This window comes from Acinetobacter sp. CS-2 (genome assembly GCF_016599715.1).
In the GTDB taxonomy this organism is placed as follows: domain Bacteria; phylum Pseudomonadota; class Gammaproteobacteria; order Pseudomonadales; family Moraxellaceae; genus Acinetobacter.
Window position 1 is genome coordinate 230685 of record NZ_CP067019.1, and the last position, 57671, is coordinate 288355.

Consider the following 57671-nt stretch of genomic DNA (forward strand, 5'->3'; position numbering starts at 1 on the left):
GCGTGATTCCTGAAGGTGTCGATTTGCTGGAAATTGCTCCAATTCTGTGTGCTGGCGTGACAGTCTATAAAGGCTTAAAAATGACTGAGGCCAAAACTGGAGATTGGGTGGCCATTTCTGGGATTGGTGGCCTAGGTCATGTGGCAATTCAGTATGCCAAGACCATGGGCTTTAATGTGGTGGCAATTGATGTGGATGATTCTAAACTGGAATTGGCTAAAAACTTGGGTGCCGATGTGACCATTAATGCCCTGAAAGTGGATGTCAAGGAAGAAGTCATGAAAGCCACAGGTGAGGGTTGTCACGGTGTTTTGGTGACCGCGGTATCGCCAAAGGCATTTGAACAGGCTGTGGCAATTGTTCGTCGTGGTGGTACTATGGTTTTAAACGGTTTGCCAGCGGGAACCTTTGACTTGTCGATTTTTAATATGGTGCTGGAAGGGATTACCGTGCGCGGCTCGATTGTCGGAACGCGTCTGGACTTGAAAGAAGCACTGGATATTGCAGCGCGCGGCAAGGTCAAGGCGCATATCCATGTGGAACCGCTTGAGAATATTAACGATATTTTTGAGCGTATGGAGCAGGGTAAAATTGATGGCCGTATCGTGATTGATATGAGACTTTAATCTTCAATTTAAACAGACCAATTCTGCAGGACTGCTGAATTGGTCTTTATTTTTAGAGGGTTTATCTACAGGGGGATTAACTTTCCTGATCGGATTTACTTTGACCTGAATCATTCTGACTTTCAGGAATCATCATGCCGGCCAGTTTAATCATTTCCGTCTGGATCGTACCCATTTGTTGTTCAATTTTCTTGAAATCGACCTGAGTCAAGTTGATCTCGCCATTTAAAAACGGGGTAGCTAGTACTTGCTGATTGGCCTGCATTACATTTTGACGAATCGAATCAATTTCCTGGCTTTTCAGGTTCAAGCTGCTGAGAGCCTGATCAAAACCTTTTAACTGGGCTTTTAAGGATTCTGCAGTGCTTTGTAATTGCTGCTGATCATGACTGGAAACGGCCGTTTCTAAATCCGATTGGCTTTGTTTGAGCTGTTCAATATAGTCACCGGTTTTCAATTGCATATCGGCAACATCACGGACAATATAAAACATGTTACCGCTTTTCAGTTCGGTTTTAGCTGAGGCTTCTGTAGCTGACGGGGTAGAGACCTGTTCGGAGACTTCGCTGGATGTTTCTTTTTCTGTTGAATCCGGTGTACTGGCTTGTTCACAACCAATCAGCAAAAGGCCCGCACTAAACATCACAAAAGGAGAAACCGCATTTTGGATGAATTTTTTCATATCTCTTTCATTTCAGCTTCAATCAATACATCACAATATAGGGACAGAATGTGGAGAAAAAACTAATTGTTGCAAAGTGATAACAAATATTTTGAATATAAGCGCTTGAGTTATTAAAAAAGAGCGCTGCAGCGCTCTTAACTTTACATAAATGACTAAGCTCAATTTGTCATAATTTTCACAATACTGTGATTGAGCGTGTTAATCAGTACATAGTCGCCATTGACGCGAATCCAGCGCTGGTTTTTGCCCGGTTTACTCAGATTTTTATAACGCTTATGATCAATTGCATAGCCTTTACCATAATAATGTGAAGGCAGGGCTTGGCCGGCTTTCCAGTCGCGGGATGGTTTTAAAACCCGGTTTTGTACGACTTCATGATGACGCTGTTCAGCGTGCTGTTGGCCATGTGCGTCACCCGGATGCATATTTTGGGCATGGTCGTTATTTTCATGGGCATGAGCAGGTGGCGCGGCGATTGCTGCAGGTGCTGCAAGCACGGCAGTGGTTAAAGCAAAGAGTCCAGCATGTACTAGTTTTTTCATGGGTTTACCTACGCTTAAAATAGCTGTCAGCCAATATTTTTATTTCACCTCTAAGTTAAAGAGAAAACGTGAATAATCCATTGTATAAATGTAATTTGCCGCCTGCTCTGAAGCATTGATGGCATGGAACTCTCTGAATTCCTGCCTTGATTTGAATCTGCTAATTTCTGGGGACAACCAGCTCCGATGTCCCTTTTCTGGCTGATCGGGAATTTTCAAAGTGCTAGGGCAATCGGCTTTCATTATCCGTCAGTAGCGTGTTTTGTCTGGTGATGATTTTGATCGGCATCTTATTCATGGAACAGGTTGTTTCACTTGTGTGATTATAAAAACTGCTGATAGAAATAGCCTAATGTTCGTTCAGTTTTGGGTCATGTTTAACAGACATCATATTTGGACAGTTTTTTGAAAGTTAAAATGATTAGAGAAAAATAAAGCCGACTTCAGCCTGAATTAAACAAGCTGAGCCGGCCAGTTTAGAGCATGCTTTTATTTGGCAAGTTCTGCATTAATCGCATCGACAATACGCGGATCATCGGCTGTGATGTCCGGGGCAAAGCGGGCAACCACTTCCCCTTTTTTATTGATCAGGAATTTTTCAAAGTTCCATAATACTTCAGGTGGCTCATTTGGAGTCAGGCCATAATCGACCAGATCTTTCCACCAAGGTCCTTCGCCAATACGTTCAGGAATGGCCTGAGTCAGGGTTTGATAAAGTGGATGCTTATCTTCACCTGCTACGGAAATTTTAGAAAATAGCGGAAAATCCACCTGATAATTCAAAGAACAAAATTCCTGGATTTCTGCATCAGAACCCGGTTCTTGAGCCAGGAAATTATTGGCAGGAAAACCTAAAATTTCCAGTCCTTGGTCTTTCTTTTCTTTATACAGTTTTTCTAAGCCTTCATATTGCGGGGTTAAACCGCATTTAGAGGCGACATTCACCAACAGCAATACTTTGCCTGCATATTGATTTAAGGTGATGTCCTGTCCGGCAATGGTCTTGACCGGAATATCATAAACAGATTGGCTCATGAGAAAGTCCTTGAATATTTGAATTTGAATGACTGCTTTGTTTTAAAGCTTATTGTGTCGATCGACAAGTCTTTATTGAGATCTGGATGGTAATCTTTCATGCAGGGTAAATAAAAACAGGCCAATCGACCTGTTTTTATCATGCAATACCTTATTGTGCAGTTTTGACTTTGTTTTCCAGAGCCTGCATGTCGGCGACCAGTTCTTTTTGCAATTGCGTTGCCCGGTCTCGCAGTTCAGCAATTTTTTTCATATCCGGTTTTTCGGCAATACTTTCTTCAGAAAGTTCGATACCCAGATTATTGGATTCTTTAATTTTGCTACGTACTTTGTCTAGCTCGGTACTTTTCAGGGCTAAAGCATCCAGATCCCGGTTAAAGTTCGCAATATAGGTCTTCATTTCTGCAACGATCGTATTTAGTGCGACTTTATCATTTTTTTGCGCAGCCTGATTAGCTTTATTTTGCAAGTCTAAAGCCTCTTTGGAGCGATTTTGGGAGAGGGTCTGGATTTCAATTAAATCATTTTTAATATCTTTGATATTGTTTGTACTTAGCACTGCGGTTGCAGGTTGTGTACTTGCAGGGGAAGCGCTTGTAGCTGCTGACGATGTGGGTGCTTCATTGGGTTTTTTATCACAGGCTGTTAATGCCAGAGCTGCAACACAGAGTGAAGCCAGTAATAGTGTTTTCATATCGCATCCTTATAGATCCAATGACAACATCAGACCTAAAACATTAAAGACGTTAAGAAATATATGCTAGAGACTCCCTTTAATAGAGTGCTGCCATCAAAATGGCATAGGACTTTAGCCCGTAACTAGGACATTTTTGTTGTTAAGCTGCTGCAAATTGCAAAGCAGTTATTTAAGTTCATGTAAGTATTAGATATCACGCAGTTGTGCAGGTGTTTGTTCGGTATAGCGTTTAAAAAACTCAATAAAGCTGGAACTGTGTTGATAACCCAGCTCATAGGCCAATTTTTTCACTGTCTTGCCTTGGCGAATTTGAGCAATCGCATATAAAATTTTGGCCCGATTGCGCCATTCGGATAAGCTCAATTGTAATTCTTGCTGGCTCAAGCGCAGTAAATGTCGTTCGCTCATAGGCGAGCCGCTGAGAAGTTGCTGCAAGCTCTTGTGAAATAGCTGTGGATTGGCCAATTGCTGTAATAGCGGCTTAAGCAAAACATGGTTGGTTTGCGGTAAATAGTGATCATATGCCGCTGCAGTTTTTAGTTGATCCATCAGTACCAGTAATAAATGCTGATAATGTAGTGTGGTTCTACCCTGTTGTTTTTGCTCTAAGATTTCATGTACCAAATGCCGAAGAAAGGGGCGAATACTTAAGGTTTTGGTACAAGCTGCAAAATGCTGACATAAGCAAGGATGTACTCGAATACAGATATAGTGGGTGATTTGTTCATCTAGTGCGATAGAGGTATGTGCTGTGTGTGGAGGGAGCCAGAGACCATAATTCGGTGGCGACAGATAAATTTGTCCTTCAATTTCATATTCCAAAATACCATTCAGACTAAAATTGAAATCACCCCATAATGAACTGTGTGGCGCAATAATTTCATCTTTCTGATAAAAGAATTCATCCACTTCTATATAGTTTTGAATCTGCTGGAGCATGTGAATATCCTTGATTTTTATGTATGCGTATATTCATGCCTGAAAGATCTTGGGTGTCATTTCAATCGTCACAACCCAATGCTTCAGTGTCCTGAGCGCAGTATTAATGTCTGAAATTCGATATTCTAATTATTTCAGACTTCAGTAAAAATAAAAACTGAACATTCAAGCAGGGTACAGGGCATGACACAGCAACACAAAACAGTCTGGTGGGCATTTGTTTTGCCATTACTTGCAGTTTTAATCTGGTCGATGAACATTACTGTAACCCGTTATGTGGCGGACTATATTTCTCCGGTTAGCATCAGTTTCTATCGCTGGCTGGTAGCTTTTATCGTCTTAACCCCGTTTATGCTGGGCAAGGTCTGGCGTGAACATCAGCTGGTTTTGACACACTGGAAGCAGCTCGCCGTTCTTGGTGCTTTTGGTATGGTGCTGTATCAAGGGTTGGGCTATAGCGCAGCGCATTATACCACTGCGACTAACATGGGCATTATCAATGCCTTTATTCCGGTATTTACCATTTTTGTGTCCATGCTCATGCTGAAGGATATGCCTAACCGTTTTGCCGTTGTAGGCAGCATGCTGTCTTTTGCCGGTTTGCTTTATGTCATGGCTCAGGGAAATTTTACCCATCTGCTGCAATCTGGTGGACATCCGGGCGATATCATGATGGTACTGGCGGTATTTTTTTATGCGTTTTATGGCGTTTTCCTGAAAAAATGGCAACTGCAGATTCCCTTGCTGATCAGTCTTTATGTTCAGATTATTTTTGCCTTGCTTTACCATTTTCCCTTCGTTTTATATTTGGGGCTGGATGCAATTGATCAAAACAATGTAAGCAGTGTGCTGTATGCCGGTATTTTTCCCTCTTTGATTGCACCCTTGGTCTGGATGCTGGCGGTACAGATGATCGGACCGAATCGAACCAGTATTTTTATGAATTTAATGCCAGTCTGTACGGCCATTATTGCCAATCTGTGGTTAGGTGAAGCATGGACCATGTATCACAGCATCGGTGGTCTGATCATTTTATTGGGTATTTTATTGGCTCAAAAGAAAGATCGGGTGGTAACAACAGCAAAATTAAATGCATAAATGTAAAAACAACAGATTAAAAAGCAGACAAATAAACTGGTTTTATCATTAATTTTTATGGAAATAAAGTCTGAGTCGTGGTTTTAAAAAAGTATTTAAAATGGATATTTAGCTAAAAGATAATTAAAAAATAGTGAGATAATTTAAATTATTAATAAAAAGTGATAAATATTTGATAGTTTTTAGCTGTCTTTTAAGATAAATAATATATTTGTATAAAGAAATTAATTATTACATAATATTTATATCGTGAATGTTTAAGTTACTCTTAACAATCTTTAAACTTTCGCAACCAGATTTACATACCCTCTGGATGTGATTTATGCACATCCTTTTTATGCTCAACCATCCCTATATGGTTGAGCTTTTTTTTGCCTGAAAATAATATTCAGCCCGTATTATATCAAAATGATCCGCATTAAGCGCGGATCACTTCACCTGTTTCAGCATCCACAATACGGCTAGGTTCTTTGCTTAAACCTAAATCGCCATTTAAATAATCTACCTGGCTGGAAAAATATTGGCTGGCTTCCTGAAGGGAGCGGGCAGGGTTTTCTCCTGCAGGATTGGCACTGGTCGAGACAATAAAACCGTTAAAGGCATTGCACAGTGCAACACATAAGGGGTGGGTAGTGACCCGCACCGCTACTTTGGCATGGTTGCCTTTAATCCATGCCGGAATATGGTTGCCTGCGGGTAACAGCCAGGTGGTTGCGCGTTCGGTCGGAGAGCGATGACTCCATGAATCAATGACCTGTTGGCGCATTTCTGCAGTCAGCGGTTTTAACAGATGTTCTACCTGTGCAATTTGTGCTGCCAGGAGAATTACCCCTTTTTCAATGGGACGTTGCTTTAAACGTAGAATTTCCAGGAACGCTTGTTCGTTAAAAGGATCACAGCCTAAGCCCCAAACTGCCTCTGTGGGATATGCTAAAACATGTCCCTGTTTTAAACATTGAGCAGCTTCGGCAACAGAGGTGCTAATCATCAGACCTTTCTCTTCAAATTGATTAAAGCGCTATTGTGAACCTTATTTGCCTGGACGACAACGTAGATACATGCCAGCTTGTTGGGTGCACAAGCCAAGTAATTCCAGTTCCATCAATTGACTGGTCAGGGTGGCAATGTCTAACTGCAGTTGAATGACCAGTTCATCCAGATGTTGTCCGATCCAGTCTAGCTGATTGTACAAAACGCTTAAATGCGCTGGCAGTTCGGGTTGGGTATCCAAAGGGGCAAGTTTGCTGGCCTGTTCGCTGTGCTGTTGCGTATGCCATTGTGTCGGCAGGGCCAGATCTTCAATCACCTGTTCAGGATGATCCACTAAAATGGCACCTTCACGAATCAGTTGATGGCAGCCTTGATGATGCTCGCTATAAATATGTCCTGGAATGGCAAAGATCAATTTGCCTTGTTCCGCTGCCCATTTCGCCGTGATTAAAGAACCACTTTTCAGTGCAGCTTCTGCCACAATCACGCCGAGGCTTAAGGCACTGACAATGCGGTTGCGCCGCGGAAAATGCTGCTGTAAAGGAGGGGTTCCGGGTAAGAACTCGGTGATTACCGTACCGGCCTGAGCAAGAATCTGCTGTCGCAACGGCTGATTTTGACTGGGATAGGTCAGGTCTAGGCCTGTACCCATCACGGCAATGGTGCGATTGTGCTGCAAAGCACCCTGATGGGCGGCTTCATCAATGCCTTGTGCCAAGCCACTGCTGATATAAAAGCCTTTTTCACTGAGATAATAAGCAAAGTCATAGGCCACCTGGCGTCCGTGATTGCTGGGTTTACGGCTACCGACAATGGCAATTTGTGCTTGTAACAGGGTTTGGACATTGCCCTGGCCAAACAGGATCGGCGGCTTATCGGCATAGGGCAGTAGTTGCTGTGGGTAGTGTGCATCATCCTGCAACAGTACAAAATCACTCTGTTTTTGAATCAGATCAATACAATGCTGAAATTGCCGCTGTGATTCAGGAAGATGAAAATCTCGCAGCCGCTGAATATGATTTTTGTGAATGCCAAGTTTTTGCCATGTTTCAATTTGGTCAGGCTGTGTTGCTTCGGCCAGATGGGTATAGTATTCCTGGATTTTATAAAAGCTGGGCAGAGAGTGCTGTACCAGAAACCATAAACGAATGTAATCCAGCTGCAAGGCGCTTAAGGAATTGAGCATAACGAGACCTTTAAAGATATCTTCTTTTTATTGTTTAAATTATTGTTTAAAAAATAAGGCTGAATCTCAGCCTTATTTTATTTTGATTGAAGGATTATTCATCCATTAGTGGTGGCTGGATGCCAGCACCGACTTTAATTGGCAATTCGCTATCCAGTACATAGGCATAACTCAGGTTATCAAAGCTCTTGAATACCATGATGTTACCAATGTGCTGTCCAGGGAGTTGAATACGCTCTTTGGTTTTCGGGTCAGTCACGACTTCGCCTTTCTGGCTCACCGTCAATACCTGTCCAGCTTGAACGCCTTGCAAACTACCACGGTCAATCGTCACTACACTGTGTTTCGCAGCAGTGCCAATTGATCCCATCACGCGAACCACTTGGCCACCGGCAACCACATCTTCAGCATTGGTTGGGTAGAATAAGGTTGGAAGCATTGGATCGTATTCAGGCAATACACGGTCGCCACGACGAACTTCAGCATTATAGGTATCTGTCAGTTCAAGCGTAGTAATGTCATTTTCACCACGGATGGCAATGCCAGATGCCACCTGAATCAATTCAAGACCAGCATTGTATTTTTTGCCTTTTGCATCGGTAAACATATACGGTTCACCTTCACGGTAAACGGCATAGCGTTGGCCCACTTCCAGACCATTACCGCGCGCATATACTGTTTGACCTTGAGCCGCCAGAACACGTTGGTCCGCCGTGCCTAAAATGTATGGCGTACCTGTGATGGATTCAGGTGCAACAATGGTGCTGCGTTCTAACCACTGCTTGATGTGTTCCAGCGGAATGACTGGAATGGCATTGTTTAATGATTCTACCCGAACCTGAGGTTGTAACTTGGTGCCACCGGTATAACGACGGATAATCCCTTCACAGCCATCACCTTCATCTTTACCAATAATTGGTTTGCCGTTATAGGTACACATGAGCAGGCGGTCGCCCGGGAAAATCCAGTGTGGGTTTTTCACATGTTTATTGCTGGCCCAGATTTCAGGCCAACGTACTGGATTCTTCAAAAATCTTTTGGAAATATCCCATAAAGTATCGCCTTTTTTCACCACATAAACTTGTGGTGCTCCGGCTTTTAATGCAGGTGGATTGATATTACGAGCAGGTGCTGCTTCAGCAATGCTGACCATGCCGGCCCCAACACTTACACATACGGCAAGTGCCAACAATTGTTTTTTAAACCCCAAGGCACTAAAAGTTGGCATGCCCTTCAAAACCTTTTTCATTATCATAATTCCTAAAATTATGTATGTAGTTGCGTTATAATAACGATATTACACACATTTTTTTGATGAAGCATTCCTTCATTTTGTTTTTTGATCAATGGCATAAGTGAGGACACCGTATGGCCTTATTACCTATTTTAAGTTTCCCGGATCCCCGTCTGCGTACCATTGCTAAACCAGTCGAAGAAGTTACTGATGAAATTCGTCAGCTCGTAGCCGATATGCTTGAAACCATGTATGAAGCCCCAGGTATCGGTTTGGCTGCTACACAGGTGGATCGTCATATTCAGCTGATAGTCATGGATTTATCTGAAAATAAAGATCAACCCATGGTCTTTATTAATCCCAAAGTTACGCCATTAACTGAAGAAACTCAGCCTTATGAAGAAGGCTGTCTGTCAGTGCCCCAAATATACGATAAAGTTGAGCGTCCGTCACGTGTAAAAATCGAGGCAATTAACCTTGAGGGTCAATCATTTGAGCTGGAAGCAGACGAACTTCTCGCTGTTTGTATTCAACATGAAATGGATCACTTAAATGGTAAATTATTTGTTGATTATTTATCGCCTTTAAAACGTCAACGTGCACGTGAAAAAGTGGAAAAAGTAGTGCGTCAGCGCCAAAAAGAAAAAGTCGCGGTGAAACGCTAATCCATACAACTTCCGGATTAAATAGTTTAAAAAAAAGCCCAATTTAAATTGGGCTTTGTTATACTGGCCGCCGACAAATTTTAGGATTTGCCTGTGCTTTTTCGTAGTGGTCTACTGCTATCTTGTATAGCCGTATTTTTACAGATTGCTGTGTTTTTACAGCCTTTGCTGCCGAAGCAATATCAGATTGCTCCGGTCTGTGAAACCATTACGCGTGCATTATTGCAAAAACCTGCTTTACCGTACATTTCCGCATCCACACATGCACATCATCAGTTGCATCAAGATCATCAACAGCAGTCTGTAGAACATAGCCATCAAGATGCCGATCATCAATGTCAGTATTGTACTGTCTACGGTAATTTGGTTTTGCCTCCTGAACTGGAGGTCAAAGAAGTTTTAGACCGTATTCAAGTACGCTTATTGGCATTCCAGAAGACTTTTAGTCATGTCTGGTTTGTTTTACAGCGACTCTTTCTTCTGCCCCAAGGGCGAGCCCCACCACTATTTGCATAAATCAAAAGGTATTTTCGGGTCTTGACTGACTCTAGCCCTTGCGCTGCTTCAACCGCAGCTCATATTTATGTATTAGTGAGATTGAAAATGGCTCAGCCAAAATTCTTTTTACAGCCACTTGCGGCTGCGATTTGTGTTGCCGGTTATTCAGCGGCTGTATTTGCCGAGCAACAAACGACTACTGTTCAAACCTTAGCGCCTATTGTGGTAACTGCTCATCAGGGCAATGATGCCAATGGTTTGATTGTGCATGCCGATCCCAAACAGCCGATCCAGCCGATTCCGGCGACAGATGGTGCAGATTATCTGCAAAGTATTGTCGGTTTTAGTTCAGTCAATAGCGGTGCCGGAACCAATGGGGATGTGACCTTCCGTGGTATGTTTGGTTCACGGATTAAAATTTTGACCGATGGTACGGAAAACCTCGGGGCATGTCCAAGTCGTATGGATTCACCGACATCTTATATTTCCCCAGAAAGTTATGACCGGATTTCGGTGATCAAAGGGCCACAAACGGTGCAATATGCCAATACCGGTTCGGCTGCGACGGTTATTTTTGAGCGTGGTCCGGAAACTGAATTAACGGCTGAAAAAAATTATCGTGGTCAGGCCAGTGTGCTGCTCGGTTCTTATGGTCGTCTGGATCAGAATGTGGAAACGGCAATCGGCGATGAAAAAAAATATATCCGCCTGAATACCAATCGTTCTGTGTCGGATAGTTATAAAGATGGTGATGGTACCACTGTTCCATCGGACTGGGAACGCTGGAATGCCGATGTCGCATTGGGTTGGACACCGGACGAAAATACATGGATCGAACTGAGTGGGGGAAAAGCCGACGGTGAAGTGGTGTATGCAGGACGTGATATGGATGGCTCTAAATTTGCCAGGGAAAGTCTAGGCTTGCGATTTGAGAAAAAGAATATCAATGATGTGATTAAAAAAGTTGAAGGGCAAATCAATTACAACTTTAACGATCATGTCATGGATAACTATAGCTTACGAGACGTTCCTGCTGCTGATAAATCCATGAATGTTACGCGCCGTACGCTGAATACCCGTCTTGCAATGACCAGTGAATGGGACAAGTTTCAACTCGTATCAGGTGTGGATTCACAGCAAAACCATCATGCTGGTGGGATGAGCTCTGCCATGATGACTATGCCAGTGAAGACAGATATGAAGTTTAATTCCTATGGGGCATTTGGTGAACTAAGCTATCAGATGACTGAACAACATAAGTTGGTCGGTGGTGCACGCGTTGATGATGTTAGTGTGGAAAAACTTGCAAAAGGGGTGAAGCGGACTGAGACCATACCAAGTGCCTTTTTACGCTTAGAAAGCCAGCATCCAGATCATAATGCCAAAAGCTATCTTGGTCTTGGCTATGTTGAACGCATGCCGGATTATTGGGAACTTTTTAGAACTGATTATGAAGGTACGATGCATACCTTCAAACGCTTAGATACTGAAAAAACCTTACAATTGGACTTAGGTTATCAGCATCAGCATGGTGCATTAAATACTTGGGCTTCAGCTTATGCCGGGCTAATCAATGATTTTATCTTGATGACTTATGATCCAACCAAGATGACCAGTATGATGGCCAATGCAGCCGATTCACGTAATGTGGATGCAACCATTGCCGGTGCAGAAGCGGGTATTGGTTATCAGTTTACCGATGCAATTCAGGCGGATGTGAGTGCGATGTATGCGTGGGGTGAAAATACCACAGACAATACACCGTTACCACAGATAGCACCTTTAGAGGCACGTATCAACTTACGTTATATTCAAGACAACTATACTCTGGGTGCATTATGGAGAATAGTGGATGATCAAAGCCGTGTCAGCCAGAATCAAGGCAATATTGTTGGTAAGGACTTTAAGGAAAGCGCAGGTTTTGCCACTTTATCCCTAAATGGAACTTATCATTTACGAGATGGTGTTGATTTGTCAGTCGGTATTGATAACGTGCTTGATAAAACCTATACCGAGCATCTAAATAAAGCTGGCAGTGCTGGCTTTGGTTTTGATAGTGATGAACAGTTTAACAATATTGGACGTAACTATTGGGCACGGGTGAGTATGAAGTTCTAATTTGTCTTTAAATTAGGCAAAAAGCAGGAGTATTTTCCTGCTTTTTTGGTTTTTTATTTTATAAAATTTATATTTTTCATGGTTTTAGGTTGAAGTTACATTTCTAAATAAAATAATGAATATTTTTATTTAAATAATTTAATTATATAAAACATATACTTATTTATTTTCTGGTTTATAAAATAGACACCCGATTCAACTGCTTTTAAAAAGGAGTTGCAAGCACATTAAAATGCTGTAGAATGCACATCCATCGGCGGTGATGAAGATTAAAACTTCTGATAAAACAGCAACTTAGCACGAAGTGTTAAGATTAGGTTTTAGAAAGAAAGTTTAAAATAATTTGAATTACTGATTGACACTAAGGATATTTAGTGTAATATAGCCGACCTAGCTTGCTGGTGACGAACCAGTAAGAAGATCATTAAGAGATTATGAAGAACAACTTGTGTGGATTTTTACTGGTTGATTGATCGAAATTATTTTCATTGATTGAATGGTAGAAATTACTCGAAGTTTATTTGAGAAATATTTGTCAGAAAATTGATGAGCCAAGATTGGTAGCCTTTAAGCTACTACTGATTTTAAACTGAAGAGTTTGATCATGGCTCAGATTGAACGCTGGCGGCAGGCTTAACACATGCAAGTCGAGCGGAGTATTGGTGCTTGCACTAATACTTAGCGGCGGACGGGTGAGTAATGCTTAGGAATCTGCCTATTAGTGGGGGACAACATCTCGAAAGGGATGCTAATACCGCATACGCCCTACGGGGGAAAGCAGGGGATCTTCGGACCTTGCGCTAATAGATGAGCCTAAGTCGGATTAGCTAGTTGGTGGGGTAAAGGCCTACCAAGGCGACGATCTGTAGCGGGTCTGAGAGGATGATCCGCCACACTGGGACTGAGACACGGCCCAGACTCCTACGGGAGGCAGCAGTGGGGAATATTGGACAATGGGGGGAACCCTGATCCAGCCATGCCGCGTGTGTGAAGAAGGCCTTTTGGTTGTAAAGCACTTTAAGCGAGGAGGAGGCTACTCTAGTTAATACCTAGGGATAGTGGACGTTACTCGCAGAATAAGCACCGGCTAACTCTGTGCCAGCAGCCGCGGTAATACAGAGGGTGCGAGCGTTAATCGGATTTACTGGGCGTAAAGCGTGCGTAGGCGGCTTTTTAAGTCGGATGTGAAATCCCTGAGCTTAACTTAGGAATTGCATTCGATACTGGGAAGCTAGAGTATGGGAGAGGATGGTAGAATTCCAGGTGTAGCGGTGAAATGCGTAGAGATCTGGAGGAATACCGATGGCGAAGGCAGCCATCTGGCCTAATACTGACGCTGAGGTACGAAAGCATGGGGAGCAAACAGGATTAGATACCCTGGTAGTCCATGCCGTAAACGATGTCTACTAGCCGTTGGGGCCTTTGAGGCTTTAGTGGCGCAGCTAACGCGATAAGTAGACCGCCTGGGGAGTACGGTCGCAAGACTAAAACTCAAATGAATTGACGGGGGCCCGCACAAGCGGTGGAGCATGTGGTTTAATTCGATGCAACGCGAAGAACCTTACCTGGTCTTGACATAGTAAGAACTTTCCAGAGATGGATTGGTGCCTTCGGGAACTTACATACAGGTGCTGCATGGCTGTCGTCAGCTCGTGTCGTGAGATGTTGGGTTAAGTCCCGCAACGAGCGCAACCCTTTTCCTTATTTGCCAGCGGGTTAAGCCGGGAACTTTAAGGATACTGCCAGTGACAAACTGGAGGAAGGCGGGGACGACGTCAAGTCATCATGGCCCTTACGACCAGGGCTACACACGTGCTACAATGGTCGGTACAAAGGGTTGCTACCTAGCGATAGGATGCTAATCTCAAAAAGCCGATCGTAGTCCGGATTGGAGTCTGCAACTCGACTCCATGAAGTCGGAATCGCTAGTAATCGCGGATCAGAATGCCGCGGTGAATACGTTCCCGGGCCTTGTACACACCGCCCGTCACACCATGGGAGTTTGTTGCACCAGAAGTAGGTAGTCTAACCGTAAGGAGGACGCTTACCACGGTGTGGCCGATGACTGGGGTGAAGTCGTAACAAGGTAGCCGTAGGGGAACCTGCGGCTGGATCACCTCCTTAACGAAAGATTGACGATCGGTAAGAATCCACAACAAGTTGTTCTTCATGACGATGTATCTGAGGGTCTGTAGCTCAGTTGGTTAGAGCACACGCTTGATAAGCGTGGGGTCACAAGTTCAAGTCTTGTCAGACCCACCATGACATACTTCATAGATACATTGACTTATTGATAAGCTGGGGACTTAGCTTAGTTGGTAGAGCGCCTGCTTTGCACGCAGGAGGTCAGGAGTTCGACTCTCCTAGTCTCCACCATGTATCTTCGGATGCATAATAAGCAAACGGTTAGATAGCTTATAGAGCTTAGTAAGAAAGCGGCGTATAATGCGCGGCATTGTTATTAACCTCTGTGATTTATCACAGTTTCTCGATCTGACGAAGACGAGAAAAATCATTAACAGAATATATTTGAGTTGAAATAAATTGTTCATACTCGTTTTGAAATCGACATTAGCAGTCATTTATGACTGATTGATGAAGATTAAGAAATGAGTTACTAGCGATTAAACTGAATCAAGCGTTTTGGTATATGAATCTAATTGAAGCTGTACAGTGCTTAAGTGCACAAACGCCAACTGTATGAGAGTGATGAGAAATCATCATAATCTGTTGCTCATCCTACTTGTAGGGATGAACGACTGTTTGGGGTTGTATAGTCAAGTAATTAAGTGCATGTGGTGGATGCCTTGGCAGTCAGAGGCGATGAAAGACGTAATAGCCTGCGATAAGCTCCGGGGAGGCGGCAAATATCCTGTGATCCGGAGATTTCTGAATGGGGAAACCCACTTACCATAAGGTAGGTATCGCAACATGAATACATAGTGTTGCGAGGCGAACGAGGGGAAGTGAAACATCTCAGTACCCTTAGGAAAAGAAATCAATTGAGATTCCCTCAGTAGCGGCGAGCGAACGGGGAAAAGCCCATTAAGTTATATCAGTTTTAGTGGAATGCTCTGGGAAGTGCAACCATAGTAGGTGATAGTCCTGTACACGAAAGGGCTGATATGATGATGTCGAGTAGGGCGAGGCACGTGAAACCTTGTCTGAATATGGGGGGACCATCCTCCAAGGCTAAATACTCCTGACTGACCGATAGTGAACCAGTACCGTGAGGGAAAGGCGAAAAGAACCCCTGTGAGGGGAGTGAAATAGATCCTGAAACCGCATGCATACAAGCAGTGGGAGCCGACTTGTTCGGTGACTGCGTACCTTTTGTATAATGGGTCAGCGACTTATATTCAGTAGCGAGGTTAACCGAATAGGGGAGCCGTAGAGAAATCGAGTCTTAATAGGGCGTTTAGTTGCTGGGTATAGACCCGAAACCGGGTGATCTATCCATGAGCAGGTTGAAGGTTAGGTAACACTGACTGGAGGACCGAACCCACTGTCGTTGAAAAGCCAGGGGATGACTTGTGGATAGGGGTGAAAGGCTAATCAAACTCGGTGATAGCTGGTTCTCCCCGAAAGCTATTTAGGTAGCGCCTCGGACGAATACCATTGGGGGTAGAGCACTGTTTCGGCTAGGGGGTCATCCCGACTTACCAAACCGATGCAAACTCCGAATACCAATGAGTACTATCCGGGAGACAGACTGCGGGTGCTAACGTCCGTAGTCAAGAGGAAAACAATCCAGACCGCCAGCTAAGGCCCCAAAATCATAGTTAAGTGGGAAACGATGTGGGAAGGCATAGACAGCTAGGAGGTTGGCTTAGAAGCAGCCACCCTTTAAAGAAAGCGTAATAGCTCACTAGTCGAGTCGGCCTGCGCGGAAGATGTAACGGGGCTAAAACTATGTGCCGAAGCTGCGGATGTATACTTTGTATACGTGGTAGGGGAGCGTTCTGTAAGCCGATGAAGGTGGATTGAGAAGTCTGCTGGAGGTATCAGAAGTGCGAATGCTGACGTGAGTAACGACAAAGCGGGTGAAAAACCCGCTCGCTGAAAGACCAAGGGTTCCAGTCCAACGTTAATCGGGGCTGGGTGAGTCGACCCCTAAGGCGAGGCCGAAAGGCGTAGTCGATGGGAAATTGGTTAATATTCCAATACTTCAGTGTAATGCGATGAGAGGACGGAGAAGGTTAAGTCAGCCTGGCGTTGGTTGTCCAGGTGGAAGGAAGTAGGCATGCATCTTAGGCAAATCCGGGGTGCTCTATGCTGAGATCTGATAGCAAGCTGTACTTGTACAGTGAAGTGGCTGATACCATACTTCCAGGAAAAGTCTCTAAGCTTCAGTTACACTGGAATCGTACCCGAAACCGACACAGGTGGTCAGGTCGAGTAGACCAAAGCGCTTGAGAGAACTCTGCTGAAGGAACTAGGCAAAATGGTACCGTAACTTCGGGAGAAGGTACGCTGCTTTTGGTGATGGAACTTGCTTCCTGAGCTGAGAGCAGCCACAGAAACCAGGCCCCTGCAACTGTTTATTAAAAACATAGCACTCTGCAAACACGAAAGTGGACGTATAGGGTGTGATGCCTGCCCGGTGCTGGAAGGTTAATTGATGGGGTTAGCGTAAGCGAAGCTCTTGATCGAAGCCCCAGTAAACGGCGGCCGTAACTATAACGGTCCTAAGGTAGCGAAATTCCTTGTCGGGTAAGTTCCGACCTGCACGAATGGCATAATGATGGGGGCGCTGTCTCCAGCAGAGGCTCAGTGAAATCGAAATCGCCGTGAAGATGCGGTGTACCCGCGGCTAGACGGAAAGACCCCGTGAACCTTTACTGCAGCTTGACATTGAACTTTGATCTTACTTGTGTAGGATAGGTGGGAGGCTTTGAAGCTGGGACGCTAGTCCTAGTGGAGCCAATCTTGAAATACCACCCTGGTAATATTGAGGTTCTAACTCTGTCCCGTTATCCGGGACGAGGACCATGTCTGGTGGGTAGTTTGACTGGGGCGGTCTCCTCCTAAAGAGTAACGGAGGAGTACGAAGGTGCGCTCAGCGTGGTCGGAAATCACGCGTAGAGTATAAAGGCAAAAGCGCGCTTAACTGCGAGACCCACAAGTCGAGCAGGTACGAAAGTAGGTCTTAGTGATCCGGTGGTTCTGTATGGAAGGGCCATCGCTCAACGGATAAAAGGTACTCTGGGGATAACAGGCTGATACCGCCCAAGAGTTCATATCGACGGCGGTGTTTGGCACCTCGATGTCGGCTCATCTCATCCTGGGGCTGAAGCAGGTCCCAAGGGTATGGCTGTTCGCCATTTAAAGAGGTACGCGAGCTGGGTTTAGAACGTCGTGAGACAGTTCGGTCCCTATCTACCGTGGGCGTTGGAAATTTGAGAGGATCTGCTCCTAGTACGAGAGGACCAGAGTGGACGAACCTCTGGTGTACCGGTTGTGACGCCAGTCGCATCGCCGGGTAGCTATGTTCGGAAGGGATAACCGCTGAAAGCATCTAAGCGGGAAGCCTACCTCAAGATAAGATTTCCCCGAGACTTTATGTCTCCTAAAGAGCCGTTGAAGACTACGACGTTGATAGGTTGGATGTGGAAGCATAGTGATATGTGAAGCTGACCAATACTAATTGCTCGTGAGGCTTGACTATACAACACCCAAACAGTTGTTGTATAAAGCATCAATTAATTCGATATTCAGCAAAACAGCTTGATTTAGTGAACGCTAAAGAACAAAATACGACAGCTCAGATATACCTGTTAATGAATTCTATTTGACCAAGCATTGGCATCTAAATAAGACCAAACGCAAAGTCATAAACAGTTGTGCTGGCGACCATAGCAAGAGTGAACCACCTGATCCCTTCCCGAACTCAGAAGTGAAACCTCTTAGCGCTGATGGTAGTGTGGGATTACCCATGTGAGAGTAAGTCATCGCCAGCTCATTATTCCTAAAAAGCCCCTGCCAAGTGCAGGGGCTTTTTTTATGCAGGGAATTCTTATTAAAAAGAAGAATGATTAAGAATGTATCGGATCTTAAATTGCGCTTTTTATTTGTTCAAAAGTTTGCTTGATTCGCTGCTTTGTCCGTGTGTTTAACTATAATTATATAAGTGATCACTTACAGGAGAAGCTTTTTTAACTGAGGTGATTATTTGGGGAAAATAAATTAAATTACTGGTTTTGTATAAATTATAATCAAGCAAGCTGAGTCTAATTCATGCTAAAATACTCGGCTTTCATCTTTGATCTAATTTTCAGATCTTCCATCATCTGCCAGCCGAGAATTGCTAGCCATGTCTACTGCTTATACCATGCAGACTGCGCCAAAAGCGTTGTTTGATTACGACAAATATTGGGCGTCCTGTTTTGAACCTGCGCCATTTTTGCCGATGTCACGCGAGGAGATGGATCAACTCGGTTGGGATAGTTGCGACTTTATTTTAGTCTGCGGTGATGCGTATATAGATCATCCCTCTTTCTGTTCGGGCATTATTGGCCGTACTTTAGAAGCTCAAGGTTTCCGTGTCGGGATTATTGCCCAGCCGGACTGGACCAGCGTGGATGCATTCCGAGTATTGGGTAAGCCGAATATTGCTTGGGGTGTGACTGCGGGTAATATGGATTCCATGATCAACCGCTACACCGCTGACCGTAAAATCCGTTCAGATGATGCCTATTCTCCAGACAATGTGCCGAATAAACGTCCTGACCGCGCGGCAACCGTATATTGCCAGCGTGTACGTGAAGCCTATCCTGATGTGCCAGTATTGTTAGGGGGTATTGAAGCTTCTCTACGTCGTATTGCTCATTATGACTATTGGTCAGATAAAGTCCGTCGTTCGGTATTGATGGATTCTAAAGCTGATCTTCTGATGTACGGTAATGGCGAACGCTCGATTGTCGAAGTGATGCACCGTTTGGCTAAAGGTGAAAAAATTACTGACATCACGGATGTCCGTGGTACGGCATTTATTGTCAATAAACATAACCGTGCTTCTAAAGCTAAATTCGTTGAAATTGCATCGAATGATGTGGACACCATCGGTCGTGTAGATCCCATCATCAATCCTTATGTGATGACGGAAGATCTGGATGGTTGTGAAATTGAAAAAGATAAAGGCAATAGTTTAAGCCAGTATCAAGGTTTCCAAAAAGAAGCGGTCGCCAATCCGATTGTCCGTGAAGGTGACAATCTGGATGCCGATACGCAAATTGTACAGTTACAACCTGCCTCCAAAGCGATTAAACACAAATTACCTCCACGAGAACTGGCGGTCATTCGTTTGCCTGCTTTTGAAGAAGTGGTCAATGACCCCGTTTTATATGCACATGCCAACCGTATCTTGCATCTGGAAACCAATCCGGGGAATGCGCGTGCCTTAGTACAAAAGCATGGTGAACGTGATGTGTGGTTGAATGCACCACCTATTCCATTAACCACAGAAGAAATGGATTATGTGTTTGATCTGCCTTATGCACGTCTGCCACATCCTGCATATGGTAATGCACGTTTCCCTGCTTTTGACATGATCAAATTTTCGGTCAACATCATGCGTGGTTGCTTCGGCGGTTGTACTTTCTGTTCCATCACGGAACATGAAGGTCGTATTATCCAGAACCGTTCGGAAGACTCAATTCTGCGTGAAGTGGAGAAGATTCGTGATACCGCACCAGGCTTTACCGGCATTATCTCGGACTTAGGTGGCCCAACGGCTAATATGTACCGTTTGCACTGTAAAGACCCTGAAATTGAAAAAAACTGTCGTAAGCCATCGTGCGTATTCCCGGGTGTGTGTCAAAACCTACATACCGACCATGCGCCATTGACGCAGTTATACCGTAAAGCACGTGCACTTAAAGGCATCAAGAAAATTCTGATCGGTTCAGGGTTACGTTATGATCTGGCGGTATTAAACCCTGAATATGTGAAAGAATTGGTCACTCATCACGTGGGTGGTTATCTCAAAATTGCGCCTGAACATACCGAAAAAGGTCCATTATCCAAGATGATGAAACCGGGGATTGGCACTTACGACCGTTTCAAACAGATGTTTGATCGCTTTAGTAAGGAAGCCGGCAAAGAACAGTATCTGATTCCTTACTTTATCGCGGCGCATCCGGGGACCACCGATTACGATATGATGAACCTGGCGATTTGGTTGAAAAAGAATGGTTTTCGTGCCGATCAGGTACAAACTTTCTATCCATCGCCAATGGCTACAGCAACCACTATGTATTACACGGGTAAAAATCCGCTGGCAAAAGTGGCGCGTTATACTGAAAATGTGGATATTGTGAAAGGTGAGAAACGTCGCCGCTTGCACAAGGCTTTCTTGCGTTATCATGATCCAAATAACTGGCCAATGTTACGTGAAGCTTTGAAAGAAATGGGCCGCTCAGACTTGATTGGTAATTCGAAACAACATCTGATTCCGAGCTATCAACCGCAAGGCACAGAAGGGCAATATCAGTCGGCACGCAAGAAAAACTCGACCTTGGCGGGAGATTCTGCAAAACGCACAGGTGAAAATACTGCACGTAATCAATCACGTAATGTTGCCAATACAAATGGCAATAATCGTCCTAAAAAAGGCCAGATCCTGACTCAACATACTGGTTTACCACCACGTGAAACTGGGGAGAAACGTCCATTTGCGGGTTCTAAATCCAAGATTAAATCTAAGCCTAAGTCAAAAGCTTGATTTAAAAATAAAAAAAGGACGCTCAGGCGTTCTTTTTTTATCATTCAATTAAATAGCCCTCTAATGAAAACAGCTCATCGGAATTGTAGGACAATATTCAAAAGTAGTCTTGCATCCCTACTGTGCCTTGAGCTACAGTAATTTGGTGTCAGATAATGGATGAATCCTAGGCATAGATGTAAAAAATAAAATCAGTGCAACTTTTTGTCAGCATTTATAATGTTTTCGTCATGATTAAATGCAGTTCGTTTGCTTGAAATATTTAATAAAAATAAGCGTTGTATACTGAGGTTGATAACAAGCATCGGTGTGACACCGGAAAGACTATAAAAAATTAAAGGATTAAGAGGATGATAATTTATATTTTGGTCGGAAGTTTACTTCTGTTTGGCATTCTGTTGAAGGCTTGGAAAAGTCTGGAAGGTAGTGCTAAACAGCAAGATAGTGCTTTAAAACAAAGAGCTATTTTTAATATTAGTGAACAGATCACATTTACACGCCTTAAAGAAATATTGCCGCGCAGTACTGTGTTGGCTCATGTTTCATTTGATGCCTTGTTGACGACCAAATACAGCCGTACCCGCCATAAATATCGCAATATGGTGGCAGATTTTGTGATTCTGGATGAACATCATCAGGTGCTTGCGATTATTGCATTGGATGATCCTATGGCCTTACGCCATCCGCAAAATGCCCAGTATCAGGATGCGCTGTTGGCGATGGCCGGGTATCGGGTGATTCGCTATGAAGATGTACCGGAATATTTTCAGTTAAGACAAGATTTTTTAATTGAAAACCCTACTGATTTTCAGCTAGATGAGTTAACAGAAGTTTCAATAAAAAAGTATGATTTTTATCCAGATTTGGGCCGAAAGAAAATCCGCCTGTTAGGTTAAATCACTATAAGCATGAAGACTGTTCATGCTTATTTTTTGGCTTTTAATTCGATGCACGAACAGCAGTGACAGTCATTTCTACCAGAACGTCAGGGGCATATAGTTTTGCCTCGACACAGGTGCGGGGCAGGGCTTCAATATCAGCGACCCACGCATCCCAGACCTCATTCATCGCCGCATAGTCATTTTCAATATCTTTTAAATAAATGGTCACAGACATAATTTGGCTCTTGTCTGTACCTGCATCCGCCAGCAAGCGATCAATAATTTCCAGGGTTTGCCGTGTCTGACCTTTAATATCCAGCGTGGTATCTGTAGCCAATTGACCAGCCAGATGTACTAGGTTGCCTGAAATGGCAATTTCAGAAAAGCGCTTTTCAACATGCAGACGTTGTACTGTCATAATATAAGTCCTTTATTTTCGGCATAATTGCTGCGAGCCATATCTTGGTCATACAGCCTGCAGCCAGGTAGATGGCAACATCATAATGCCATGAGCCCTTACCGTAAATCACTCATCGCGCAGTTATTGTTGGGGTATAGCTAACGCTGTACGTGCATGGAGTTAAAGTAATAGGGTAGTTATACTAAGCTATTTACGTACAGAGCTTAGGTCATTTCCTTTAAGCCTTAATGCTCAACTAAAATTATGCTATAAAATACTAATTAAAATAGGAATTTTATGAAAATAATAATTTTATTCGGCTCTATGATGCTTCTTACTGGGTGCGCTACAACTAAAATCACACCTGTACAATTAAGCCAAGGGGAAAAGATTCAAAAAGTTTGTATAAAGCATAACCATAAAGTGATAGTTCAAAATCTAGAGGACATCATTACTTCTCGTTTGGAATATCACAATATTGTTACTCAAGTTTATAGTGGGGAAAGACCAGAACTATGTGAATATTCACTCAGGTATGTAGCATATCAAAAGTGGGATTTTTCAATGGTACTTACTCAGGCACAATTAATTCTCTATAAAAATGAAAAACGAATTGGGGTTGCTGAATACAAATTACATGCTGGGGGATTATTAAATCCTACTAAGTACAAAAGTAATGAATCCAAAATAGAACCGTTAGTGGATCAGTTAATTGGGGAAATTCAATAATGACATTTATGAAAGTTAAAGTACTGGTTATTAGCGTGCTGATTTTAACTGGTTGTGCAACAGCAGATATTGTTCCTATTGGTAGAGATACCTAGATGATTTCTCAAATGTCAGCTGGTGGAGTATTTACCAATACTTCCAAACTTAAGTCAGATGTAATTTTAAGAGCTAATGCCTTTGCCGAAAGTAAAAATAAGATCGCTATCCCTGTTGCATCCACTGCACAATCTGCTGTTCCAGGTAGACTTCCTAGTTTTGAATATCAGTTTCGATTAGTTGATAAGGATGATCCTAAGCTATTGGTAATGAATTGCGCTCTACTCCTGACAAAATAAACGAAGAAAGAACCATATTGAAGCACGCGTAAGCTTCTTAAAATTGTTTCATCTATGTATATGATTTATCTAAAGCAGAAAGTCCGCCTAGTTGCGGACTTTATTGCATTATCGCCTGTCAAAAATCTATCACTGCACTATGGTTACCACAGCAGAGACTTTTAAAATAACAGGGACCAGCAGAAGATACCGTAGCAAATCGGAGTGATCGAGAGTAGCTTGTATAAAATGCTTCAGTGCAGTAGGAGATATGCTGTTTTTAGGAATTTATAGAGATATATGCAGAAGAAATGCGAGCGAGGGACCATGCGGTTCAACAGAGTTGCCCTGTAATATTCGGATTTGATCGTCACGCCAATCACAGGACAGCATGCTAAAAGTAAAGGTGATTTTTAGCATCTCGGCGGTTACATGGATAAATGTATCGCGCCCATAGAGTACCGCAAAAATCATGCTTGTGTGTAATCAATTGGTCTAATTTCATTCTTTTGGTTGAAAAACATGCAAACTCTACCAGAGAGAAAGCTGTGACTGATCTTGCTGCTCCGAAAGCTGGTACAGCCCAACGCCAATGAGACGAAACTGAAAATGTTCTGGAATATGCATTTCAATGAGTAGCTGTTGCAGTACCTGTTCCAGTTGTTGCCGATTTTGCAAAGGCTGTTTAAAACTCTTGCTGTGTTGCAAGACCTGAAAATTTTTTAGCTTGAGTTTGGCCGAAACCCCACGTGCACAGAGTTGTTTGCGCTCTAGACTGTTCCAGACCTGATCAATCAGTCGAGGCCAAGCATTCTGGCATTGTATTAAGGTCAGGTCATCATCAAAGGTGGTTTCCTTGGAAATTTGCTGGCGTTCACGTTCAACTTGTACAGGCCGTTCATCAATACCCTGGGCATAGAGAAAAAGTCGTTTGCCATATTTGCCAAAATGCTGAACCAGCACATTTTGCTCAATTTTTTGTAAATCTCCCAGCGTTTGTAATTGCAGCAACTTGAGCTTTTCTTGCATCACTTTTCCCACACCGGGAATTTTTTTTAGCGGTAAATTCTGAATAAAATGCTGCACCTGTGAGGGCTTAATGATACAAATGCCATCCGGTTTGTTCCAGTCTGAAGCAATTTTGGCTAAAAATTTATTGGGTGCTACCCCGGCAGAGGCGGTTAAACCTGTAATTTTGAAAATATCTTCCCGTATACGCATCGCAACTTCAGTAGCACTTGGAATATTTTGCAGATTTTCTGTGACATCCAGATAAGCTTCATCTAAAGATAAGGGTTCAATCAGCGGCGTGTAACGCTGGAACACCTGATGAATCTGGGCGGAGATGGCACGGTATTTTTCAAAATTGGGTTCAATCACCACTACGTGTGGACAAAGCTTTCGGCCTTGTGCCATCGACATGGCAGAGCGCAATCCAAACTCGCGCGCAGGGTAGGACGCTGCACAAATCACGGCCCTTGGATGATGGGAAGACACGACCACCGGCAAATGCTTTAACTCCGGTCGGTCTTTGAGTTCCACAGATGCAAAAAAGGCATCCATATCGATGTGAATGATTTTTCTCATGCAGTCCCAAACTCTGCCTGTATGCGCTGGGCTTCAGTATCTCATCTTCATGGGTCAGATTGTAGAGCAGGATCAAGTGGATACGACACAGGTTGACTAAGTAAAACCAGCCGGGTGTTTTGTTGCTCCGCTGCTTGAATCAGAATCTTGAGGCTTTGCTCGGTGTGATCTGCCAGATAAGGTAAAAATTCCAAAGGCTGATCAATCGGCTGGAAAAAGTTATCCCAGTGAATTGGCATCACGACTTTATGCTTTAAGCTTCTCAGGGTTTGATCGAGATAGTGCTGCTGAAATTCTTTCGATTGGCGTGACAGTTGGGCAATGCCTAAAAATAGCGTATCGACTTGCAAGTTCCTGAGTTGATCTGGAATGGCACCAGTACCGGCTTTGACTAAAATACGATGTCCTGAATGTTCAATCAGATAGTCAAAACTATGGCCTTCTTTAAATTCAGAAAAACGGGCAGGAAGTTGCAGAGGCTGTTTAATTTCCTCACCGAGGTCATTATTGACTGCTGTTGCTGGCGTATGCTGGGAGGGAATGGTCATTACTTTGAATTGCCCAAAACTGATGAATTTAAAAGACTGAACCTGGATGAGTTGCTGTTCTGCAATATGGCCGCCACGGGCGATATTTAAGGTGCTGCTTGAACCGATAATTTTCGTATTTGGAAGTCTTTTGCCAAGTTCGGCAATATCCAGCGTATGGTCATAATGTGAATGGGTCACCAGTATGGCTTGGGTTCGCTGTAACTGCTGCTGTTGCACGATATGTTGAATGACTTGAGGCTGACTTTGAATTTTGCTGAACAGCACCTCTGCAATGGAAGGACGACTAAAGAAACCGTCAATTAAAATTTGGGTTTTGCCATTATCGAACAGTAGGGTGGAAATGCCAAAGAATTTGACCTGGAGCTTTGAAGACGGCGCTGTTTTTTCAGAGGGTGAATATTACCATTTTTGAAAATCAGACACCTGACCTGAAGGCTGCAGCAGCAAAACCATTGCAGCTACTCCAACGAGTATGCTGATGCCTACTCCCACAACAGCCAAAATCCTTTTTGATTTGCCATAAATTTCCCGTTTTTATGCAGTTTGATTTTTTATTGGGATTAGAGAAGTGGAGTTATCTTGTTATTTTTTCGGTAAATTTTCCACCTTGTTCAGTGGATAGATTCCATTGCGTTCTAAAAATCGTGTCCAGTCATCCTCATCACCATTAAACACATTTAAGTCGACGGTTTTGTTAATGCCCTTGATGGTACCCTGATTGGTATGCTGCCAGAACAGCCATTTTGGCTTGCCTTTTAAATCCGGTTTGCCTTTGTATTCACGTACCCAAAGAGGTGTTTTTATAAATTCCCCAGCCAGAATAATGTTATAGAAGGCTTTGGAGGTATAAAAAATCGGTTGTTTGCCATAATGCTGATACAGCCGGTCATGCATGACCTGAATTTCTTTTAGCAGTTGTTCCTTGGTATAGGTATTGATGCAGTTGCTGTCATATTCCAGATCAATCACTGGAGGCAAGGCATTGGCTTTATTGGGTACAGTTTCAATAAAATTTTGCGCCTGAACTTCGCCATCCCTGCATAAACGATAAAAATGATAGGCACCCACGGTGAAACCATGTTCACGGGCTTGCAGCCAGTAATCCTGAAATTTTCGATCTTTAAAATCACCACCTTCGGTCGCTTTCAGATAAACAAATCGATAGGTTTTGGGTGAAATCTGTTGCCATTGAATGTCGCCCTGATGATGCGATACGTCAAAACCTTTGACCGGATACTCCTGTGCCGAAGCAGGATTATGATGAAACACAAAAACATACAATACGATTGCAACACAGCTCAGCAACAGGCCGATGCAAGAAGCATACAGTTTGTGATGATGGTGCTTGGCAAATCGTTTATTAGACATAGATAATTTAGGCGTGATTTATCAAACACATGATAACGCGATCTTAACATTCAGACCACGTTGTTTCTGATGTCATCTGATTCTACTTAGGTGTGACGTGGAATTTGCCAGAAAATGGCTGCGGTAATCAGATTAATGCAGCCGAGGAAAATCAGTGTGGTATGGAAAGCTGTCACGATCTGCTCGCTACCGAAATAGGCGGTAAACAGGTTGACCAAGGTTCCGGCCAAAGCCACGCCGATACTCATCGATACCATCATGATCATTGACAAAAAGCTGTTGCCACTACTGGCATCTTGCTGAGGTAAATCCTTCAGGGTCAGGGTATTCATGGAGACAAACTGCAAAGAATTTAGTATGCCGAAAACAAAGAAATGTAAGGCTCTTAACCAAGTTGGGGTATCCGCCGTAGTGAGGGCAAAACTGGCAATACATGCTCCGACCAATAAGGTATTGACCAGTAATACCTGGCGATACCCAAAGCGTTGAATAATCTGGCGAATAATCGGCTTGGAAGCTAGAGAACCCAGTACTGTCGGAATCATCAACAGACCGGTAATAAATGGCTCAAAGCCAAAGGCAACCTGCAACATCAGCGGAATTAAAAAAGGTATCGCGTTGCCGCCTAAGCGGGCAAAGAAATTACCGATAATGCCTATAGCATAAATTTTATTGCTAAATAATGTACTGCGGAACAGCGCATTGTGATGTGTATGGGCATGAATGGCATAGATAATCGCTGCCAAGACACCCGCAAGTACCAGACCTATACTCCACCATAGCGATTGATGGGGGCTGGCAAAATTTTCAATGCCCAGTGAAAGTCCCACCATGGCAATCACCAGCAAGATAAAACCTGAAAAATCAAAAGATTTGACAGCAGGTTCAGTGACGTTCGGCATGGCCTTCAAGGTAATTAGAACGCCTAACAGTCCCATCGGAATATTAATTAAAAAAATCCAGTGCCATGTTGTCACTTCGACCATCCATCCGCCCAATGTCGGACCAATCAAGGGACCCATCAGACCAGCTAAACTCATCAAGCTCATGGCAGATAAAAACTGGGTACGCGGAATGACCTTGAGCATTGCCAGTCGGCCTACAGGAAGTAACAATGCACCGCCAATGCCCTGAATGACTCGATAAAAGAGCAGCTGGTTTAAACTGCTGGATAGTCCGCAGCCCAGTGATGCCAAGGTAAAAATAATAATGGCCGCAAAGTAGGTATTGCGCACACCAAAACGGTCGGCCAGCCATCCGCTTAAAGGAATACAGGCAGCGACCGAAAGCACATAGGCCACCACCACACTATGCATCTGGAGCGGATCTTCAGCCAGATTGGCTGCCATGGCGGGAATTGCCGTATTGACAATGGTGGTATCCAAACCTTGCATAAAAAAACCGATTGATACCAACAACACTAACAGGCGGAATTCAGGTTGTAGGGCTTGATGCGAAGGAGTGGCGTTCATAACAATATTAAAGTGATTTTTTACAGAGTTTAAAGCAATCCGTTTAAAGTGGTGTAAGAAAAAGTTGTGCTATCCATTATGGGATAGCACTGTCTGGAGTTCACTTTTTATGTCCTGGTTTGGACTTAAATGGCAAAGTGTTGTGGTGCATCCAGATTTTTAATGGCATTGAGAATCTGATCGGCATGATTGCAGATAATCAGTTTGGCCCGATGCTGCGGCGGTAAAAAGCCTTCACTGACCGCATGATCCAGCTGGCTCACTAGGGCATCATAAAAGCCATTCACGTTATAGAGCATCATCGGTTTTTGATGCTGATTTAACTGTCCCCAGGTGGCAATTTCCAGAATTTCTTCAAACGTGCCCAAACCACCGGGTAAAGCGACAAAAGCACTGGCACGCTTAGCCATCATGGCCTTGCGTTCATGCATGCTTCGTACAATGTGTAATTCGGTGAGCTGATGATGCGCAATTTCATAATCCAGCATAAATTCAGGGATCACCCCGACGGTTTCACCGCCACGCTGTCTGACGGCATCAGCCACTTGCCCCATGAGGCCTATACTTGCGCCACCATAGACCATGCCGAAACCCAGATCAGCCAGTGCCTGAGCCAAAGCTACGGCTTTTTCCTGATAAATTGGTTTATTGCCTGAACGTGAACCACAGTAGAGTGCAATTAAAGGTTGAGTTGTTTTGGGAGTAGGATTGTTATGTTTGGGAGTCATTTTTAATACACTGTTCATCATTATATTTTTACCATAGCATTTTATTTTTTCAGTCTCTAGCTTAACTGTTAAATATGACAGGTCGTGATCAGCCTTATACCAACCTTGCAAAGATTTGTTGAAATTGGGTGAGCAAAAAACAGCGCAGTGAGGAAAAGAGGATGAATTTCTACTTCATCTTGCTATACTAAAAATCTGTTTTCCAACAAATGAATTAACATGGGTAGTGGTTGTCCTCACTCTGAACACTTCAATGCTTCTGAAAAAAATATACAGCATGCTGTTCATCGCATATTCAGCGATTTTAATATGAACCTTCTAAAATCAGTCCCTCATCATCCTGCACAGGAGAATATCCAATGATCTTGGAATGGATGTCAGATCCATCAGCATGGATTGGACTGGCAACTTTAGTGGTTCTAGAAATTGTACTGGGTATCGACAACCTGGTTTTTATTGCCATTTTGGCGGAAAAACTGCCCCCAGAACAGCGTAATGCAGGCCGTATCGTCGGCTTGATTATGGCTTTGTGTATGCGGTTGATTTTACTGGCTTCCATTGCCTGGGTGGTGACCTTGACCCAGCCACTGTTCCATGTTCTGGATCATCCTTTTTCCGGCCGTGACCTGATTCTGCTGTTTGGTGGCATATTCCTGCTGTTTAAAGGCACCATGGAATTACATGAGCGTATAGAAGGTGCTCAACCGCAGAAAGAAGAAAACCCGGTGCATGCCGCATTCTGGATGGTGATCGTTCAGATTGTGGTACTGGATGCCGTATTCTCTCTGGATAGCGTGATTACCGCAGTCGGCATGGTCAAAGACCTGTCGGTGATGATGATTGCGGTGGTGATTGCAGTCGGCATCATGCTGTGGGCATCTAAACCACTAATGACCTTTGTCAACAGACATCCGACCGTGGTGATTCTGTGCCTCGGCTTCCTGATGATGATCGGCTTTTCACTGATTGTTGAAGGCTTCGGTTTCCATATTCCTAAAGGCTATTTATACGCGGCGATTGGTTTCTCTGTGGTGGTGGAATTTATCAACCAGACTATGCGCCGTAATCAGGAGCGCATGGTGACCACGACGGACCTGCGTTACCGTACTGCTTCTGCCGTGATGCGTATGCTCGGGGGTAAAAGTGAATCGCAAAACAATGAAGCCGAAGATGTGCTGGCGACACGTGCCTTTGCCGATGAAGTCTTTAATGAAGAGAACGGGGTTTACCATAGTGTGCTGGTGCAAGGTGTGCTGGGGCTGTCGGAACGGCCTGTGAAATCGGTGATGACACCGCGTCCGGAACTGGAATGGATTGATCTGGATGAAGATGAAGCCTCCATTAAAGAACAGTTATTAAGCATGACCCATTCACGTTTGATTGTGGCACATGGTGAACTGGACAATATTGCCGGTATAGTGCTGACCCATAAAGTCATGAACGACTACATCGAAACTGGAAAACTGAATTTTGAAGCGCATTTACGCGAGCCGGTGATTGTGCATGAAAATGCTCAGGTGTTGATGGTAATGGAACAGTTGCGTCAGGCACCGCTGCAAATGGCAATTGTATTGAATGAATACGGTTCGATTGAAGGGCTTGCTACCCCGATTGATGTGCTTGAAGCGATTGCCGGTGAATTCCCGGATGAAGATGAATTTGAAACAGCTGCAGAAAGTCTGGAAGACGGGACTTTAATCCTTGAAGGTTCTACCGATATTCGTCATGTTTCCTTGTTGTTAAACCGTGATCTGGTAGATGAGTCTGAACAGTATTCAACCTTGTCCGGTTATATCCTGTTCCATCTGGGGCGTTTGCCGGAAAGTGGTGCCAAATTGCAGGCAGATAAACATATTTTTGAAGTGGTGACGATGAATGGCCATAAAATTGATAAGGTTCATATCATCCCGCTCAATCAAAATCAGACGGAAGATTAATTTCACCTGCACAGCTGATCTTTATCGATGTTGAATTAAAATAGCCCGCATTGTCGGGCTATTTGATTATGAGGGTCTGTTGACATTTCATAAATGGCTTGCGTTGTAGGCTAAAATTGATCAGACAAGGAATGAAATGCAAAGAATGGTGGTTCCATTTTTAAATTTCATAACGAAGTCTGGGATAATTTTAGCCACAACCCTTCGGGACTAGAGTATTTTTTGACGCTACGTCGTTGTGAACTACGCATTTAGAATGACTAAATTTTGTAGTTCACGCCTTGTATCCTCTAAAAAATATTCGTAGTCGCAAACATAGACGAAGTGTTAACAGACCCTAATCTAAGTTGGAAAAAATTGATGTCAGAAACAGAATGTCCATGTGGTCGAGGTGATTACGCCAGCTGTTGCCAGCCTTTACATTTGGGTCAGGCCAAAGCACACACTGCAGAGCAATTGATGCGTTCGCGTTATAGTGCCTTTGCCAAACAGGAAATTGACTATATTGTGAAAACCACGGCCTTAGGCCAACAACAAGCGCTGGATGTGGCAGCCATTGCCGAATGGAGCAAGGCCAATCAGTGGCTCAAGCTGGAAGTGGTTCAAGCCCAGGAAAAACTGGACAAGCACCATGCCCAGGTTGAATTTAAGGCACATTATCATGATAGTCAGCAAGCACAGGTTCATCATGAAATTTCCCATTTTGTGAAACATGAAGGGGCCTGGTATTTCCTTGATCCGACCACAAATATGCAAATCACCATGAAACAGCCGTGTATTTGCGGTTCAGGGAAAAAATTTAAGCAATGTTGTGCGCAATTTTTGTAATTTTCATCTGAATTTGCCTTAGAATAGCGCGCATCGATAACCCTCAGTGGAAGCAGGGCAATGTTGCTATTGGTCATTTATATTATCGCAATTACGGCTGAAGCCATGACAGGGGCACTGTCGGCAGGTCGGCGCAGTATGGACTGGTTCGGGGTAACGCTGATTGCCTGTGTGACTGCACTGGGTGGTGGCTCGGTTCGCGATGTACTGCTTGGGCACTATCCTTTGACCTGGGTGAAGCATCCGGAATATCTGGTGTTGACCTGCTGCGCAGCCTTTGTCACTATCCTGATTGCCAAATGGATGCGCCATTTACGTTCCATCTTCCTGATTCTCGATGCTCTGGGTTTAATCGGTTTTACTATTATTGGCTGCCAGATTGCCTTGCAGATGGGGCATGGTTTTGTGGTTTCCGCAGTTGCCGGTGTGTTGACTGGAGTTTCCGGCGGTATTCTGCGCGATATTTTGTGTAATGATGTACCCTTGGTATTCCGCCGTGAATTGTATGCCAGTATTTCTTTTGTTTCCGTGATCTGTTACTGGATTTGTCAGGATATCGGTTTCTCTCTGGAAATCACTGTCATTTCCACCTTAATCTTCGGTTTCTCTTTACGCTGCATCGCTATCTATTTTGGTCTGGAAATGCCGAAATTTATTTATAAAGATGACGATGACCAGTCCGCATCCTCCAAAGATGCTTCCTAGAATATTGCCTTAATATGATGAATGACTGACGAAATGAGCGGTCATCATCTGCAAATTGGCGTATAAAAATTAATACAATAGGACTTACGCATTGACGGATTCAAAAAAGTATTAAAATACTTTATAAAGTATCTGTGATCAGACGAATTAAACATGCTTCTACAGCAACTTGTACATTACCCATTTATATGGGCTTTCTCATGACAGAACCGAACTCTATTAGCTGCACACAACTTGCCGAGACTTATAATATCTCGCATGATAGTGTAAATCGCTTTCTAGAGCGTGAAGACTACACACCTCACGACCTATATCAAGAATCAATTCAACATATTGATAATAATAAACTTATAGTCAGTATTGATGATACTGTTTTAGATAAACCATATAGTCAACATATGGACTTGGTTAGCTATTTTTGGTCAGGCAAACACCACCGATCCGTCAAGGGTATTAATCTCATTACCTTGTATGCGACAGATCGAAATGGTCAAAATATTCCAATTAATTTCCGAATTTATGACAAATCTGAAAGTAAAACCAAGAATGATTACTTTATGGATATGTTAAGTGAAGTACTCAGTTGGGGTGCAAAGATTCAATTTATTACAGGTGATAGTTGGTATTCATCGACTGGAAATCTAAAAACCATAAGAAAATATGGTATTCGATTTATGTTTGGTATCGACTGTAACCGTAAGGTTTCCCCAGAAAAAGGACAATGGTTTCAACTGCGCTTATTGCCAGATTTCCATCAGGGTCAAGTGATCTGGCTCAAAGATTTTGGCTTTGTACAATTATTTAAGACTCAGTTAAAAGAACAGCAGAGGTTTTATATTGTGCATCAAGATGAAGATGATTTATTGTCCTTTGAAGGTTTTCATGAATTACATTCAAGTCATTGGAAAATAGAGCAATATCACCGGGTGATTAAACAGGTTTGTCATATTGAAAAGTTTCAAGTAAGACGATCTAAACTGATTTTGAATCATATTTTTTCAGCCTTGATGGCCTACGTTGAGATACAAAAGAACCAGTTTGAGCGGATCTTTGAAAATATATATCGTTGGCAGAAGAAATTATTTAGACCAATTATCAAAAACTTCATTGATGACTTTATTCTCGATAAAAATCATCTGCTACCACAGAGAATCTATAAGTAATAGTGCGTAAGTCCTATACAATTATAAATCCTGTTGGGAAAGCAGCATGCATTCTTTCACCAAATCAGAGCTCTTGTTATGGATTTAGTCTCACGTATACAACGTTTACCGATTGGTAAATTTCACTATACCTTGCTATGGGTGATTGGTCTGGGCTGGATGTTTGATGCCATGGATACCGGATTGATTTCCTTTATTCTGGCCAAAATGGCGGAAGACTGGGCCATGACGCCGGATGATAAAAGCTGGGTGGTTTCCATTGGTTTTATTGGAATGGCCATTGGTGCAGTGTGTTCGGGAGCCCTTGCCGATCGTTGGGGGCGTAAAACGGTTTTTGCCTCAACTTTAGTGATTTATAGTCTGGCAACCGCTGCCTGTGCTTTTGCACCGAACCTGACTTGGTTGCTGGTGTTCCGTTTCATTGTAGGGCTTGGACTGGGTGGTCAGCTACCGGTGGCCGTGACGCTGGTGAGTGAATATATTCCTGCCCATGTCCGTGGCCGCTTTATTGTGCTGCTGGAAAGTTTCTGGGGTTTGGGGTGGTTGGTGGCAGCATTGGTTTCGCGGTTTGTGATTCCCGATTTTGGCTGGCATGCTGCTTTTCTGATTGGGGGTATTCCTGCGCTGTATGCGATTGTGATCTGGAAAATGGTGCCAGAATCAGTGCCTTACTTAATTAATCGGGGTCGACATAAAGAAGCGCATGCTTTGGTGAAAAAAATTGAAGCGCAATGTGGCGTGGAAGTGATTGAAATTTTTGAAGTCAAACCGGTGGCCGAAAAGCATGACATTAGCTTCTCTCAACTCTGGTCCGGCATTTTTGCCCGCCGTACCCTGATGCTATGGCTGATCTGGTTTGGTATTGTATTTTCCTACTACGGTATTTTTACCTGGCTGCCAAGTTTACTGGTCAAAGAAGGCTATACCATTGTGAAGTCTTTTGAGTATGTACTAGTGATGATTCTGGCCCAGTTGCCGGGTTATATTGCCGCGGCATGGCTGGTGGAAAAACTGGGACGTAAGGCAACATTGGCGGGTTTTATTGCCATGTGTGCAGTCTCTGCCTACTTCTTTGGTCAATCCGACAATGTGACCCAGATTGTGGTATGGGGCTGTTTGATGTCCTTCTTTAACTTGGGCGCCTGGGGTGTTTTATACACTTATACCCCAGAACAGTATCCAGCCAATATCCGTGCCTTTGGTTCGGGCTGGGCCGGAGCGATTGGCCGTATTGGTGGTATTTTCGCGCCATTTGCTGTCACCCATATAATGGTGCTCGACCATGGTTTCAGCTATGTCTTTATGATGTTTACCGCCGTTTTAATTGCCGTGGCACTGATTATCCTGCTGCTGGGTGAAGAAACCAAAGGTAAAACTTTAGAGTCGATTGGTTTATAAAATTGCTGATTTTTGGGTTGATTGGCCCTTATAAAATGGATATTTTTAGTCCATAAGACACAATTTGTCGCAGAGTGTGGGTTACTGCCCTTGTGTAGTCCGCAGCTGCGACATAGCATAACAACGTAGATACAAAAACGAATTATTTAGGATTTCACGCTTTTATGACCAGCCTTGTGCATCATGCGACAGAAAATCGTTCCGTAGCCGAATTTACTGAACAAGCTTACCTTAACTATGCCATGTACGTGATTATGGATCGTGCATTGCCGCATATCAGTGACGGTTTAAAACCAGTACAGCGCCGTATTGTCTTCGCCATGAGTGAATTGGGCTTAAAGCATAGCGGCAAACCGAAAAAATCGGCTCGTACCGTGGGTGATGTACTGGGTAAATACCATCCGCATGGTGATTCTGCCTGTTATGAAGCGATGGTACTGATGGCACAGCCATTCAGTTACCGTTATCCTTTTATTGAAGGTCAAGGTAACTGGGGTTCACCCGATGATCCGAAATCCTTCGCGGCCATGCGTTATACTGAAGCCAAACTTTCGCTTTATAGTGAAGTGTTACTGTCTGAGCTGGGGCAGGGTACCTGTGATTGGCAGGACAACTTCGATGGTTCAATGAAAGAGCCGGTGAATTTGCCAGCGCGTGTACCGAACATCTTATTGAACGGAACCACAGGCATTGCTGTGGGGATGGCGACCGATATTCCACCGCATAACTTGCGTGAAGTGATTAAAGGCACCATCGCGCTGATTCGTAATCCAAATTTAAGCGATGAAAAAGTGGCGGAATATATTCCGGCACCCGATTTACCGACCAAAGCCGAAATTATCACTGCACCTGAAGAACTGCTCAAACTGCAAACCACAGGACGTGGCAGTTACCGTATGCGTGCGGTTTATAAAATAGAAAAAAATGAAATCGTGATTACCGACTTACCGTATCAGGTGTCGGGTTCTAAAGTGATTACCCAGATTGCCGATCAGATGCAGGCGAAAAAATTGCCTTTGGTTAGTGACCTGCGTGACGAATCGGATCATCAAAATCCGACCCGTCTGGTGATTGTATTACGTTCTAACCGGATTGATGCCGAAGCAGTGATGAGTCACTTATTCGCAACGACCGATCTGGAATCCAGCTATCGCGTCAACATGAACATGATTGGTGCCGATGGCCGTCCGCAAGTGAAATCGATTCGCCGCATTTTGCTGGAATGGATCGAAATCCGTAAAAATACGGTAACGCGTCGCCTGCAATACCATTTAAATAAAATTGAAAAGCGTCTGCATATCCTGGTCGGCTTGATTATTGCCTACTTAAATATTGATGAAGTAATTCGGATTATTCGTGAGGAAGATCAGCCCAAACCGGTGCTGATGTCTCATTTCAATATTGATGAAATTCAGGCTGAAGCCATTTTAGAACTCAAGTTACGTCATTTGGCCAGACTTGAAGAAATGGAAATGCGCCGCGAACAGGAAGAACTGGAAGCGCGTGCGGCTATTATCCGCGAGCAGCTGGCCAATCCTGAATCTTTAAAAGCATTGATTATTAATGAACTTAAAGAAGATGCGAAAAAGTTTGGTGATGACCGCCGTTCGCCTATTGTACGCCGCGCCGAAGCATTGGCCATTAATGAACAGGACATGTTGCCAGCCGATCCTGTGACTGTGGTGTTGTCTGAGGCGGGCTGGATCCGTTCAGCTAAAGGCCATGAGGTCGATGCCGAAAATCTGAATTTCCGGGCCGGTGACCAATATTTAAGCCATGCCCAAGGTAAATCCAATCAACGGGTCTATGTACTGGACGATACCGGTCGTAGTTATGCACTGGCTATTAACACTTTACCTTCGGCACGTGGTTTGGGTGAACCTTTAAGTTCTAAACTTGCACCCGCCAGCGGTGTAGGTTTCATTCAGGTGTTTATTGCCGAGGATGAAGCTGAAATTTTGGCCTTGAGTTCCAAAGGTTATGGCTTTAAAACCCAGGCGAAACAACTGGATACCAATGCCAAGGCAGGGAAGTCCTTTCTGACTGTGCCTGAAGATGGCAAAGCGATGCCACTGCAAGCAATAGAACAGGCGACTCATGTGGCCTTACTCAGTTCAGCAGGCCGTATGCTGGTTGTCGATTTGTCAGAATTACCAAGCCTGAACAAAGGTAAAGGTAATAAATTGATACAACTCGAGGCGAAAGATCAAATTGTATCTATGACAATGTTGAATTTAGATGAAATAATTCAAGTAGTTGCTGGACAGCAACAATTAAAATTAAAAGGTGATGATCTTCAAAAGTATATCGGTAAGCGAGGCACTAAAGGTCAACTCTTACCACGAGGATATCAAAAAGCAAATAGACTGTTCATTCAAAGATAAAACTAGCATCCCAGATATGAAATAGGCTATATATGGTGTAATTCGTGCAAATGGATGCTTTGTTGAACAATACAAAAGGAAAAAACCAGGTTCAGCAAAGAAAAAAATAGTTTAAAAACTAAGGATTAAGATTGGAGTGAGAGGCATTATGGAAAAGATTTGGTTCGCTGAATACCAAAAGACAGGGATTCCAGAAACTGTAGAATTACCGGCTGAAAATACCTCATTGGTTGATGTGTTTGAGCGCAACTTCCAAAAATTTGGCTCACGTGACGCCTTTATTTTTATGGATAAAGTTCTCTCTTTTAGTGAGCTGGAAGAAGCAAGCCGTAAATTTGCAACATATTTACAAAGTTTAGGATTGGCAAAGGGTACACGTGTGGCGGTGATGATGCCAAACGTACTTCAATATCCTGTTGTCGCATTGGGGATTTTCCGCGCAGGTTTAGTGCTTGTAAACGTTAACCCGCTTTATACTTCTCGTGAACTTGAGCATCAGTTAAATGACTCCGGTTCTGAAGTGCTGGTCATTATTGAAAACTTTGCAACGGTTTACCAAGCGATTATTGGTAAAACTCCTGTGAAGCATGTGGTAGTGGCTTCTGTGGGTGATATGTTGGGGGCCTTAAAAGGTACATTGGTCAACTTTGTTTTACGCTCTGTACGCAAGCAAATCCCGGCTTGGAATATTCCAGGACATATCCGTTTTAACGCAGCAATGTCAAAGGTAAATCCAAGCAATTATAAGCGTCCAAACCTGACTTTAAGTGATACAGCCGTACTTCAATATACGGGTGGTACCACGGGTGTTTCTAAAGGTGCTGAACTGACTCATCGTAACCTAGTTGCGAACATGTTACAGTGCGACGGTATTTTCCAGAGTAAATTTGGTGCTCAAGATGGGCAACCGGATGACCGTATTTTCTGTGCTTTACCACTTTATCACATCTTTGCATTCATGGTTTGTGCGCTGTATGGCATGTATAAAGGTCAGGCCAACGTGCTTATTCCAAACCCGCGTGACCTACCTGCGGTAATGAAAGAATTGCGTAAATACCAGCCATCATTTTTCCCGGCAGTGAATACCTTGTTTAATGCATTGGTGAACAATGAAGAATTTAAACAGCTTGATCATAGCAAACTGAAAATGGCTATGGGTGGTGGTATGGCGGTATTACCTTCTACTGCTGAAGCATGGAAGAGAGTTACCGGTACCAATATCATTGAAGGTTACGGTTTATCTGAAACTTCACCGGTTGCAACAGCCAATCCACCGCAATCCACTGAATTTAGCGGTACCATTGGTATTCCATTACCACTGACTGAAGTTGCAATTTTGGATGATGACGGCAATGAAGTGCCGCTTGGCGAACAGGGCGAAATCTCGATTCGTGGTCCACAAGTCATGAAAGGCTATTGGAACCGTCCAGATGAAACTGAAAAAGTGATGACCAACGGTTTCTTCCGTACCGGTGATATTGGGATCATGGATGCTCGTGGTTATATCAAGATTGTCGATCGCAAGAAAGACATGATTCTGGTGTCGGGCTTCAACGTTTATCCTTCAGAAATTGAAGAAGTAATTTCTACGCATCCTAAAGTATTGGAAGTTGCTGCGATTGGTGTGCCGGATGAAAAATCAGGTGAAGTGCCTAAACTATTTGTGGTGAAGAAAGATCCGTCACTCACCACAGAAGAAGTGCTTGCTTTCGCTAAAGAGAACTTAACAGGCTACAAACGCCCACGTTATGTTGAATTTATAGATGAATTACCAAAGTCCAACGTAGGTAAAATCTTACGTAAAGACTTGCGTAAAACTGCATAAATGCTGCAATAAAAAAGCGCCGATCACGGCGCTTTTTTATTTGGAAATAGGCCAGGCTTTAATCTTTCAGCATCCATCGATCAATATAGGGACGTGCTATCCCGGTAATCCATAGAAAGGTCGTGATGCTACCGAATTGATAGATGTATCGCTGTAAATCAAATGCACCAAAGCTATATAAGTTATCAAGCAAACAGTAGAATGCAACGACTGTGGTCCATATCCAAAGGGCCTGACGTTTAATTCCCACCATCCAAAGCGCGAGAATTGAAATAACAATGGTAAAAATAAGGGAAAGCCTATTAAAATTGGCACACACGACTGAAAGTAAAAATCCCGTAATAGGCAATACGACTTTGAATACCCGATCCACTTTAAGTTGATGCTGGCGCTGCTTTTCGAGTACATCAAACATTTTTTCTTGATCAGGATTGATCATTATGGATCCTTATTGCTCATTTATAAAAACGCTATAATTTACAAAAAATATTGCGAAAACACCATGCTATGATAGGCAGCATAAAATTTTAATGAGAAAAGTGAGATGCAAAGCATTAGCGGAATAATCTATCTCATCTTAATCGCATGTTTATTGCCCTATGTTTTTACTGCAATTGCAAAAAAAACAGCAGGTTTTAAAGCACGAGATAACCAGAACCCGCGTGAATTTCTGGCTAAAACTACTGGTTTGGCCGCCCGTGCCAATGCGGTACAACAAAACAGTTTTGAAAGTTTACCCTTATTTATTGCTTCCATTTTAATGGCAGAATATATGGTGATTTCTCAAACCGTAATCATGACTTTTGGTATTACCTATATTGTACTCCGTATTTTCTACGGCATCTGCTATTTAGCCAATTGGGCCACTTTGCGTTCCATTATCTGGACCTTATCCTTACTTTGCCCAATTTGCCTGTTGCTACTGGTGATTAAATTAACCACATGAGGCCTGAGAAGGTGGAAATACATATTTTCACCCAGCAGATGTATAATCGAAAAGTTATTTAATACGCAAAAACCGTTATAATCGTCGCGGTTTAAAAAAGATTTAACTTGTTAAAGAGTGATGCTATGAGCTACAGCAATATCCCAGCGGGTAAAGATGCACCAAACGACATCTATGTAATTATTGAAATTCCTGCAAATGCAGCACCAATCAAATATGAAATCGACAAAGATTCTGATGCATTATTTGTAGACCGTTTCATGGGTACTGCAATGTTCTACCCGGCAAACTACGGTTATGTGCCAAACACATTGTCACTTGATGGTGACCCACTTGACGTATTGGTTGTGACTCCACACCCGGTTGAACCAGGTTCAGTGATTCGTTGCCGTCCTGTAGGTAAATTGAACATGGAAGATGATGGTGGTGTTGATGCGAAACTGGTTGCAGTACCGCACGACAAATTAACACCGATCTATAAAGACGTTCAGGAATATACCGATCTTCCTCCGCTTTTAATCAGCCAAATTGAACATTTTTTCCAGCACTACAAAGACTTAGAGCCAGGAAAATGGGTGAAGTTAAGTGGTTGGGAAGGTGCTGATGTTGCTAAACAGGAAGTGCTTAGCTCAATTGCAGCTTATGCAGAAGCAAACAAATAATTGTTTGTTTCGAATTTAGCCTGAAAGGCTTAGATAAAAAAACCTGCACATTGTGCAGGTTTTTTTATCTCTTGAACTTACTGTGAATTAAAATAATTTCACAGGAATATCAAGGAAAATACGCCATTCATTGGTATCACCAATGTAATTACTTTGATAATCATTGCTTGCACGGTAGTAAGAATTACGTAGGCGAAGGCTAGCATCTTTAGCAAAACCACTTTGAACAGTATATTTCACCTGGTTAAAGAACTCGCGTTCTTGAGCATTGTCACTGATCATTGTTCCTTTATTATCAGTTGCTTTGATATCCCAACCGTAAACGAACGCTGATGTCCAGGTTAAACCAGGAACATTCATTGCACCAAAGTCATAAGTATATTGAATTTGCGCTGATTTTTCGTCATTACCAATAAAGTCTGACAGATAAGAGTTTGGCATGTAAATGGTTTGATGACCATCACCCACACCTCGACCTAAACCATAGTCATAACCAGTATTGCCTGAGTTTTGCTGGTAAGCCAACATGACATTATGCGGACCTTTGTTATAAGTACCAGAAACTGCCCAAATTGAGTTTTGGTAATTACCATCAGCTGGACCAATGAATGAATATAAGTTGCTATTGGCACCACGATCCCATTCAGTATGATAGCCACTGAAGTCATAAGTGAGTGAACTGTTGTTGGCAAGACTTTGCTTAAAGTTTACATTGGCATAATGGCGTTCTAATTTATCTTTAATGTCTACACCGTAGTATGCAGTATTTAAAGCATCATTCACTTTATATTTAGCACCCCATACCACAGCACGGTCTAGTTCATTACCATCTGAATTGATCTGGTCTGAATACTGGTTTTTAGTGAATTTACCTGCGGTTAGTTCCAGACCTTTAATTTCACGGCTTGTTACAAGGAAGCCGTCGAAATATTCAGGAACTAAACGGGCTGTATTGCTGGCTAATACAGGCAAGTCTAAAACTTGAGTACCATAACGTACATCAGTATTAGATACACGTGCTTTTACATTGGCACCACCACGGGTCCAGTGATCATAAGTATCACCTGCACCTTTAGTGAGTTGACCTTGACTGTTTAGGCCAGTTTCACGTGGAATCATGCCATTACCGGCATGTTTATTTTCGCCCAATTTAAATGAAGCATCACCCACGACACCCACACCAAAACCGATCAGGCCTTGAGTGTAGCCGGAATCCAGGTTCACAATTGCTGTTTGAGCAAAAGAGCTTGTGTCATCTACGCCATTTTTTTTGTCACGGCTTAAATAGCCTGTACGGAACAATACAGAACCTTCTGCATCTTCAACAAAGCCTTTCGATTCGCTTTGCTCGCTAGCATATACAGTTGAAATTAAGGCAGCTTGAATTAAAACTGCTAAGGTAAGTTTTTTAGCTTTTTGCATTGGGAGAGAGCCTTATACAAAATGGGAGAAGAAATTGGCAGAATTGTATACGTAATGTATCGCAAAAAAAGCTTTTTTTAATACATTTTACTTTGTACACGACAAAAAAAGATAACTCATTGAAATAATGGCATAATACTTGTTTTCTGACGACGAATATGATGACACATTTCAATGAGTTACATCTCATCTTAAACAAATATCTAAAGTGGAACAAGTCACATGCAAAATGTTTTACACTGATTATGCTTGCATTAATTGTAAAACAGACATGTAATCTTTCTTCTGCATCTAAAGCCTTACCCATCAAGTGCTTACCACAATCATTTTATCGACGTATACAACGCTTCTTTGCAGATCAGTATTTCGATTATCGTCAAATTTCTCAGTTAATTTTCAATATATTTTCATTCGATAAAGTCCAATTAACTTTGGATAGAACTAATTGGAAATGGGGAAAACGAGATATTAATATCTTGATGTTAGCCATCGTCTATCGTGGAATAGCGATACCTATTGTTTGGACATTGCTCAATAAACGTGGAAATTCAGATACAAAAGAGCGTATTGCTTTGATTCAACGCTTTATCTCCATTTTTGGTAAAGATCGTATTGTGAATGTGTTTGCAGACAGAGAATTTATCGGTGAGAAATGGTTTACATGGTTAATTGAAAATGACATTAACTTCTGTATACGTGTTAAAAAAACTTTATTGTGACCAATCACTTAGCCAAGAATCATAAAATTAGTGATTTATTTCGTCATCTTCAAGTTGGTCAAACTGAATGTCGTAAACGACGTATTTGGGTTGGTCGAGTGAAACTGTATATTAGTGCGCTACGATTAGAAGATGGAGAGCTTTTACTTGTTGTTTCTCCTATGTTTAATGCTTCTGCTATTCGTGATTATGCATTACGCTGGGAAATCGAAACGTTATTTAGTTGTCTCAAAGGACGTGGATTCAATCTTGAAAATACTCGTTTAACAGACCCTAGACGAGTCAAGAAATTGATAGCAGTGCTAGCTATCGGTTTCTGTTGGTGCTATTTAACAGGTGAATGGCAACATGATCGGAAAAAAGCGATAAAAATAAAGAAGCATGGACGACTTTCAGTAAGTTTATTTCGCTACGGTTTGGACTATGTTCAAATGGCTATTCTACGTTTGATTGGTTTTGGAAAAAAAGAAGAATTTAAGAAAGTGCTAGCAATTTTAAGAAAGAAAAAGCCTGATAGGACAAGGATCCTATGAAATTTGTCGTGTACAGAGTACATTTTATTTAATTAAAGTTATAACGTATTCAAATGTAAATTATACCTTTTGGTTAACAAAATATTAAAAAATTATTATTTGTGTAAATTTTTTTACAAAACAATATGATATTTTAACTCTAAATAAATTCTGGGCTAATGCCGATGCCTCATTAAAAATTGATAGGGAGTTGTGGTTTTGAAAAATGCTATTTTAGCATCCTAAATTTTGATATCAGGCCTAAAAAATGGCTTTTATCAACCAGTGATATCAGCAGAAACACCTCTTTATAATGATTTAATTTTTAAAAAAGTAGCAAAATCAGCTGACTTTTGGCTGAAGTAATTAGACATTCTGGTCAAAAAATTAGGCTTACATGTCGATTTTTTTTGTTCAATAAATATGCTTTAAAATGATCAAAAAATTGACCAAAAATTATAGATAAATTTTTAATTATTGTTGTTCAGTTTATCATTGGGTAAAATATTAATCATTCCATAGTCGGAATAAATTCTGCTAGGTCCAGATAAAATTGTATTATTTTTTCGCGCAATAAGTTCCTGATTTATATGAGTCGAAAATACGGTCTGATTATCAGCAAAAAAGTCCATGCGATGCTTTTGTGCATAAAATGTGGGCAGTGAGATAAAAATAATGATCTTTTTTAGCTATCAGTAGGGCATAGGTACATAAAAGCTGATTCATCCTTGGTTCCGCAGCTATTGTCCAGTCTATGTCAGGACTTTTGAATAATCGTGTGCAGATCAAGATGAAGGTTTTAAACAGAACTTTGCAGGAGCTGCTCATGCTCCCGACATTTACTGCGATGCATGCTTAATATGTCAGTAAGTCAAACATGGCCAATATTGTTTGATTAAAACTTGAGAAGGTAGCAGCTGATTTTGATCCAGATTTTTGAGCCGGTGGATTGGGGTTTTAACTGGCCGATTTTAGCCAGAGAAGGAGAGAGATGCATAAACAAGCGTACAGTGAATATTTTTTGTGCACTTTTTCTAGGCATTTTTAGCTCTACCGGAAAAAACAGTCTCAAAATAAGGCAGGTTGTAAATAAATATTTAAGCCGTATTAGCATGCAGATCATCTAAAAGAGAGAAAGCTGTCAATCTTGTGAAACTCGAAAAATGACTAGGTTTTGTTTTTATTTTTAAATAATAAATTTATAAATATCAATATATTAATATATTATTGGCGATTTACGGGCTAAAAATTACTGTGTTGTTTTTTAAACTGGCATAGCAATTGCTGATATCTCTTGAATCCATAAAAATCTGTCGGGGATCTATAAAATGCTTAAAAAATTATTTGCTGTGACCACTTTAGCTACTATGTCAGGTGCTGTATTTGCTGCAGATGCTCCTGCCTTACCTTTTGGCCTGTCTTTTAGTGGTAGTGCAGCCGTCACTACAGACTATCGTTTCCGTGGTGTGACTCAAACGGAAAATGATCCAGCCGTACAAGCAGGATTCACGCTAGCTCATACTTCAGGGTTATATTTTGGCTTGTGGGGTTCCAATGTGAATTTTGGCAGCGGCACACCTAGCCTGGAACTAGATCCATCGCTTGGCTATGCCACCACGCTTGAAGCTTTCAGCAGCAAACCGACAGTAGATGTTGGGGTGGTGTACTATAATTATCCAAGTGCCAGCGATCTGAACTGGGCAGAATTATATGGCAAATTAGGCTTCAAAAGTGTGATTGCAGAAGGCGATAGCATTTTAACCAATCTCAATTATACCAATGACTATGCCGGTGCAGATGCAGACAGCTGGAATGTGAATGTGGGTTATTCAGTTCCATTTGGTTCATCAGGTTTTGGTGGGGTCGGCGCTGTAGGCTATACCGTTGTAGATGAAGACAAATATACCTTTAATGGTGATGATAATTATGTAGACTGGAAAGTGGGGGTAACGTATGGCTTTAAATCCATTTCAGGTGCCAGTGCTGAACTGGCAGCTGTAGGCACCAATATTGATACTAATGGTTTATCGGATGTCGCAGAACGTGCGGTGGATACCGGTGCGGTATTTACCCTTACCAAAACATTCTAATTGTAATTTCAAAGCATTAAAAAACCTCCAAAGCATGACTTTGGAGGTTTTTTTATAGGTCAGGATCTGATGTGCAGGCTGTTGCAGAAAATGCAGCGCGGATCAGCACTGAATTGATGCCGTGTTATGACTATCCAGGTAAAAAAAGCTAGCCAAGGTATTGGCAATCAGGTATTCGCTATCATTTGAACCGGGCTGACCTTTAAATGTCTGTTTAATCATTTAGCCCATCTGTATGGCATCGACAAGACTTTCAGGATGGCAGAATAAAGTTTCGCATCTAGTATTAACCCTGTTGTGCCCGATAGGACAGCGCTTCAGTTAAATGCTGGCTTTGAATGTCAGTATGTTGGGTTAAATCGGCAATGCTTCGCGCCACACGTAATACCCGATGATAAGCCCGGGCAGACAGGTTTAAGCGTTGCTGGGCCATTTCCATAATTTTCTGTGCCTGCGTATCAAGGCAGGCAAACTGTTCCAGCTGTTTGGGACTTAAAGCATGATTCAGGCATTGTTGTCGCTGGATTTGTAAATTATAGGCTTGAATTACCCGTTCCCGAACCGTGTGTGAGTTTTCAACTGGTGTAGTTGCCTGTAATTCATGGGCTTGTAAAGGCGGCACATCGATATGCAGGTCAATCCGGTCCAGGAGGGGGCCTGAAATCCGGTTTTGATAACGTTTAATTGCATCTGGGGAACATTGACAGCGGATATCCTGATTAAAAGCATAACCACAAGGGCAGGGATTCATTGCGGCAATGAGTTGAAAGTTGGCCGGGAAGGTAATTTGCCTGGAGGCACGGGAAATCACTATTTCCTTGGATTCGAGCGGCTGTCTTAATACTTCCAAGACCTTGCGATCAAATTCAGGCAGCTCATCTAAAAATAATACGCCCAAATGAGCCAGCGTAATTTCCCCCGGTTTGGGATGTGAACCCCTGTCATTTACAAAGAACTATGCGACAATATAAGCTAGGGTCAAAGACTTAGACCACCTTTTATAAAGAACTATGCGACAAATTTTATAAAGAACTATGCAACGGAACCCAGAATGAACAATCAATCATGCGACACCGTTAACATCGTGCCAGCTCGAAGAAAAATTGGTAATACACGGATTAGTGTATCTGGTTTATACCCTTTTAAAAAAGATTCCGCAGTGGCCTTTGAATCAACATTGGAACGCGATTTTCTCATTCGATTAGAGGTTGACCCTAATGTTCTTGCTGTCGAATCTCAACCCTTTACCATTGAGTATTTTGATAATGGACAGAAACGAGTTTACACCCCTGACTACCTAGTAACTTATAAGCATGATGAATTTCTTCCATTTATTGCACCCAAATTGGTTGAAGTAAAACCTACAGATGAATTGCAACTTAATTTACATCTATGGAAAGCTAGATATCGTGCTGCCATGAGGGTATGCAAAGAAGAGGGTTGGAAATTTCATATTGCACATGAGGGTCGTATTCGAGACCAGTTATGGTCGAATGCCATGTTTTTACAAAAGTACCGAAAGATGGAATTTCCCCCTGCTGATTCAAAGCACTTATTGGATTATGTGAGAGATCGAGAAGCAGTAACTTTTGAGACTCTATTAGCTAGACATTTTCTTGGCAAATGGGACAGAGCAAATGGAATTAGTCAAATCTGGTATTTAGTTGCTCATGGTTACCTGATTTGCGATTTAAGCGCACCTTTACTGCCATCTACTGAACTCTGGGTAAGTGGGAGTTTGTCATGAATGATAGACGTGTGAATATCAAAATAGCTGCTGGGGAGCCTGTTCAGATAAAAGGGATTCCTCATACGATTATTGAAGTCATTGACTTGAAATCAGTTTTTGTTGAAAACAATAATACAGGTAGGAAAAATATTGCGGCTATCAGTGAATTAAGGCCGTCAATAGCTGTGGAACAGCATGAAGATCTAGAGCTCATCGCTGATAAAGACTGGATTGAGGCTGAAAGACGTTTCAACATCATCCGTCCTTTCATTGAGGGAGGTGTGAGTGGTCGCAAGGAAGTAGAGTTGCGGGCTCAGGAACATGATATAAATCCAGCCACCATATATAGATGGTTAAAAATTTATAAGGCATATGGAACTATTGATGGATTGCGACCAAGAAAAGAGGGATTGCCCCAAGGCAAAAAGATAATTAATAAGCATGCTGAGGCAATCATTGAAAAAGCCATTAAAGATTTATACCTGACCAATCAAAGAATCAGTATTCAAAAAGTTGTACTTGAAGTGAAACGCTTATGTCATGAATACCATATCCTAGAGGTGCCTCATGCCAATACAGTAAGAAACCGTATTGCTGCAATTAGCCAGAGGGATTCTCTTCGTAAGAGAGGACATAAGGAAAAAGCCGATAACAAATTTACACCTGCCGCAGGGAAATTCCCTCATGCTGATTATCCACTTGCTGTCGTACAGATTGACCATACACCCGTTGATCTTATTCTGGTTGATGATTTTAACAGGCGTCCTATTGGACGACCTTTTCTTACATTGGCAATTGATGTTTATTCGAGGGTAGTTGTAGGTTATTATCTATCATTGGATGCTCCCTCTGTTATGTCGATTGCAATGAGTGTTTCTCAGGCAGTACTACCCAAAGAGAAATGGCTAGCTTCACGCAAGATACAAGCTGAATGGCCTGTCTGGGGAATTATGAATACTATTCATGTCGATAATGGACCTGAGTTTCACTCAGAAACTTTCAGGAATGCTTGTATGGCACATGATATTCGCCTTGAATACAGACCTGTTAAAAAACCACGTTTTGGCGGCCATATTGAACGTTTGATGGGAACATTTGCAACTGATATTCACGCAGTTCCAGGAACAACTTTTTCAAATATCTTTGAAAGAAAAGGCTACAACTCCGATACAGAAGCAGTTTTCACATTCTCCGAATTTGAGGACTGGTTGATTGATTTTATCTGTAATGTTTACCATAAAAGAAAGCACTCCGCTTTAGGTACTTCTCCACTACATGCTTTTGAGTTGGGTATTTTTGGCGATAAAAACACGTTAGGTTCTGGAGCTGCCAGATTGCCTGCAAATGATCATAATTTCTTTCTTGATTTTCTACCAAGTTTTGAAAGGACGATTCAAACAACAGGTGTAACAATCGATGGCCTTGCTTATTATGCTGATGTGCTAAGAGGTTGGATTAATGCTGTAGATTCTGATAATCAAAAGGAAAAACGTAAATTTATCTTTAGGCGTGATCCAAGAAATATTAGTGAGATATGGTTCTTTGATCCCGAAATCAAAAATTATTTTAAGGTTCCTTTAGCTGATCAAAGTATTCCACCATTTAGTATTTGGGAACACAAAAAGATTCAGGAACTAAAAAAGGAAACTGGCGAATATCTAAAAGATCATGAACTTGGACAGGCTCTAGCTAAACTTCGGGAACGTGTTCAGGAGGCAAGCACTAAAACTCGACGGGCTCGTAGATCACATCAGCGCAGTACCCAACATCGACAGAGTGTTAACCCTGCGTCAATTCAGGGCAAAAAACCTCAACAAGAGAGTACGATTTTGGAGCAACAGCTTGAAAGCGTATATGGTTTATTGCCTCTCGATGAGCTGGAAAATGATGAGGATATTTCATGAGTAACTATTCACATGTTTTTCAAGAGTTTCGTCCTATTGTGGAACAGTCTAATGAGGACAGACTCTACTTTCTGGAAGAGGACCGATGGATTGGGTATCCAGCAGCCAATGACTTACTAGACCAATTGAAAGGATTCCTGACTCTGCCGAGACGGAGCCGTATGCCTAACTTACTGGTATTGAGTAAGCCAAATAATGGTAAGACTTCAATTATTAATCAGTTCTTTAAGCTGTATGGGGAGGGTTATGTCAATGCGGAAAATAATGCAGTAAAACCTGTAATTGTTGTGCAGGCACCTGTTTCACCTGATGAAAAAGCTTTGTATATGGCTATTCTTGATAAGTTCTGGGTTCCCTTTCGAGAAAGAGACCCTGTTGCGAAGCTACGTTACCAAGTGGTCCATTGCCTTAAACTTTACGAGGTAAAACTCCTCATTATCGACGAAATGAATTCTTTATTATGTGGCAGCCCGATTAAGCAAAGAACAGTAATGAATGCAATTAAGTATTTGTGTAATGAAACACAGATACCCATTGTTGGGTTTGGTACAGAAGAAGCGATTAGTGTCCTGCGTACTGATCCACAGCATGTAAGCCGTTTTCGTGTGGTTAATTTGCCCTTATGGAAACTAGATAAGGACTTTCAGGCCATGGTAAATAAGTTTGAAAAAGTTCTTCCACTCAAACAGGCTTCAAAACTGGCTGAGCCAGCAACAGTAAAATATCTACATGATATTACCGATGGAAATTTAGGTAATCTGCGAACGATTTTACGGGAAGCTGCAAAGAAAGCTATTGTTTCTGGTCAGGAGTTTATCGACCGTAGCTTACTAGAAAGTGTGAAATAAGCCATGTGGAGGACTAGGTATGATAGGTACAACAGAAGTCCATTCATGGTTTATCCCCACGACTTTACAGAAAGATGAGGCATTGTCTTCATGGTTGATACGTGCTGCACTCGATAGTGGTTGTGACCCATTAAGTCTAACTGGGGTACTCTGGCCTAAATGGCGAATTTGGTCAGTAGATGTAGATCGAGGTTTAAGCTCAGAGTATTTACGGGCCTTGGTCAATACAACAAAAATTGATGAAAGCCAATTTGATTCGGCTACGCTTCGCAATTTCTTATTTAAATATAACTTGGATAATGGAACCCTTGATCCATGGTATCTGGTATTAGGTACAAGAAACCGCAAGCATCGAGGTGGCTGGCAATATTGTCCTAAGTGTTTGTCTGAGGATGATGTTGCCTATTTCCGTTTGCCCTGGCGTTTTGCCTGGCATACAGGCTGTATGAAACATAATCAGCGTTTACTGATCAATGTCCGCATTGCCATAATGCCATTCAACCTAGGCGACTTGAAGCCCCTGATCAGGTTATGACTTGCTGTTCAATATGTAAAAAAAGCTTATTGGAGGTTAATGAACGTTTTATGGATTGTCATGCCTTGGCATTCCAAAAAATCTTTGATCAATTCTTGGAACAAGGCCGTGCAACCTATCAGGATAATTTGATTTCACTAAATGATTGGTTAACGGTGATTAAGTTATTTTCACAATTTATTAGAAAAGTTCTAGCTAGTTCATCAAATGGAAAAGGATGGGCTTTTCTTGAACAACTCAAGATTCAGGTACCCCATTCTGAGCTTATCTCGAATGGATTGGTTATTAGCCAACTTCAAGTTATCGAGAGGGAGCGGCTATTTTCCTGTATTTATCAATTACTCATCATTCCCCTAGAAAAATTTATTGAAACAGCACAATCTTTAAATATGAACAGATCTTCATTTTGGGATAAGAGAAACCAGTTGCCAGCCATATTAAGACCTATTGAAGAACAGTTGGGCTCGGTTTATAGGAACTACCCTCCAAAGAGAGCATTAGTTGATACCCGCAAACCTAAAAGTAAGGAGGCTGTAATACGAAAGTTTTTGAGATTAAAAAGAAAATTAGGATAGTGTTTGGAGGGAAACGCTATGTCTCAGTGTGATGAATGTGGTAATGCGGTTGAAAAGATACACCGACGCTATAAACAGCGTAACTATTGCCATAAATGCTATGTGCGAGTTTTTAAAAAAAGAGATTGCCCATCATGTGGTAAAAGCTCAAGATTGCACAAAACTGATCAATTGGCTGTTTGCCAAAAATGTGAAACTAATCGCCCCTGTATTCGATGTCAACGTATTGATTACCCTGTAGGCAAAATAACGGAACAAGGACCTGTTTGTAATAGCTGCTCAGTTTATTTTAGAGAGTTTCAAGCTTGTGAACGATGTGGAGTGGCATCACAACGTTTGTCTCGTATCAGCCGTTTTCAGGATAATTTAAGAGTTTGCTCAAAGTGTGCAACCCGTGATTACCAGACATGCCAAAGTTGTAGAAGATATAGGCTGGTTGAACAGGATGCTGTGTCAGGCAAAATGCTTTGTAAAAAATGTTTAACCTGTCCACCACTTCAATGTTTAACCTGTCAGCAACAGATTCCTGCTGGATGTGGAAAATATTGTGAATCATGTTCATGGCGAAGAATATTGGGCAATAGGATTAAGGAACTAGTTAATACATTAGTGAATCCGAGTCTTAAAGGTTACTTTGAAGAATATATGAATTGGCTTGATCATGAGGTAGGACCGCATAAGGCTGCATTGCTAATTCGTAAACACATTCAGTTTTTTGAAAGAACCAATGATCTTTGGAGGGATAAGATCCCAGATTATGAGCTTTTATTACACAGACTAAGAGCAAGCGGTCTACGCAAATACGAGTTGCCTGTTCGGTGGTTAGTCACAGTGCATCACCTACATATAGATACACAGTCTAAAGGCCATTGCTCTGAGTTTGATCAATTAAGAAAACTGGCAAATTCATGTCCAGGCTCCTCCCTTTCAGCTCAGATTCTTCAGAACTATTATCAGGTTTTAATAAATAAAATGGATTTAGGGAAGACCAGTATACGTTCTGCTCGTTTAGCTATGAAACCAGCTTCTGCCTTAATGTTGTTGATGAGTCAATCACGTTTAGATTTACCAACAATGTGGCACGTCAAATATTACTTATCTAAGTCTCCAGGACAAACCTCTGCTATTGTTGGCTTTCTTAATTTTTTAAACAAGAATTATGATACGAATCTTGATATGTCATGGGGACTAGATGAAAAAATGACAGAAAAAAGTAAAATGAAGAAAATAGAAAAACAACTATTAGCTTTGATGATGTGTCCGAAAGAGTATTTTAGTGAACAAAAGTGGATTGCATTAGGGCTAAAATATTTTCATAATTTAGATAAAATTGTTTATAATCAAATAGATTGTGTTGGGGGTGGGTTTAATATATATATTGATAATAAGATATATTGGATACCTAAGGTTTAGAATGGAAATTTTTTCCTAATAATTGTTGAGTTTTAATAAGTGATTGATCAATATCATAATATTTTGAATAAAGTTAATGGTATAGAAAATAAGTTTGAGCAAGCAAATTTCCTTACTCCCATAATAAGATCAATCTTGCAAATTACCACAATTTCTATATTAGAAATAGCTAAAAAAAATATTGAACTTGATCAAATTAGGTATGAGGATTTTCTAACACGGCTTACAAAGCCCAGTGATGGACTTCCGTGGGAAATTATTGATTACTTAGTTCCGAAAATAAGATCTGAATATGAAACAGAATTTTTGAGAGGATGGTTTGAGAAAAGCTCGAATAATGAGAGTTTATCTAAAAGAGTTAGCGAATGGGTTCAGCTCAGAAATAAGAGGTTTGGTCACGGAGTTACCGATATAAGTGTAGCTGAGGAGTGGAGTAATAAAATGTATGATTTAGCACAGTCTATGCTAATAACATTTAAAAATATAATTCCATCTCTAGATAATAAATTAGTTAAATATCAAGATTTGAAGCTAACAGTTCCTACCAGTTTTAATGGAAATTTAATTATTTTTTCAGAATTTGTTTCTAGAAAAAGTATATGGAAGTTAAAAGGGCAATATTTATCTCTTGATGATGCTAGCGAATTTACCAAAGATTTAGAAAGTGATAATTTGTTTACATCAGGAAATATTAAAGTAAAAAAAGATTTTGATTTAATTGAAGTTTTAAATAATGGTAAAAATGAAATTATTTGTCACAATATTCCCATACGACAAACTGATATGTTTGAAGGAAGAAAAGAAGAGCTAGATAAAGTACATGAATGGTTAATTGATGGGGATGCAAGATTATGCCTTATTTATGGAGATGGAGGGTATGGTAAGACTACACTTGTTCTTGAAATATTAAATAAAATAATTGAAAGTAATTTTGATTTTTCAAAAAATTTCCCACAATATATCTGTTTTTATTCCGCTAAAATGACAAAGTGGACAGAAGATGGTTTAGTTTATTTTAGATCAATTAATCCAATAATTGATGATAGTATACGTGAGCTTGTTAGAAGTCAGACCAGATTAGAAAAGGAATGGTTTACCATTGATGGAAGAGCTTTAATTGACAAAGCTTCTGCATTCTTTAAAAGAGCAAATATTGGCAGAGATGACATACTTTTAGTTATAGATAATACTGAAACATTAGCTACGTCACCCGAAGAAATTAGAGAGTTAACAGAATCATTAACTAAAATTTCTAAATTCTTAGCACGAGTCATTGTAACTTCTCGAAGAAGGGAGGATATTGCTGCGGAACCAGTTTTAATTCAAGGTTTAACCGAAATTGAAGGAGTAAATCTTTTAAATAGGCTAGCAAGTGAATACAATGCTAAACCACTAATACAAGCAGGAGAGTCTAGACTAAGGAAAGTTTCTAATGAATTAATGAATAAGCCATTACTAATTGAGGCTTTCATTAAATATATCTCTCTTTCCAATAGCAGTATTGATGATGCCATCGAAAAATATTTTAGTCATTCAGATGAGGAATTGTTAGAATTCCTATATGAAGATGCATGGCAAAGAATGAATGATTTGCAAAAAAAAGTCTTTCTGGTTTTAGTTAATATTAATTATGAGATCGACAATGACGTTATAAGCAGAGCATGTCAACTAATAAGGATAAATATTGGTGAGTTTAATAAAGCCTTAGAAGAAACACATTTTGCGACTATCCTTGACTATGGAACAAGCTATACTTTGGAAATTGTAAGTCTGGCAAATCGGTTCTTTCTGAAAAAGTTTATTAATTATTCGGAATTAATACAAAGTGAGATAAAGTCTTATGCGCAAGAAGTAGAGGTTTATGTCAAAGAAAAAGAAAAAGTAGAAAAGGAATTTAAAAGAGATAGAGTAACAGAGGCTTTTCGCAGTCAATTTGCCAAATTAGCTAAAGTTTATGCAGATAAAGGTGAGATAGATGATGCTATATCTATGTACAGGTTAGCAATTCAGGATGATCCTTTAAATTCTTATTTATATGATCGTTTTGCATGGCTTTTATTAAACCGAACACAAAATTTTATATATGCTTTAGAACTGTCACAGAAAGCCGTTGAATTAGATGGAAATAATATTGATGCTATAGTTGGTTTAGCTCTAGCTTATTATCGAAATGATGATCTTGAAAATGGAGATTATTATATTGATATAGCAATGAATAAGGGAAGGACGAAAGCATTTTGCTTTCTTAGGAAAGCGATTGCAAGATATCATTTAGCAAATAAAGAGTTGGACTTAGAAAGAAAAGCTGCTCTTTATAGAGATTCTCTAGAGCAAATTAAAACTGCACAAAAATCTCTGGAAATTAAACTAGGCTATGATGCAAAAAATAAAGAAGCGATAGGTTATTATCATGAGCTCATTTTGAAGAAAATTAATATATTAAGATTCAGCTAAAAAAATATGAGTTAAAATTTTTATGGCCTAATAAGAGCTGGTGTAGGAAAAAGACTTACTCCAGCTTTTTAATATTATCATTTATATGATTAATTTTGTAAGCGTCCGCTGAGCCCCACTTTTTCTAACTCATTAATACCGCGATAGTGTCCACTAAATTTTAAGTGGACACCTATTTATGGATTTAAAGACAGTTATAGACACTGCACCAACGCTAAAAAAGCCCCGTCGAACCTTCACGGCTGAATTTAAACATCAACTTATTCAGCAATGCCAGCAGCCAGATACATCGGTGGCTAAGGTCGCAATGCAACATCAGATCAATGCCAATCTATTGCATAAATGGATTCGTCAGTCCAGATCAATGGTTCCATCATTAACAATCTCATCCATTCCACAGACCGACTTCCTTCCCGTCATTCTTCACCCGACGCTAGTCAAACAAGAAGCACCTCCGCCACCTGTGCCAGAGAAGAAAGCTACCGCTCATATCAGAATTCCACTGCATCAGAAACAATGTTCTGCAAGAGATCAGGTGATCGAAATCGAATGGCCAGTGGAATCGGCCAAGGAGTTGCTGCTTTTACTTCAAGGCTTGATCAAATGATCCGTATCGATGAAATCTGGCTTTCTACCCAACCGATGGATATGCGTGCAGGTATGGATACGGCCATGGCGCAAGTGGTGAGAGCCTTTGGCTACATCAAACCGCATTGCGCCTACCTGTTCTGTAATAAACGTGGCCATCGCATGAAAGTGCTGGTGCATGATGGGCTGGGCATCTGGCTGTGTGCCCGGCGGCTGGAACAGGGGAAATTCCACTGGGCTCAGCTTCACCAAGGTGAAAGCGTAGCCCTCAGTCCAGAACAGTTACAGGCACTGATCCAGGGTTTGCCCTGGCAGCGCATTGGACGACAGCAGGTGGTGACGATGCTTTAAACCAGGCTCGACCATTCTGCCATTCTCCAAACGTTCTATTTCATTCTTCTCATGACCTCAGGCATACTGCGGTCATGAATACGCTGCCTGACTTAAGCCAACTGACCCATGAACAACTGCTGGAATTTACCAGACAGTTGGCAATGCAGCATCAACAACTCGCAGAAGATAAACAACAATTAGACGTTAAAGTTCAAAATCTTGAAGTATCAAACCAACAATTAGATGTCAAAGTTCAATATCTTGAAGTCACCAATCAACATCTTTCCATTCTCACTCAAAAATACGAGCATGAACTGGCGCTGTTTAAAAAGCACAAATTCGGCAGTAAAAACGAACATCTAACCGCAAAACAAATTCATCTTTGGGATGAAGCGGTTGAAGAAGATATCGCAGCCGTTGATCTGGAACTGGAACGGCTGAATGCAGATAAAACTGATGCAGCGACACAGAAAGCCACAGTCAACAAACCTAAACGTCGACTGCTGCCCGATCATCTACACACCATTCGTATTGAGCATGAACCTGCATCAACCCAATGCAGTTGTGGCTGCCAGTTACGTCGTATCGGCGAAGATATCAGTGAAAAACTGCATTTCAGACCGGCACAGTTCTATAAGGAACAGCATGTCCGTGGCAAATGGGTCTGTGATCAGTGCGACACTCTGACTCAGCAAGCGATGCCCACCTATGTGATTGATAAAGGCATTGCTTCACCTGAATTGCTCAGCCATGTGTTGGTATCGAAGTATGCCGATCATTTGCCGCTGTACCGTCAGCGCCTGATCTATCAGCGGGCTGGCATTGATCTGTCCAGATCCACTTTATCTGACTGGATTGGCCGCTGCGGTGTGGAACTGGAACCTCTGGCCAATGCCTTAAAACAGGTGGTGTTGCAACAGCGGGTAATCCATGCCGATGAAACGCCGGTCACCATCATGCGGATGGGTGAGAATGAGAAAAAACCGAAGAAAGGTTATGTCTGGGCCTATGTCACCACACAGTACAATCCAGTTCAAGCGGTGATCTATGACTTTCAGGATAGCCGTTCAGGTCAGCATGCTGAAGAGTTCCTGAATGGCTGGCAGGGCCATCTGGTCTGTGATGATTACAGTGGTTATAAAGCACGCTTTAAATCAGGCCAGGTCATTGAGGTGGGCTGCATGGCACATGCACGTCGTAAATTCCATGAACTGTATGTGACCGGGAAAAGTCAGATCGCTGAACAGGCATTAGTGCTGATTCAGAAACTGTATGCCATAGAAGCAGAATTAAGAAAAAAGACGGATGGTACAGCGGAACACCGCCGCGAATACCGGCAACAGCACAGTCAACCGGTGATGCAACAACTCTATGAATGGCTCAACCGACATCATCTGACGGTACCATCGAGTTCTCCAACTGCCAAGGCGATCAATTACACTCTGAAGCGTTGGCCAGCTTTAAGCCGCTATCTGGACGATGGCAATCTACCCATTGACAATAATTGGGCCGAAAACCAAATGCGGCCTTGGGCTTTGGGACGTAAGAACTGGCTGTTTGCAGGTTCATTGCGCAGTGGTCAGCGAGCTGCCAATATCATGACTTTAATCCAGTCAGCAAAGCTGAATGGACTGGA

43 protein-coding genes, 2 tRNA genes, 3 rRNA genes and 3 pseudogenes (2 of these 51 cut by a window edge) are annotated in these 57671 nt (G+C 42.0%); 34 read left to right on the forward strand and 17 right to left on the reverse strand.

Translation table 11 applies throughout. The annotated features are described in order from the left end of the window. On the forward strand, window positions 1-626 hold the 3' portion of the coding sequence (gene adhP, locus JFY49_RS01055; RefSeq protein WP_086196633.1) for an alcohol dehydrogenase AdhP. Its footprint begins 406 nt before the window's first position; the window shows 626 of its 1032 coding nt (coding positions 407-1032); its start codon lies off the left edge, out of view; it ends in the stop codon at window positions 624-626. A gap of 76 nt (window positions 627-702) precedes the next feature. Here the strand turns inward: adhP and JFY49_RS01060 are convergent, their stop codons facing one another. The 5 genes from JFY49_RS01060 to JFY49_RS01080 all read right to left on the reverse strand — a co-directional run bounded on the left by JFY49_RS01060 (window position 703) and on the right by JFY49_RS01080 (window position 4524). Next, entirely contained in the window at window positions 703-1308 is a 606-nt protein-coding gene (locus tag JFY49_RS01060; RefSeq protein WP_200223499.1) for a hypothetical protein, read from the reverse strand. A gap of 161 nt (window positions 1309-1469) precedes the next feature. Next, window positions 1470-1853, reverse strand: coding sequence for an RcnB family protein (locus tag JFY49_RS01065; RefSeq protein WP_200223500.1), 384 nt, complete (start codon window positions 1851-1853; stop codon window positions 1470-1472). A 489-nt stretch (window positions 1854-2342) separates the two neighbouring features. Then, on the reverse strand, window positions 2343-2888 hold the full coding sequence (locus tag JFY49_RS01070; protein ID WP_086196630.1) for a glutathione peroxidase: 546 nt from the start codon (window positions 2886-2888) through the stop codon (window positions 2343-2345). A gap of 151 nt (window positions 2889-3039) precedes the next feature. Then, a complete protein-coding gene (locus JFY49_RS01075; RefSeq protein WP_180042914.1) occupies window positions 3040-3582 on the reverse strand; it encodes a hypothetical protein in 543 nt (180 codons plus the stop codon). A gap of 189 nt (window positions 3583-3771) precedes the next feature. Further along, window positions 3772-4524 carry an AraC family transcriptional regulator gene (locus tag JFY49_RS01080; RefSeq protein WP_180176443.1) on the reverse strand — a complete coding sequence of 251 codons (753 nt, stop codon included), beginning with the start codon at window positions 4522-4524 and terminating at the stop codon, window positions 3772-3774. Between the two features lie 183 nt (window positions 4525-4707). Between JFY49_RS01080 and JFY49_RS01085 the strand changes: the two genes are divergently transcribed. Beyond that, window positions 4708-5622 carry a DMT family transporter gene (locus JFY49_RS01085; RefSeq protein WP_180042916.1) on the forward strand — a complete coding sequence of 305 codons (915 nt, stop codon included), beginning with the start codon at window positions 4708-4710 and terminating at the stop codon, window positions 5620-5622. Window positions 5623-6040: 418 nt separating this feature from the next. Here JFY49_RS01085 and JFY49_RS01090 read toward each other — a convergent pair whose 3' ends face one another. The 3 genes from JFY49_RS01090 to JFY49_RS01100 form a co-directional block, all read right to left on the reverse strand. Beyond that, window positions 6041-6610, reverse strand: a complete 570-nt coding sequence (locus JFY49_RS01090; protein WP_180042917.1) for an L-threonylcarbamoyladenylate synthase — start codon at window positions 6608-6610, stop codon at window positions 6041-6043. Window positions 6611-6652: 42 nt separating this feature from the next. Next, window positions 6653-7798 carry a DNA-processing protein DprA gene (gene dprA, locus JFY49_RS01095; RefSeq protein ID WP_180042918.1) on the reverse strand — a complete coding sequence of 382 codons (1146 nt, stop codon included), beginning with the start codon at window positions 7796-7798 and terminating at the stop codon, window positions 6653-6655. A 94-nt stretch (window positions 7799-7892) separates the two neighbouring features. After that, window positions 7893-9047, reverse strand: a complete 1155-nt coding sequence (locus JFY49_RS01100) for a LysM peptidoglycan-binding domain-containing protein (RefSeq protein WP_180042919.1) — start codon at window positions 9045-9047, stop codon at window positions 7893-7895. 119 nt (window positions 9048-9166) lie between these two features. Between JFY49_RS01100 and def the strand changes: the two genes are divergently transcribed. The 10 genes from def (at window position 9167) to JFY49_RS01150 (ending at window position 21931) form a co-directional block, all read left to right on the forward strand. Beyond that, complete coding sequence (gene def / locus JFY49_RS01105) at window positions 9167-9697, forward strand: peptide deformylase (protein WP_086196623.1); 531 nt, start codon at window positions 9167-9169, stop codon at window positions 9695-9697. Window positions 9698-9790: 93 nt separating this feature from the next. Then, a complete protein-coding gene (locus tag JFY49_RS01110) occupies window positions 9791-10213 on the forward strand; it encodes a DUF2946 family protein (protein ID WP_180042920.1) in 423 nt (140 codons plus the stop codon). A gap of 87 nt (window positions 10214-10300) precedes the next feature. Beyond that, on the forward strand, window positions 10301-12313 hold the full coding sequence (locus tag JFY49_RS01115; RefSeq protein ID WP_180082085.1) for a TonB-dependent copper receptor: 2013 nt from the start codon (window positions 10301-10303) through the stop codon (window positions 12311-12313). Window positions 12314-12899: 586 nt separating this feature from the next. Further along, window positions 12900-14437 (forward strand): 16S ribosomal RNA (locus JFY49_RS01120). A gap of 61 nt (window positions 14438-14498) precedes the next feature. Next, window positions 14499-14575 (forward strand) — tRNA-Ile (locus tag JFY49_RS01125). A 38-nt stretch (window positions 14576-14613) separates the two neighbouring features. After that, a tRNA-Ala gene (locus JFY49_RS01130) sits at window positions 14614-14689 on the forward strand. 399 nt (window positions 14690-15088) lie between these two features. Next, window positions 15089-17981, forward strand: a 23S ribosomal RNA gene (locus JFY49_RS01135). A gap of 177 nt (window positions 17982-18158) precedes the next feature. After that, window positions 18159-18273 (forward strand): 5S ribosomal RNA (gene rrf / locus JFY49_RS01140). Together the 16S, 23S and 5S rRNA genes with 2 tRNA genes alongside form the textbook arrangement of a ribosomal RNA operon. A gap of 353 nt (window positions 18274-18626) precedes the next feature. Beyond that, window positions 18627-21035, forward strand: a complete 2409-nt coding sequence (locus JFY49_RS01145) for a YgiQ family radical SAM protein (protein WP_180176829.1) — start codon at window positions 18627-18629, stop codon at window positions 21033-21035. 350 nt (window positions 21036-21385) lie between these two features. Next, window positions 21386-21931, forward strand: a complete 546-nt coding sequence (locus tag JFY49_RS01150; protein WP_166169649.1) for a DUF2726 domain-containing protein — start codon at window positions 21386-21388, stop codon at window positions 21929-21931. 43 nt (window positions 21932-21974) lie between these two features. Here JFY49_RS01150 and JFY49_RS01155 read toward each other — a convergent pair whose 3' ends face one another. Further along, a complete protein-coding gene (locus JFY49_RS01155) occupies window positions 21975-22334 on the reverse strand; it encodes a RidA family protein (protein WP_200223501.1) in 360 nt (119 codons plus the stop codon). A gap of 279 nt (window positions 22335-22613) precedes the next feature. On the opposite strand from JFY49_RS01155, the gene JFY49_RS01160 reads away from it, so the two are divergent. Both JFY49_RS01160 and JFY49_RS01165 read left to right on the forward strand, forming a co-directional pair. Continuing rightward, on the forward strand, window positions 22614-23045 hold the full coding sequence (locus JFY49_RS01160; protein ID WP_200223502.1) for an Sbal_3080 family lipoprotein: 432 nt from the start codon (window positions 22614-22616) through the stop codon (window positions 23043-23045). 95 nt (window positions 23046-23140) lie between these two features. Then, complete coding sequence (locus JFY49_RS01165) at window positions 23141-23380, forward strand: hypothetical protein (RefSeq protein WP_180080796.1); 240 nt, start codon at window positions 23141-23143, stop codon at window positions 23378-23380. Window positions 23381-23890: 510 nt separating this feature from the next. Here the strand turns inward: JFY49_RS01165 and dinB are convergent. The 5 genes and pseudogenes from dinB to JFY49_RS01190 form a co-directional block, all read right to left on the reverse strand. Then, entirely contained in the window at window positions 23891-24946 is a 1056-nt protein-coding gene (gene dinB, locus JFY49_RS01170; RefSeq protein ID WP_180174154.1) for a DNA polymerase IV, read from the reverse strand. 47 nt (window positions 24947-24993) lie between these two features. Continuing rightward, window positions 24994-26001, reverse strand: a pseudogene (locus tag JFY49_RS01175) (MBL fold metallo-hydrolase). Window positions 26002-26079: 78 nt separating this feature from the next. Continuing rightward, window positions 26080-26865 carry a GH25 family lysozyme gene (locus tag JFY49_RS01180; RefSeq protein ID WP_180080807.1) on the reverse strand — a complete coding sequence of 262 codons (786 nt, stop codon included), beginning with the start codon at window positions 26863-26865 and terminating at the stop codon, window positions 26080-26082. 86 nt (window positions 26866-26951) lie between these two features. Continuing rightward, on the reverse strand, window positions 26952-28337 hold the full coding sequence (mdtD, locus tag JFY49_RS01185; protein ID WP_180080809.1) for a multidrug transporter subunit MdtD: 1386 nt from the start codon (window positions 28335-28337) through the stop codon (window positions 26952-26954). Between the two features lie 125 nt (window positions 28338-28462). After that, complete coding sequence (locus tag JFY49_RS01190) at window positions 28463-29083, reverse strand: TIGR00730 family Rossman fold protein (protein WP_180080875.1); 621 nt, start codon at window positions 29081-29083, stop codon at window positions 28463-28465. A 341-nt stretch (window positions 29084-29424) separates the two neighbouring features. Between JFY49_RS01190 and JFY49_RS01195 the strand changes: the two genes are divergently transcribed. The 7 genes from JFY49_RS01195 (at window position 29425) to JFY49_RS01225 (ending at window position 39305) form a co-directional block, all read left to right on the forward strand. Continuing rightward, window positions 29425-31002: a TerC family protein gene (locus JFY49_RS01195; protein ID WP_200223503.1), complete on the forward strand. Its 1578-nt coding sequence runs from the start codon at window positions 29425-29427 to the stop codon at window positions 31000-31002. Window positions 31003-31362: 360 nt separating this feature from the next. Next, on the forward strand, window positions 31363-31830 hold the full coding sequence (locus JFY49_RS01200) for a YchJ family protein (RefSeq protein ID WP_180080811.1): 468 nt from the start codon (window positions 31363-31365) through the stop codon (window positions 31828-31830). Window positions 31831-31890: 60 nt separating this feature from the next. Next, window positions 31891-32535, forward strand: coding sequence for a trimeric intracellular cation channel family protein (locus tag JFY49_RS01205; protein WP_086195155.1), 645 nt, complete (start codon window positions 31891-31893; stop codon window positions 32533-32535). Between the two features lie 134 nt (window positions 32536-32669). Further along, window positions 32670-33698 (forward strand): transposase, encoded by a 1029-nt coding sequence (locus tag JFY49_RS01210; RefSeq protein ID WP_086197162.1) that lies wholly within the window; start codon window positions 32670-32672, stop codon window positions 33696-33698. Window positions 33699-33776: 78 nt separating this feature from the next. Then, complete coding sequence (locus JFY49_RS01215; protein WP_180080813.1) at window positions 33777-35096, forward strand: MFS transporter; 1320 nt, start codon at window positions 33777-33779, stop codon at window positions 35094-35096. Between the two features lie 164 nt (window positions 35097-35260). Continuing rightward, window positions 35261-37480, forward strand: coding sequence for a DNA topoisomerase IV subunit A (parC, locus tag JFY49_RS01220; protein WP_180080815.1), 2220 nt, complete (start codon window positions 35261-35263; stop codon window positions 37478-37480). A gap of 148 nt (window positions 37481-37628) precedes the next feature. Continuing rightward, window positions 37629-39305, forward strand: a complete 1677-nt coding sequence (locus tag JFY49_RS01225) for an AMP-binding protein (RefSeq protein WP_180080817.1) — start codon at window positions 37629-37631, stop codon at window positions 39303-39305. 58 nt (window positions 39306-39363) lie between these two features. Here the strand turns inward: JFY49_RS01225 and JFY49_RS01230 are convergent, their stop codons facing one another. Then, on the reverse strand, window positions 39364-39744 hold the full coding sequence (locus tag JFY49_RS01230; RefSeq protein WP_180080819.1) for a hypothetical protein: 381 nt from the start codon (window positions 39742-39744) through the stop codon (window positions 39364-39366). Window positions 39745-39849: 105 nt separating this feature from the next. Here JFY49_RS01230 and JFY49_RS01235 point away from each other — a divergent pair, with 105 nt between their 5' ends. Together JFY49_RS01235 and ppa are read left to right on the forward strand one after the other, a co-directional pair. Continuing rightward, window positions 39850-40251, forward strand: a complete 402-nt coding sequence (locus tag JFY49_RS01235) for an MAPEG family protein (RefSeq protein WP_200223505.1) — start codon at window positions 39850-39852, stop codon at window positions 40249-40251. Window positions 40252-40376: 125 nt separating this feature from the next. Continuing rightward, entirely contained in the window at window positions 40377-40913 is a 537-nt protein-coding gene (gene ppa, locus JFY49_RS01240) for an inorganic diphosphatase (RefSeq protein ID WP_005233448.1), read from the forward strand. Window positions 40914-41000: 87 nt separating this feature from the next. Here ppa and JFY49_RS01245 read toward each other — a convergent pair whose 3' ends face one another. After that, window positions 41001-42335, reverse strand: coding sequence for an OprD family outer membrane porin (locus JFY49_RS01245; protein WP_180080823.1), 1335 nt, complete (start codon window positions 42333-42335; stop codon window positions 41001-41003). 161 nt (window positions 42336-42496) lie between these two features. Between JFY49_RS01245 and JFY49_RS01250 the strand changes: the two genes are divergently transcribed. Together JFY49_RS01250 and JFY49_RS01255 are read left to right on the forward strand one after the other, a co-directional pair. Beyond that, window positions 42497-43587, forward strand: a protein-coding gene (locus JFY49_RS01250; RefSeq protein WP_107010211.1) for an IS4-like element ISAba33 family transposase whose coding sequence is annotated in 2 segments (ribosomal slippage) — window positions 42497-43037 and window positions 43037-43587 — 1092 coding nt in all. Because the reading frame shifts where the segments join, the coding sequence is not laid out codon by codon here. 1298 nt (window positions 43588-44885) lie between these two features. Next, entirely contained in the window at window positions 44886-45656 is a 771-nt protein-coding gene (locus JFY49_RS01255; RefSeq protein WP_373456101.1) for a TorF family putative porin, read from the forward strand. Window positions 45657-45942: 286 nt separating this feature from the next. On the opposite strand, the pseudogene JFY49_RS01260 reads toward JFY49_RS01255, so the two are convergent. Then, a pseudogene (locus tag JFY49_RS01260) lies at window positions 45943-46593 on the reverse strand (ATP-binding protein); the annotation flags it as partial. 114 nt (window positions 46594-46707) lie between these two features. Between JFY49_RS01260 and JFY49_RS01265 the strand changes: the two are divergent. The 9 genes and pseudogenes from JFY49_RS01265 to tnpC all read left to right on the forward strand — a co-directional run. Continuing rightward, entirely contained in the window at window positions 46708-47403 is a 696-nt protein-coding gene (locus JFY49_RS01265; RefSeq protein ID WP_200223506.1) for a TnsA endonuclease N-terminal domain-containing protein, read from the forward strand. Next, window positions 47400-49289, forward strand: coding sequence for a Mu transposase C-terminal domain-containing protein (locus JFY49_RS01270; RefSeq protein WP_200223508.1), 1890 nt, complete (start codon window positions 47400-47402; stop codon window positions 49287-49289). Before JFY49_RS01265 ends, JFY49_RS01270 begins: the two co-directional genes overlap by 4 nt. After that, window positions 49286-50137 (forward strand): TniB family NTP-binding protein, encoded by an 852-nt coding sequence (locus tag JFY49_RS01275; RefSeq protein WP_200223509.1) that lies wholly within the window; start codon window positions 49286-49288, stop codon window positions 50135-50137. Before JFY49_RS01270 ends, JFY49_RS01275 begins: the two co-directional genes overlap by 4 nt. Before the next feature lie 19 nt (window positions 50138-50156). Further along, window positions 50157-51247 (forward strand): annotated as a pseudogene (locus JFY49_RS01280) (TniQ family protein). 18 nt (window positions 51248-51265) lie between these two features. After that, window positions 51266-52660, forward strand: a complete 1395-nt coding sequence (locus JFY49_RS01285) for a hypothetical protein (protein WP_200223510.1) — start codon at window positions 51266-51268, stop codon at window positions 52658-52660. A 39-nt stretch (window positions 52661-52699) separates the two neighbouring features. Next, window positions 52700-55114, forward strand: coding sequence for an ATP-binding protein (locus JFY49_RS01290; protein ID WP_200223511.1), 2415 nt, complete (start codon window positions 52700-52702; stop codon window positions 55112-55114). Window positions 55115-55292: 178 nt separating this feature from the next. After that, a complete protein-coding gene (tnpA, locus tag JFY49_RS01295; protein WP_200223512.1) occupies window positions 55293-55721 on the forward strand; it encodes an IS66-like element accessory protein TnpA in 429 nt (142 codons plus the stop codon). Beyond that, window positions 55718-56053, forward strand: a complete 336-nt coding sequence (tnpB, locus tag JFY49_RS01300; protein ID WP_200223513.1) for an IS66 family insertion sequence element accessory protein TnpB — start codon at window positions 55718-55720, stop codon at window positions 56051-56053. Before tnpA ends, tnpB begins: the two co-directional genes overlap by 4 nt. Before the next feature lie 74 nt (window positions 56054-56127). Then, on the forward strand, window positions 56128-57671 hold the 5' portion of the coding sequence (tnpC, locus tag JFY49_RS01305; RefSeq protein ID WP_200223515.1) for an IS66 family transposase. The gene runs 103 nt beyond the window's last position; only the first 1544 of its 1647 coding nucleotides appear in the window; its start codon is at window positions 56128-56130; its stop codon lies beyond the right edge, outside the window.

Bases quoted from the DNA above. Each gene is read 5' to 3' on its own strand.
- JFY49_RS01060 (WP_200223499.1), bottom strand. From the start codon at position 1,308: ATGAAAAAATTCATCCAAAATGCGGTTTCTCCTTTTGTGATGTTTAGT.
- JFY49_RS01065 (WP_200223500.1), bottom strand. From the start codon at position 1,853: ATGAAAAAACTAGTACATGCTGGACTCTTTGCTTTAACCACTGCCGTG.
- JFY49_RS01070 (WP_086196630.1), bottom strand. From the start codon at position 2,888: ATGAGCCAATCTGTTTATGATATTCCGGTCAAGACCATTGCCGGACAG.
- JFY49_RS01075 (WP_180042914.1), bottom strand. From the start codon at position 3,582: ATGAAAACACTATTACTGGCTTCACTCTGTGTTGCAGCTCTGGCATTA.
- JFY49_RS01080 (WP_180176443.1), bottom strand. From the start codon at position 4,524: ATGCTCCAGCAGATTCAAAACTATATAGAAGTGGATGAATTCTTTTAT.
- JFY49_RS01085 (WP_180042916.1), top strand. From the start codon at position 4,708: ATGACACAGCAACACAAAACAGTCTGGTGGGCATTTGTTTTGCCATTA.
- JFY49_RS01090 (WP_180042917.1), bottom strand. From the start codon at position 6,610: ATGATTAGCACCTCTGTTGCCGAAGCTGCTCAATGTTTAAAACAGGGA.
- dprA (WP_180042918.1), bottom strand. From the start codon at position 7,798: ATGCTCAATTCCTTAAGCGCCTTGCAGCTGGATTACATTCGTTTATGG.
- JFY49_RS01100 (WP_180042919.1), bottom strand. From the start codon at position 9,047: ATGAAAAAGGTTTTGAAGGGCATGCCAACTTTTAGTGCCTTGGGGTTT.
- def (WP_086196623.1), top strand. From the start codon at position 9,167: ATGGCCTTATTACCTATTTTAAGTTTCCCGGATCCCCGTCTGCGTACC.
- JFY49_RS01115 (WP_180082085.1), top strand. From the start codon at position 10,301: ATGGCTCAGCCAAAATTCTTTTTACAGCCACTTGCGGCTGCGATTTGT.
- JFY49_RS01145 (WP_180176829.1), top strand. From the start codon at position 18,627: ATGTCTACTGCTTATACCATGCAGACTGCGCCAAAAGCGTTGTTTGAT.
- JFY49_RS01150 (WP_166169649.1), top strand. From the start codon at position 21,386: ATGATAATTTATATTTTGGTCGGAAGTTTACTTCTGTTTGGCATTCTG.
- JFY49_RS01155 (WP_200223501.1), bottom strand. From the start codon at position 22,334: ATGACAGTACAACGTCTGCATGTTGAAAAGCGCTTTTCTGAAATTGCC.
- JFY49_RS01160 (WP_200223502.1), top strand. From the start codon at position 22,614: ATGAAAATAATAATTTTATTCGGCTCTATGATGCTTCTTACTGGGTGC.
- JFY49_RS01165 (WP_180080796.1), top strand. From the start codon at position 23,141: ATGATTTCTCAAATGTCAGCTGGTGGAGTATTTACCAATACTTCCAAA.
- dinB (WP_180174154.1), bottom strand. From the start codon at position 24,946: ATGAGAAAAATCATTCACATCGATATGGATGCCTTTTTTGCATCTGTG.
- JFY49_RS01180 (WP_180080807.1), bottom strand. From the start codon at position 26,865: ATGTCTAATAAACGATTTGCCAAGCACCATCATCACAAACTGTATGCT.
- mdtD (WP_180080809.1), bottom strand. From the start codon at position 28,337: ATGAACGCCACTCCTTCGCATCAAGCCCTACAACCTGAATTCCGCCTG.
- JFY49_RS01190 (WP_180080875.1), bottom strand. From the start codon at position 29,083: ATGAACAGTGTATTAAAAATGACTCCCAAACATAACAATCCTACTCCC.
- JFY49_RS01195 (WP_200223503.1), top strand. From the start codon at position 29,425: ATGATCTTGGAATGGATGTCAGATCCATCAGCATGGATTGGACTGGCA.
- JFY49_RS01200 (WP_180080811.1), top strand. From the start codon at position 31,363: ATGTCAGAAACAGAATGTCCATGTGGTCGAGGTGATTACGCCAGCTGT.
- JFY49_RS01205 (WP_086195155.1), top strand. From the start codon at position 31,891: ATGTTGCTATTGGTCATTTATATTATCGCAATTACGGCTGAAGCCATG.
- JFY49_RS01215 (WP_180080813.1), top strand. From the start codon at position 33,777: ATGGATTTAGTCTCACGTATACAACGTTTACCGATTGGTAAATTTCAC.
- parC (WP_180080815.1), top strand. From the start codon at position 35,261: ATGACCAGCCTTGTGCATCATGCGACAGAAAATCGTTCCGTAGCCGAA.
- JFY49_RS01225 (WP_180080817.1), top strand. From the start codon at position 37,629: ATGGAAAAGATTTGGTTCGCTGAATACCAAAAGACAGGGATTCCAGAA.
- JFY49_RS01230 (WP_180080819.1), bottom strand. From the start codon at position 39,744: ATGATCAATCCTGATCAAGAAAAAATGTTTGATGTACTCGAAAAGCAG.
- JFY49_RS01235 (WP_200223505.1), top strand. From the start codon at position 39,850: ATGCAAAGCATTAGCGGAATAATCTATCTCATCTTAATCGCATGTTTA.
- ppa (WP_005233448.1), top strand. From the start codon at position 40,377: ATGAGCTACAGCAATATCCCAGCGGGTAAAGATGCACCAAACGACATC.
- JFY49_RS01245 (WP_180080823.1), bottom strand. From the start codon at position 42,335: ATGCAAAAAGCTAAAAAACTTACCTTAGCAGTTTTAATTCAAGCTGCC.
- JFY49_RS01265 (WP_200223506.1), top strand. From the start codon at position 46,708: ATGAACAATCAATCATGCGACACCGTTAACATCGTGCCAGCTCGAAGA.
- JFY49_RS01270 (WP_200223508.1), top strand. From the start codon at position 47,400: ATGAATGATAGACGTGTGAATATCAAAATAGCTGCTGGGGAGCCTGTT.
- JFY49_RS01275 (WP_200223509.1), top strand. From the start codon at position 49,286: ATGAGTAACTATTCACATGTTTTTCAAGAGTTTCGTCCTATTGTGGAA.
- JFY49_RS01285 (WP_200223510.1), top strand. From the start codon at position 51,266: ATGTCTCAGTGTGATGAATGTGGTAATGCGGTTGAAAAGATACACCGA.
- tnpA (WP_200223512.1), top strand. From the start codon at position 55,293: ATGGATTTAAAGACAGTTATAGACACTGCACCAACGCTAAAAAAGCCC.
- tnpB (WP_200223513.1), top strand. From the start codon at position 55,718: ATGATCCGTATCGATGAAATCTGGCTTTCTACCCAACCGATGGATATG.